General features: G+C 54.8%; 36 protein-coding genes (1 of these 36 cut by a window edge). 26 read left to right on the top strand and 10 right to left on the bottom strand.

Annotated features, from left to right (window positions below):
- The 11 genes from DFP98_RS15805 to htpG all read left to right on the top strand — a co-directional run.
- On the top strand, positions 1–1775 hold the final stretch of the coding sequence (locus DFP98_RS15805; RefSeq protein ID WP_116061574.1) for a cadherin-like beta sandwich domain-containing protein. It extends 6949 nt beyond the left edge of the window; only the last 1775 of its 8724 coding nucleotides appear in the window; its start codon lies off the left edge, out of view; the stop codon is at positions 1773–1775.
- 329 nt (positions 1776–2104) lie between these two features.
- On the top strand, positions 2105–10834 hold the full coding sequence (locus DFP98_RS15800; RefSeq protein ID WP_181917721.1) for a cadherin-like beta sandwich domain-containing protein: 8730 nt from the start codon (positions 2105–2107) through the stop codon (positions 10832–10834).
- Between the two features lie 218 nt (positions 10835–11052).
- Entirely contained in the window at positions 11053–13425 is a 2373-nt protein-coding gene (locus DFP98_RS15795; protein WP_116061572.1) for an alpha-L-rhamnosidase-related protein, read from the top strand.
- A 361-nt stretch (positions 13426–13786) separates the two neighbouring features.
- Entirely contained in the window at positions 13787–17749 is a 3963-nt protein-coding gene (locus DFP98_RS15790) for a DUF5722 domain-containing protein (RefSeq protein WP_116061571.1), read from the top strand.
- A gap of 72 nt (positions 17750–17821) precedes the next feature.
- Positions 17822–19528: a glycoside hydrolase family 71/99 protein gene (locus DFP98_RS15785; RefSeq protein WP_116061570.1), complete on the top strand. Its 1707-nt coding sequence runs from the start codon at positions 17822–17824 to the stop codon at positions 19526–19528.
- Positions 19529–19663: 135 nt separating this feature from the next.
- Positions 19664–20767, top strand: a complete 1104-nt coding sequence (locus DFP98_RS15780) for a GntR family transcriptional regulator (protein ID WP_116061569.1) — start codon at positions 19664–19666, stop codon at positions 20765–20767.
- 318 nt (positions 20768–21085) lie between these two features.
- Positions 21086–22759: an ABC transporter substrate-binding protein gene (locus DFP98_RS15775; protein ID WP_116061568.1), complete on the top strand. Its 1674-nt coding sequence runs from the start codon at positions 21086–21088 to the stop codon at positions 22757–22759.
- A gap of 92 nt (positions 22760–22851) precedes the next feature.
- On the top strand, positions 22852–24765 hold the full coding sequence (locus DFP98_RS15770) for an outer membrane protein assembly factor BamB family protein (protein WP_116061567.1): 1914 nt from the start codon (positions 22852–22854) through the stop codon (positions 24763–24765).
- A gap of 13 nt (positions 24766–24778) precedes the next feature.
- Positions 24779–25612 carry a carbohydrate ABC transporter permease gene (locus DFP98_RS15765; RefSeq protein ID WP_116061566.1) on the top strand — a complete coding sequence of 278 codons (834 nt, stop codon included), beginning with the start codon at positions 24779–24781 and terminating at the stop codon, positions 25610–25612.
- Between the two features lie 26 nt (positions 25613–25638).
- Positions 25639–26751 (top strand): GntR family transcriptional regulator, encoded by a 1113-nt coding sequence (locus DFP98_RS15760; RefSeq protein WP_116061588.1) that lies wholly within the window; start codon positions 25639–25641, stop codon positions 26749–26751.
- A 485-nt stretch (positions 26752–27236) separates the two neighbouring features.
- Positions 27237–29117, top strand: coding sequence for a molecular chaperone HtpG (htpG, locus tag DFP98_RS15755; RefSeq protein WP_116061565.1), 1881 nt, complete (start codon positions 27237–27239; stop codon positions 29115–29117).
- On the opposite strand, the gene DFP98_RS15750 is transcribed toward htpG, so the two are convergent.
- Positions 29039–29695: a hypothetical protein gene (locus tag DFP98_RS15750; RefSeq protein ID WP_116061564.1), complete on the bottom strand. Its 657-nt coding sequence runs from the start codon at positions 29693–29695 to the stop codon at positions 29039–29041. The genes htpG and DFP98_RS15750 overlap by 79 nt on opposite strands.
- 652 nt (positions 29696–30347) lie before the next feature.
- Positions 30348–31847 (bottom strand): GGDEF domain-containing protein, encoded by a 1500-nt coding sequence (locus tag DFP98_RS15745; protein WP_246016557.1) that lies wholly within the window; start codon positions 31845–31847, stop codon positions 30348–30350.
- Between the two features lie 175 nt (positions 31848–32022).
- On the opposite strand from DFP98_RS15745, the gene DFP98_RS15740 reads away from it, so the two are divergent.
- The gene (locus tag DFP98_RS15740) at positions 32023–32973 is read left to right on the top strand and encodes a hypothetical protein (protein ID WP_116061562.1); all 951 of its coding nucleotides are present in this window, start codon (positions 32023–32025) and stop codon (positions 32971–32973) included.
- A 108-nt stretch (positions 32974–33081) separates the two neighbouring features.
- Here the strand turns inward: DFP98_RS15740 and lplA are convergent, their stop codons facing one another.
- Together lplA and DFP98_RS15730 are read right to left on the bottom strand one after the other, a co-directional pair.
- Complete coding sequence (lplA, locus tag DFP98_RS15735) at positions 33082–34074, bottom strand: lipoate--protein ligase (RefSeq protein ID WP_116061561.1); 993 nt, start codon at positions 34072–34074, stop codon at positions 33082–33084.
- Positions 34075–34140: 66 nt separating this feature from the next.
- The gene (locus DFP98_RS15730) at positions 34141–35094 is read right to left on the bottom strand and encodes a helix-turn-helix transcriptional regulator (RefSeq protein WP_116061560.1); all 954 of its coding nucleotides are present in this window, start codon (positions 35092–35094) and stop codon (positions 34141–34143) included.
- A gap of 114 nt (positions 35095–35208) precedes the next feature.
- Here DFP98_RS15730 and DFP98_RS15725 point away from each other — a divergent pair, with 114 nt between their 5' ends.
- A complete protein-coding gene (locus tag DFP98_RS15725; RefSeq protein ID WP_116061559.1) occupies positions 35209–35703 on the top strand; it encodes a DinB family protein in 495 nt (164 codons plus the stop codon).
- A gap of 32 nt (positions 35704–35735) precedes the next feature.
- Here the strand turns inward: DFP98_RS15725 and DFP98_RS15720 are convergent, their stop codons facing one another.
- Complete coding sequence (locus DFP98_RS15720) at positions 35736–36572, bottom strand: sugar phosphate isomerase/epimerase family protein (protein ID WP_181917719.1); 837 nt, start codon at positions 36570–36572, stop codon at positions 35736–35738.
- Positions 36573–36651: 79 nt separating this feature from the next.
- Positions 36652–37515: a helix-turn-helix domain-containing protein gene (locus DFP98_RS15715; RefSeq protein WP_116061557.1), complete on the bottom strand. Its 864-nt coding sequence runs from the start codon at positions 37513–37515 to the stop codon at positions 36652–36654.
- A gap of 172 nt (positions 37516–37687) precedes the next feature.
- Here DFP98_RS15715 and DFP98_RS15710 point away from each other — a divergent pair, with 172 nt between their 5' ends.
- Positions 37688–38647 (top strand): DUF1861 family protein, encoded by a 960-nt coding sequence (locus DFP98_RS15710; RefSeq protein WP_116061556.1) that lies wholly within the window; start codon positions 37688–37690, stop codon positions 38645–38647.
- 570 nt (positions 38648–39217) lie between these two features.
- Here the strand turns inward: DFP98_RS15710 and DFP98_RS38660 are convergent.
- Positions 39218–39472 (bottom strand): hypothetical protein, encoded by a 255-nt coding sequence (locus DFP98_RS38660; protein ID WP_147310202.1) that lies wholly within the window; start codon positions 39470–39472, stop codon positions 39218–39220.
- Positions 39473–39580: 108 nt separating this feature from the next.
- Here DFP98_RS38660 and DFP98_RS15705 point away from each other — a divergent pair, with 108 nt between their 5' ends.
- The 8 genes from DFP98_RS15705 to lspA all read left to right on the top strand — a co-directional run bounded on the left by DFP98_RS15705 (position 39581) and on the right by lspA (position 50783).
- Positions 39581–41869, top strand: a complete 2289-nt coding sequence (locus DFP98_RS15705) for a helix-turn-helix domain-containing protein (RefSeq protein WP_116061555.1) — start codon at positions 39581–39583, stop codon at positions 41867–41869.
- A 205-nt stretch (positions 41870–42074) separates the two neighbouring features.
- Complete coding sequence (locus DFP98_RS15700; RefSeq protein ID WP_246016556.1) at positions 42075–43004, top strand: ABC transporter permease; 930 nt, start codon at positions 42075–42077, stop codon at positions 43002–43004.
- 27 nt (positions 43005–43031) lie between these two features.
- Entirely contained in the window at positions 43032–43916 is an 885-nt protein-coding gene (locus DFP98_RS15695; RefSeq protein WP_116061554.1) for a carbohydrate ABC transporter permease, read from the top strand.
- A gap of 88 nt (positions 43917–44004) precedes the next feature.
- Positions 44005–45534, top strand: a complete 1530-nt coding sequence (locus DFP98_RS15690; protein WP_116061553.1) for an extracellular solute-binding protein — start codon at positions 44005–44007, stop codon at positions 45532–45534.
- A 264-nt stretch (positions 45535–45798) separates the two neighbouring features.
- The gene (locus tag DFP98_RS15685; protein WP_116061552.1) at positions 45799–48483 is read left to right on the top strand and encodes a hypothetical protein; all 2685 of its coding nucleotides are present in this window, start codon (positions 45799–45801) and stop codon (positions 48481–48483) included.
- A gap of 61 nt (positions 48484–48544) precedes the next feature.
- Positions 48545–49129 carry an SLOG family protein gene (locus DFP98_RS15680; protein WP_116061551.1) on the top strand — a complete coding sequence of 195 codons (585 nt, stop codon included), beginning with the start codon at positions 48545–48547 and terminating at the stop codon, positions 49127–49129.
- 474 nt (positions 49130–49603) lie between these two features.
- Positions 49604–50212 carry a DUF2087 domain-containing protein gene (locus DFP98_RS15675; protein ID WP_116061550.1) on the top strand — a complete coding sequence of 203 codons (609 nt, stop codon included), beginning with the start codon at positions 49604–49606 and terminating at the stop codon, positions 50210–50212.
- 121 nt (positions 50213–50333) lie between these two features.
- Positions 50334–50783, top strand: a complete 450-nt coding sequence (gene lspA, locus DFP98_RS15670; RefSeq protein WP_116061549.1) for a signal peptidase II — start codon at positions 50334–50336, stop codon at positions 50781–50783.
- 115 nt (positions 50784–50898) lie between these two features.
- Here lspA and katA read toward each other — a convergent pair whose 3' ends face one another.
- Entirely contained in the window at positions 50899–52356 is a 1458-nt protein-coding gene (gene katA, locus DFP98_RS15665; protein ID WP_116061548.1) for a catalase KatA, read from the bottom strand.
- 362 nt (positions 52357–52718) lie between these two features.
- On the opposite strand from katA, the gene DFP98_RS15660 reads away from it, so the two are divergent.
- The 4 genes from DFP98_RS15660 to DFP98_RS15645 all read left to right on the top strand — a co-directional run bounded on the left by DFP98_RS15660 (position 52719) and on the right by DFP98_RS15645 (position 55979).
- A complete protein-coding gene (locus tag DFP98_RS15660) occupies positions 52719–53372 on the top strand; it encodes a YqaA family protein (protein ID WP_116061547.1) in 654 nt (217 codons plus the stop codon).
- Positions 53362–53580: a hypothetical protein gene (locus DFP98_RS15655; RefSeq protein ID WP_116061546.1), complete on the top strand. Its 219-nt coding sequence runs from the start codon at positions 53362–53364 to the stop codon at positions 53578–53580. Before DFP98_RS15660 ends, DFP98_RS15655 begins: the two co-directional genes overlap by 11 nt.
- Before the next feature lie 249 nt (positions 53581–53829).
- The gene (locus DFP98_RS15650; protein ID WP_116061545.1) at positions 53830–55032 is read left to right on the top strand and encodes an ROK family transcriptional regulator; all 1203 of its coding nucleotides are present in this window, start codon (positions 53830–53832) and stop codon (positions 55030–55032) included.
- 2 nt (positions 55033–55034) lie between these two features.
- Positions 55035–55979, top strand: coding sequence for an ROK family protein (locus DFP98_RS15645; RefSeq protein WP_116061544.1), 945 nt, complete (start codon positions 55035–55037; stop codon positions 55977–55979).
- Between the two features lie 85 nt (positions 55980–56064).
- Here the strand turns inward: DFP98_RS15645 and DFP98_RS15640 are convergent, their stop codons facing one another.
- Positions 56065–57141, bottom strand: coding sequence for a phosphodiester glycosidase family protein (locus tag DFP98_RS15640; RefSeq protein WP_116061543.1), 1077 nt, complete (start codon positions 57139–57141; stop codon positions 56065–56067).
- On the bottom strand, positions 57138–57578 hold the full coding sequence (locus DFP98_RS15635) for a hypothetical protein (protein ID WP_246016555.1): 441 nt from the start codon (positions 57576–57578) through the stop codon (positions 57138–57140). Before DFP98_RS15635 ends, DFP98_RS15640 begins: the two co-directional genes overlap by 4 nt.
- Positions 57579–57671 lie beyond the last annotated feature (93 nt).

The raw sequence follows: 57671 nt of genomic DNA, 5'->3' as shown, positions 1-57671 counted from the left end.
CCATTGAAGTAACCGCAGAGGATGGAGCCGCGACGCGTACCTACACGGTTGGCTTATTGCGCCGACAGACGGTGCCTGGACAGTCGCCAACGCTTGCCAGTCTGGAAGCAACGCCAAACCTGGATGGCGAGTTTGCGCCGTACAAGTTTAAGTATGATATGGTATCGAAAACCCAGAATGCGAAGGTGAGTATCGTTGCCATGGCAAGCGATCCGGATGCAACCGTAACGGTGCAAGATGTTACGCAACAGGGCGGCGGTACGTTTACGCCTTCTATCGCGGTCGGTGAAAATACCATTATCGTAAATGTGGAGTCGGCGGATCATAGGACCTCACAAACCTATTCTATTCATGTAACGCGAACAAGCTCAGGCTCCTCTTCGTCTTCGTCATCGCCGGCGATAACAACAGAGAATGTTCGTCAATCGACGGTTACCGGCGGCGCGGGAGATTGGGTTGTGCAAATACCGATCATTCGGACCGTTGCTCCCGACGGCAGCACAACCGATACGGTGAAGCTGGACGCGGATAAGGCGAAAGACGTCGTTGCCAAAGCGAAGCAGGGCAAGACAACCGTCGCGCGGATTCAAGTGACCGACTTACCGGGCGATCCAGCCGACGAGCGCTTCGTGAGCTTGAGCTCCCAGGCGTTGATTCTTCTAGCGGACAGCGGTCTGTCGCTGCAGATCGATCTGCCGGAAGGCGTCATCGAGCTGCGGAGCGATGCGCTGAAGCAGCTTGGCCAGAAGAGGACGGACGCCTACTTCCGCATCGTACCGATCGTTGCGGCCAGCGAGCGGAAGACGGTAGACACTCGGGTGCTGGAGGCGGATCTAGTCGTGCAAGCAGCCGACGGCCGCCCGGTCTCCGTGATCGGACACCCGGTCAAAATCGAAACGAACTATTCCGGCTTTAAGACGGAAGTGCTGCTGCGTCTCGACAGCTTAAAGCTGCCCTTGGATAAGGAGGCAGCCAAAAAGCTGCTGTCGGAGCTGAGAGTGTACATTGAGCATAGCGACGGAGAGAAGAAGCTGATGCAGGGAGAGGTTAGATACAACGCGGACGGCAGCGTAGCCGGCATTGCCGTCGAAGTCAACAAGTTCAGTACGTTTACGATTGTACGAATCGGCTTGAGCGAGGGAGATACGGCAGGAACGCTGGAACCGTATCTGTCCGGGTATCCGGACGGAACATTCCGCCCTTCGCAATCGATTAAACGCGCGGAGTTCGCAACCATTTTGCATCGTCTTGGCTTAAAGAGCATTGATGCTTCCGCTGCCGGACGGGCTGCAGGCTATGAGGATGTGGCGGCCAAGCATTGGGCTGCAGAGGCTATTGCCGATATGCAAAGCTCGGGCCTGATGCTTGGGGATAATCAAGGTCGTTTCCGTCCAGGGGCTGCGGTAACTCGTGCGGAAATGGCAAGCATCGTGGCCAGACTGATTCCGGCGGGAGCAGGGGATCAGACAGCGACCGCGGCGCTTCCGGACGACGTGCAAGGGCACTGGGCTGCGGAGGCGATCGGCAAAGCGCTGCAAGCGGGCATTCTGCAAGGTTATCCGGACGGTTCGTTCCATCCGGATCGTCCGTTGACACGCGCAGAGACGGTGCGGGTGCTGAATCGACTGCTTGAGCGTCCGACGCCTGCCGTCTCGGCCTCTTCCTGGCCGGACGTTCCTACGAGCCACTGGGCGATTCGCGACATCGAATCGGCGTCCGGCATCGTAAAGGTGTCGGAAAGCGACGATGCGCAGCTCGTTCCGCAGCGCAAATAAATTGAAGCGAAAGCCCGCTGACCGGTAGGTCTGGCGGGCTTTCGTCTGTCCGCGCGGAGAGGAGATATGCGGGTTATCTTCGGATTGTTCGCGTTCAGCGAGTAGATTTACGGGGAATTGGCGATTTTTCTTCATAGATTTTGATATAAGGGATGTTTCTCAAGTGCATTTTTTGCGCGGTGGAGCGCCCTGTTTTTCTATTGTAGGACTAGCGAACTAGGAATGTTTATTATTTGTTTAGAGCCAATGTGTAGAATAAAGTCGAACTCTATCGATTGGAGAGATACATAATGGGCCGAAACAACTATGAGAATGGAGGAGCAGATTTGTTGCGCAAACATTGGAGCTCGGGATTGGCTAAACTATTGATTGTCGCGTTAATTCTGCAATGTTTTCCTCTGGCGTATGGGAACGGCAATATAGCCTATGCGGAGGAGGAAGATTCCGGGCAGGTAATCGAAGAGATAATGCCTGACCTCGACTTCGAGCCTGTCGGAGTGAGCGTGACTTCCAGTACGTATGGAGTCAATGATAAATTAGCGGACTACCTCTGGGAGCGGGTAGGCGAAGGCGTGGTCATACCGCGCGCCAGAGAGTATGCCGCTATGGCTTACGACGAAGCGGACGGTCAGGTTATTTTATTCGGAGGCTGGGACGGGGGCAATCCGCTGAACGATACTTGGACTTGGGATAACAGCAGCAATAGCTGGACCCAAGTGAACGGACTGTCGATTTCCCCGCCTGCCCGCAGCAGAGCGGTCATGGCGTACGACTCGGCCAGCGAAGGCTTGATTTTGTTCGGGGGCTGCGGCGCCAGTACGTGCTACAACGATACGTGGCTATGGAAAAATAATAAATGGCAACAATTGCATCCGGCTACGTCACCCTCGGTACGTTCCGCACCGCAGTTGGCCACTGACGGCACAAACCTGGTGCTATTCGGCGGCGATAGCGGGCTTGACGCGGTTAATCCTTATGGAGACACTTGGATCTGGAACGGAACGAATTGGAATGATGTTACGCCTTCAGACCCGAATGACTCTCCGCCGGGTGCATACGCGGGGCAGATGAGCTATAACGGCGAGACTGCGGTTCTCTATGGCGGCATTACCGGCTGGACAACAGAAAGCGGACATACGGTCAAGGGCAGTTCGCCGTATTTATGGATATGGAACAAAGGCTCGCAGACATGGAGCTCGTCTCCTGGTCCGCTTGGGCTTGATTTCGGTCGCTTTGCCCATTCTATGGGCTACGACGGCAAGCGGGTCGTCTTCTTCAGCGGGGCTCGGGATTATGTTCATTATCAAGGGGCTAACACCTCTTTGGTAGCGAACCTGAGGATGCCGTCCTCAGTCAATCCATATCCGGTAACCGGTATGGCCTATGGCTGGAAGGATGGGGCATGGGAGAGTATTCCGCAATACGGCTCGTCCAATTTTGCGATTATTGACGATCCTACTTCGGTGGGAGGCTACCAGCTTTGGCCCAGTCAAACGCCCTTTCCTCTGAGCGGAACCAGCATGGCATTTGACGGTACCAAGCTGATTATTTTCGGCGGAAGCCGAGATTATGTGACTATCTATGACAAGCCGCCAGGCGAGGGAGGAAAGCAAGACCACACAGAAGTCGCTAGCCTTGTCAACGAAACCTGGGCGTTTGGTTATACAGTCCCGTCAGCTCCGGAAATAGAGTTGGTAGGCGACCCGAAGATTTCTTCCGATCCGGCGCATATTGACGACACCGTCAGCGTTATTGCGAGAATCAAGTCGCTTGGCGGCAAGAAGATCACGGAACACGGGATAGAATATCGCAACGCTTCGGGCAGCGAAGATTGGATCGTAGTACCTCACCCGTCGGGTTCGCAGGGGATCGGCTCGTTCACCGTGACCCTAACCGGCCTCGTATGGCAGAACGAATATGAGATTCGCGGCTATGCCGTCAATGACATCGGCAAGAGTTATACGGAGAGTATACTTTTCCCATTTGAAGATGATCCGGATTTAGAGCCGCCGGAGGTTCGTTTTGATCGCGTGGGCGCATCCATTGTCCATGTGAACGATAAGAAACGGATCGTTGCCGTTGGCGAAGATATGACGAACCTGTTGCGCAAGCCGCTGCGTGAAATTCATTTTCATTTGCGTGGCGCTGACAATACGGAGTATCCGTTAGAATACAGTATTGTGAACGTGCGGCAGTTGGAATTGACCTGGAACGCAGAGTTGCCGCCAGGAAAATATGACGTCGTACTTAAACACGATTTCTTTAAAAAAGATGTAGATAAAAATGAAGACTATGTGTTCCCGGAAGGGTTGCAACTGATCGCGACGGACTTCTATGAGCCGCGCAACTTTGCTGCTGTGGATGTACCGAGCACCTCTTCCGCCAATGAAATCAGCGCACTGAGGCTGCAGGCGCCGTTTACGGAAACCACTGCTGCTCCGAACTTGTACACGTTAAGTGACACGGATAATGTCGTTACGATCAATGGAACCGTACTGTTCAAAGGCAGCAGCCTTGTTGTAGACAAGAGGAATCCGGCAAAATCGGTAATCTCCGGAGAAGGCAGATTGTATGTCAACAGCGGTGGCGTACCTTACACGCTGTATGAAGGCAGCTTCGAGTTGGACTCTGACAACTTCACTATGGCAGCGAACGGTGGAAGCGCCGTTGACTACACGGGCACCGATATGCCGATCAAGGCGAGTAAAATCACTTTTGTCCAGAACGGCATGAAGTTGGCCGGTTCTCTTGAGCTTGGCTTTATGGTCGGAAACCAGAAAGTATCCAAAGAAATAACAATTGACGACCTGCAATATCGCTACGGCCGGTTCGAACTGGTAGGTAATTACGCGTTGGACAAGACCTTTAAGGTCGGTCCGATCGACGTAAGCAATACTTCTTTTAATATCGACAGCCGTTATCCTTTAGTAAGTGTGAAGGGCAAGGGCAAAGTGCCGGGAACGGACATCAGCTTCGACCTGCTTATGAAGCTGAAGCAAGGATGGCTCGACGAGATCGGCTTCAGTATGTTCAACAAGTCGGTTCTGGCCTCCACGGGTCTCCAGGTCAACTATTTGTACGGAAAAGCGGACAAGCTGGCCGGAAAAACGCAAGTTCCGCAACGGTTGCCCGTATCCGGTTCGGTAGCGGATGTTCTTGTCCCTCAACAGAAGCATCCGTCATCGACTTACAAGTTTAATCTGGTGGGCACGGACGAAATCGCCGTCAATTTGACGCCTTATGGCTTCGATGCGACGGGAATCGAATATTACTACTGGCTGCCGGTCAAAAACATGACCCTGCAAGCGGTCGTTAATCCTGCGATTGCCGGAATCAAAGGCTTCACGAAGCCGGGCTTCCTGGCGTCGGGCGACATTAACGCCTTCGATACGATCAAAGGCAAAATTGCGGCCTATTCCTTCAATAAAAAAGGATATGACGGCATCCTGAAAGCGACCGTGTATGTGCCGAAGGGCATTCCGCGCATAGGCGGCGCGACGATTCGCGATGTGGCATTAAGCGTAAACGACAAGCAAGTGATCGGTATGATGAAGCATAACGGAATTAATGCCCGAGTGTCGTATACGTTCAGCAACAATACGATCCTGTTCGAGGTGGAGGCAGAGCCGCCAAAGAAATCCTGGTGGGAGAAGGGGCTCGATTTCGTTGGCAACCTCTACAATAAGATCGACGATTTCTTCGAGAAAACCGCGCCGCTTGGCGACATTCTGGAGGAACTGATCGATTTCGAGCCAAACGATTTCTCAACCTTTAACCTCGCGGCAAGCGACGATTGGGCGAAGAGCTTTGACTTTGCCCGCTTTAATGCGGTTGCCGCTTTAACGACGGCACCCCGCGAGATGCAAAAGGTGTACGATATGACGCCGGTGAACGCAATCGTGCAACCGCAGGAGGTCGCGGACCGGAACGCGAAGGCGCGTTTTGCGGACGGTCAACTGACCTCTGTGGAGCTGTCGCTGGCCATGAGCGCACAGAATGAGGCTTCCGGCCAGACGACAACTACTGTATTCCGTTCGGATCGGGCCTACGAGGCACTGATTGTGATCACGGGAGATCAGAGTTCCGCATCATTGACGGTTTCCGCTATCGACGGTTCGAAAGGCGAAAGTGCGGCGAAGACGGAGACGGTCTACGATGCCGCGGCGAATCTTACTTTCATGCGGGTTTCCTTGCATAAAGGGGTTTGGAAGCTTACCGCAGGGGCCGATAGCGAGGCCCGCGTTCACGAATTGCTGTTCGCGAATCGTTCGCTGACATTGGAGCAGTTGGCTCAAGTGTGGCGGCAGACGGGGGAGCGTCAAGTTACTTCCTTGCTTGTGGAGAAGAATGGCCTTTATTCAATGCAGGTAGATCAGGCCCCTGCCGAGCTGATTGTCTACAAACCGGACGGCAGACCCTACCATCTGGAAATGTCGTCGAGTCAGCCGGGATGGAACTCCTTCAAGGATGCCGACGACAATCAGCACATTTTGCTGGACGTAGCCGAAACGGGTACATGGCTGATAGTCGCCAACACAAGTCCAGAGGCGCAATTGAGCCGTGTACCGGCGCAAACGACGGTGGAGCAGTTGCAGCAATGGGTGCAGGACAAAGCTTATCCTACGCACTTTGAGCTGAACAACTGGAGCAGCGGCCAGGCGATTGTGGAAATTTACGGCGCAGACGAGCATACAAAGCTGTATACGCCGACAGGCGATCTGTACGCACTGCAGCCGAATTCAAATTTGAACGGCATGAATATGACCTACGACAGCAGCCAGCGGAAAATGACCGTGTGGATCGACGGCGTTGAGCTGAAAGGCCAGTGGAAGGCGGTTGGCAGCAGCTTTACGAGCATCATGGCCTATCAATTAAGCCGGAAGTTCATATCGATCAAGCCGTTATTGAACGAAGGCCGATATTCCAAATATTTCGATGTTGTGGAGAAGGGCGACTACATGCTGTCCGTCAGCGGCGGTAATGCCGATACGGTCGTTCTCAAGCCCGACGGCACGCGTTATGAGTTGGATTTCACTGCGCCGGACGGCAACGCCTATTTACAGCCGGCGGCGGACCGGGTGCCGAGCGCACCGGCCGGCGGCGATCCGCTGGAGCAGATGCAGGTCGTGACGCCTTATCCGGCCGAAGACGGCCGGGATATGCTGTATATCTCGCTGCTGGATGCGCCTGCTGGCAAATGGTTGGTGCAGAACGGCAAGCGGGCGGAATTGGAAATTCAGAAGCTGATTCCTCTGCCTGAAGTGAAGGTTTCCGTTGCGGCGGTAGCGGACAATCGCATTCGGATCACTTGGTCGACGGCAAACGCCGCTCCCGGTACGAAAGTCGCGCTGATGCTGACCGCAGGCAAGGAGGACTATATCGGAGATGCGCTTGCGGAAGATTTGCCGGGATCCGGCATGACAGTAATCGATATACCGGATTTGGCGCTGCCGGGCACCTATTACTTGTCGGCTGCGGCGACCAGCGAGAGCGAAGCGCCTGCTTACGGCGTTGCGGAAGACGTAGTGGAAGTCAAATCCTCCTACGCACTGGCTGCTCCGGCTCAGCTTGAACTGTTGTCGACAGGCAATGGCGAAGTATCGCTAAGCTTCAAGTCCGTCACCGGACAGGTGGAGAAATATCGGGTTTGGGTCGGAGAAGGAGCGGGCAGCGAGCCGGTTACGCCGTTCATGGATGTCGAGCCGCAGGCGGGCGCTACGCAGCAAGCGGTGATCTCCGGACTGCAGCCGAATGTCGATTACACGGTGGCGGTATCGGCGATCGGTCAGTCAGCCGGTCGAATCGCGGTTAGCCCGCTGTCGGCAAGCCTTGCTGTGACGATGCCGGAACCGCAACCGGCGGCGCTGACGGTATCGCTGGATGCCGGAGGCGGCTCTGATACCGTCAGCACCAAAACCGTCAAAACCTATGACGGCAGCGATCGGGTACTGTTCATTACCAAGGCTGATCAAGCCTCGCTGAAGGTCTCGCCGAATCAGGCGGCTGCACTGACGTTAACGGTTGACGGACAAGCGCTCGGCAGCAGCGTTCAGGTTGCGGCAGGCAATGTCCATGCCTTTGATCTGAATGCGCTATTGAACGTCAGTGCTTTGGAAGAACGGGAATACAAATTGCTGATCGAAGCGGTTAACGAGCAAGGCGATCGCAGCTTCGAAACACGCAGCCTGTTCATCGATCGCACTAAGCCGCTACTGATCGCTTCCGGCGGAGAGAACGATAACGGTGAACTGATTTCGCTCAACGGCGCGGTGGATAGCACGGGCAAGCTGCTGGTTGTGGGGCAGACGGACATCGGGGCCAAGCTGGAGATCGCAGGTGTGACGGTGCCTCTGGATGACGAAGGCCGCTTTGTCTACTATGCGCCAATCGAATGGAACGCTGGCATAGAGCGGTTGACGATGACGATCTACGCTTCCGACGACGCTGGCAATACGACGGAATATCCTTTCGAGGTGTTGAAGGACAGCGCTGGACCGTGGGAATCCTTCCCGAGCGATCTTGCGGCACTGACGGTGGGAGGCGCGACATTAAGCGTGCCTTATCAGTTCGAAGAGCTCGCTTATCAGGCGAAGTCGGAATCGAACCAGGTGCGTATCTACGCGGTGCCGATGGTCGCGTCGTCGACTGTTACGATTGACGGACAGCCACTTACCGCAGGCGGTTATGTTGAGATAGAGACGTCCGATACAGAGAAAACGGTACAAATCAAGGTTCAGCCGACCGGCAGCGAACCGCCAAAGACCTATACTCTGAAGATCAGCGGCGGGTCAAGCACAGCACTGTTACAAGATCTGACTCTGAAGAAGCAGACAGGCGAAACGATTGCCGCTGCTCCTTTTGAGGGAACGGACGACACTTATGAGGCTTATGTAGACGATACAGTAGAGGCCGTTGTGCTGACGCCAAGCGCATTAAAGGCCGGATCGACGATTACGATCAATGAGGAACCTATGAGCGAGGCAAACTCTGAGCCAATCGTCCTGCAAGCAGGTGAAAATCAAATTAAGGTTATCGTGAAGTCGCCTGACGGAACCCAATCGCGTACTTATCAGGTTAGCGTATGGCGAGCTCGCAGCGGCAACACCGAATTGCAGCAGCTTGGCATCCAGACGAGCGGTGCGGCAGTAACGCCGAGCTTTGCTGCGGATATCGCGAATTATAAAGTGTTCGTGCCGGAGGCGACGACAACCTTTACACTTCTGCCTGTCGCTCATCAGGACGCAACCGTTCGCATTAACGGCCAGCTTCTGAACGGCAGCGCGGTTTCGCTTCCGCTTGAGGAAGACAGTCTGACCGTGCGAATTGTCATCAGCGCACAGAATGGCGGAACGCGAGACTATACTCTTACTGTATTGCGTCAGAAAGGTGCGCCTGAAGCGCCGCCGCTGCTATCCGCTCTGGAAGCGAGCGCGCGGATTGACGGCAGCTTTACGCCATACAAGCTGAGCTACGGCACGAAGCAGAAAGTGAGCCAAGCCAGCATGTCGATTACGGCAACCGCCAACGATCCGCAAGCGACGGTCACTGTGATGGGCAAAACGTTGCAGGGAGGCGGAAGCTTCACGGCAAGCTTGGCGAATGGGCAGAATACGATTAACGTTCGAGTCGAATCTCCGGATCAAAAAGTTTCGCAGACGTATTCCATCGACGTGACCCGCGTAAACTCAGGCTCGTCGACGACACAGATCGTGCGTCAAACGAAAGTAACCGGAGGCGCGGGAGAATGGGTTGTACAAATTCCGATCGTCCGGACCGTTGCGCCGGACGGCAGCATAACCGATACGGTAAAGCTGGACGCGGATAAAGCGAAAGACATCGTGGCCAAAGCGAAACAGGGCAAGACAAGCATCGCTCGGATTCAAGTGTCCGATCTGCCGGACGATCCTGCCGACGAGCGCTATGTGAACTTAAGCGCTCAAGCGCTAACCCTTCTCTCGGATAGCGGCCTGTCGCTGCAGATCGAACTGCCGGAAGGCGTCATCGAGCTGCGGGGCGATTCGCTGAAGCAACTCAGCCAGAAGGGTACGGACGCTTACTTCCGCATCGTGCCGATCGTTGCGGCCAGCGAGCGGAAGACGGTAGATAATCGGGTGCTGGAGGCGGACCTGGTCGTGCAAGCGGCCGACGGTCGCGCGGTCTCCGTGATCGGTCATCCGGTCAAAATTGAAACGAACTACTCCGGATTTAACACGGAAGTGCTGTTCCGACTGGACGGCTTGAAGCTGCCTGCCAACAAAGCGGCGGCCGATAAGCTGCTGTCGGAGCTGCGAGTGTATATCGAGCACAGCGACGGAGAAAAGAAGCTGGTTCAAGGAAAGATTCGATATAATACCGACGGCAGCGTAGCCGGCATTGTGATCGAAGTCGACAAGTTCAGCACGTTTACGATTGTTCGCATCGGTGCGGACGAGGGCGATGCGGAGGCAGGAACGCTCGCGCCATACTTGTCCGGTTACCCGGACGGTACATTCCGTCCGTCGCAATCGATCAAACGCGCGGAATTCGCCACCATACTGCATCGCCTCGGTCTGAAAGGCACGGATGCTTCCGCAGCCGGACAAGCTGCAGGCTACAAAGATGTGGCGAACAAACACTGGGCTGCCGAGGCGATTGCCGACATGCAGCGCACGGGCCTGATGCGCGGCGATAATCAAGGCCGCTTCCGTCCAGATGCCGCTGTGACTCGTGCGGAAATGGCGAGTATCGTTGCCAGACTGCTTCCGGCAGGAGCGGGGGATCAGACCTCGAGCGCTCTTCCAAGCGATGTGCAAGGGCACTGGGCGTCGGCAGCGATTGGTAAGGCTATACAGGCGGGGATCCTGAAGGGCTACCCGGACGGCTCCTTCCAGCCGGATCGTCCGTTGACTCGCGCAGAGACGGTACGGGTGCTGAACCAATTGCTTGAGCGTCCGACGCCTGCCGTTACGTCCTCCATCTGGCCGGACGTGCCGAGCAATCATTGGGCGATTCGCGACATCGAGTCGGCGTCCGGCACCGTAACGGTGTCGGAAGGCGGCAGCGTTCGGAACGGTCAATAAAGATTAGTTGAAGTCCGCGGACTCCCGGGGTCAGTCCCCCTGCGAGTTCGCGGGCTTTTTTTATCGATGTGGCAAAGCGGGCAATCGAATCTAAACCCATGGGCAAGGAGACGTCTAATTCTCTCCAATACATATAGACACGAAAAGTATATTAAAGTATTATTAAGTATACTAAATACTAATTATCAGTTACAGAGAATACCGGAGGTTGGGGAGCGATGGAGAAGTGGGATGCAAACTGGATTTGGGTGAACGACAGTTTAAGACGAAACAATCAATATATTGAAGCCCGAGGTTCGTTCGAGCTTCAGACGTCTCCCGATAGCGCATTGCTTCGCATAACGGCGAATCAGGAATATGTGCTGTTCGTTAACGGCTCCGAAATCGGAAGAGGTCCTTCGCCTTGCGACAACGACTGGCAATATTACGACGTATACGATGTCGCCGACAAGCTGCTTCCGGGACGCAACGTCGTCGCCGTGCTGGCCTACAACTTTGGCACGGACAGTATCGTTACCGGGCAGCGCCAAGGCCCTGGAGGGCTGCTGTGCCAAATCGATCTGAAGACCGATCCTAGCGTTGAAGAGAGCTTCTGCGCGGCGGCTACGGGGACGGACTGGAAATGCCGGGTTTCTCCCCGGTGGAGGCCGGACTCGATCCGCATGCATATGTGGGGCGGGTACCGCGAAATTTATTTGGCCGACCGGGAGGACGGCTGGGAGCTCCCGGAATACGACGATTCGGACTGGATGCCTGCGGCAGTCGTCGCCGGGGCGAACGAGGCGGAATCCCCTTGGCCCAGACTGCTGGCGAGGGAAATTCCCCATCTTAAAAAATCGTGGCTGCGTCCCGTAGCTGTTGTCGGGGAGCAGGCATACTTGGGTGCGATCGCTAACGCCGATTCCGTATTAGAGGGAGCCGGACATCCAGATTTAATGTTCGTCGACGCTTCCGTTCCGGGCTCCTATCCGAACGCGACCTACGATTTCGGAACGGAAGTCGTCGGATATCCCGAGTTAGAGCTTGAGGCGCCCGAGGGCGGGGTCGCGCATCTTTTTTACGGAGAAGGACTTGAGCTGGAGCTTACCGACACGTTTGTTCTGAAAAAAGGAAGCAATCGCGTTCGTTCCTTCGGCAGGCGAGCTTTCCGTTTTATGAAGCTTGCTCTGCAAGGAACTCCGGCGCCCGTCGAAGTGCGTTCGGTGAACATGAAATCCGTACATTACCCGTATCCGGAGCAAGGCAGCTTCGCGTGCAGCGATGAGAGGCTGAACAGAATCTGGGAGGTGGGCAAGTATACGGCGATCGTTAACAGCCAGGAGCATTTCGAGGATTGCCCGTATCGCGAGGGCGCTTTGTGGGTGGCCGATGCCGTCGTTATGGCAAGAGTCGTCTATCAAGCTTTCGGAGATTTGGCCCTTGTTCGTAAATCCTTGCTGCAAATCGCCCGCATTCAGAATGAAGACGGCTCGATTCCAGGCACTGGGCCGGAGAGCAACGGTTTTATGCTTCCGGACTTTTGCGCGCATTGGCTGTTCGGCGTAAAAGAGTACGTGGATTATAGCGGGGATGACAAGTTTCTGGCCGAGCTGTGGCCATCCGTAAGCCGGCTGGAAGCCTGGTTTCAGGCGCAGGAGGACGAGGAGGGCTTGTTCGCCAATGCCGACCGCGACGGCTGGTGGTGCTTTATCGATTGGTCGGACGACATCGAGCGCAAGGACAAAGTGGCCGCAATTTCCTGCTACTACTATAAGTTCCTTCTTACAGTTGCGCAGCTTGCGCGACGCATGGGGGAGGAAGAGCGAGCGCAGGCATTGGAAACCAAAGCGATCCGGCTGCGGCTCACGATAAGGAGTCGCATGCGGCTGCCGGAAAGCCCGTTGTTTGCAGATAGTCTATCCGCGGACGGATTATCCGCAAGCTTGACCGCTCAGACGAACTTTGTCGCCGCTTGGTGCGGGATCATGGAGCCGGAAGAGGCAAAATGCTTCATTGAGGATTTTTACTTGGCAGGCAAGCTTCCGCCGATCAAGGGCGCATTTTTCTACCACATTGTTCTGGAAACTCTGTTTGCTTATTCGTACAGAGAGGAAGCGCTGAAGGAGATCCGTTACTTCTGGGGAGCTATGCTCGATCGGGGAGCGACGACGTGGTGGGAGACCTTCGATCCTTCGCTGCCCGAATGCACGGTGCCCAGTCCGTATCTCGGCCATACGCCGACGTATATGCAGGCGTCTATTCCCGTCAGCTTCTCTCACGGCTGGGGCGCTTCTCCGACTTATTTGTTGACTCGCGAAATGCTCGGCATCGACACTTCCCGACTAGGAGAAGACAGGGTCGCGCTTCGCCCTGCCGCAGCGGGAGGACTAACTTGGGCGAAAGGGACGATTCCGACGCCTCGCGGGGATATCGAAGCCTTCTGGTCTGAGGCGGACGGCGGGCAATTCGCCTTCGAAGCTCGGCTTCCCGCAGGGCTTAGTTGGTCCGCTGGCCAATCGTTCGCTCCTATCGAGACGGCAGAGCAGGACGACGGGGGCACGGTTGTTACCGGTAAGTTCACCGTGACTCAATCCGACTATAGCTGCGTTTAATACTGGTTTTACAAGAGCTGTTCCATAGCATTTTTATGGGCAGCTTTTCTTTTTTTTCTTCGGCTTACACCAACCTTTTGGAATCTCTCGAACAATCCCCTCCATTCAGGTACATTGAAGTTCAAATTCGCTCCCATAACGGTCCGCCAGACCGTAAGAGGCAGTCAGTCGCTCGAATTCGCTCCCATAACGGTCCGCTAGAACAAAAGGAAAAGACTGCGGCTGATCTATTCGCGCACATCATTTTTTCTAGTTCCTTAGCAACATTTATGTATACTTAAATAAATAATTATTGAATAAAGAATACTTATTTGGTATGTTATTTGCGAAAACATTCTTAATTCTGTGGAGGAGGCTATTTATGTCTCGAATGCGAACCGTATCTGCAGTACTGGCTATGCTAATGCTTTTACAGCTCTTTCTTGCCGCCGCCGTCTCGGCGGGCAAGCATGATCCGGAGCTGCGACAGTCCGACTGGGTTTCTACGGGCAAGGATGTATATCCTGCGGCAGTGCTGGACGACTTTAATACGGAGGAGTCGGTACAGGCGTGGAAAGCCGGATCGAATACGGACTCGGTTCATTACGTAACCAGTCTGCTGAATGGTCCCAACCAGCCGTTCGAAGGGGGTGGCGCCTTGGAGCAGGTGCCGGAGCTGGTCAAAGTATACGAGTGGAGATCAATCTATCGAGACTACGAACAACCGCTGGATTTAAGCGGCTACCGTTATTTGGCGCTGGCGGCCAACAGTTGGGGCTGGCAGGCGACGGCCGATTACGCGCTGAAGATTACGCTGTTTAATTCAGACGACAGCTTTGAAAGCGTCGCCATGATCCGGCCGGACTCCTGGAAGCCGATCTTCATCAATCTGGAGGATTGGGCAGGAAGAAGCAACATCACGAAAATGGAAATCTCCTTCATGCAGAACTTCGATCTGGAAGGCATCGCTCCGGGAGCCCCCGGCTACGACTATTGGAACGGCCGTTTCCAGATCGACTATATTACGGCGACGAACGCCCGCGACCTCAGCTTCGATATCGAGGGAGAAACCGAAGGGTTCACCGCCTCAGGGGGAAGCTTGCAAGCGACGGGAGGTCAACTCGCCTATACGTTGGGAGGGGCGGCAGGAACGCTCCAATCTCCGGAGCTGACGATCGACGCGGCGAAGAGAAATGGACTGTCCGTGACGATGACGAACGGAACGGGGGCGGACCAACTGACCGTACAATGGAAAACTGCGGGAACGGATTGGGACGATACCCGTGCGAAAACGTTCGACATCCCGGCCTCGGGCACGTTCACCCGCGACTTTAATTTCTCGGACCGCGAGGATTGGAACGGGGTCGTAACGGCTTTTCGCTTCCTCATTCCTTCGGATTCGGGCTCGTTGTCGATCGACCAGATCGCGCCCAAATCGATGCCCATACTGGAGAAGCCGTTCGACGGAACGGCGCAGGCGCGCATCGAACAGAGCGGGACGATTGCCGTCGAAGGCACCGTTAAACCCGAATTCGTCGCGGACCATCCCGGAGCGAGGCTGTATTTGTTTGAATTGGCCACCTATGAGGAGGCGCAAACGGCTTTGGCATCGCATGCACCGCTGGCGGATGCGGATCTTGCGGAGTCGTTCCGGTTCGAGACCGGCTTGACAGACGGAACGAGGAGCCGGCTGTACTCCAAGTTCGCGGTGGCGGCCCGTGCGGACGGAGGCGAATATACGCTCGTCGCGGCGCCTCAATACGTCGCGAACGCAGAGACGCTTGCAGCTAACCGTGAGCCGTTCCCGCAGGCCGCGAGCATCAAGGGGCTGCAGGTGCAGATGACGGGCGACGCGCAGGAGCTCAGCATCAGCCACGCGGCGCTAAACGTAGCCTACAACGAATTGATGTATAAGAACGGCAATCACCCGAACAATACGATTCCGTTCGAAGTCGAGGGTCAGACTTACTTTTTCCGCAAGGATCGGATCGAGCAGATGGACCGTCAGGTGAAGAGTCTGTCCGACAACGGCATTATCGTTTCTCTCATTCTGATTATGTACGATACGAAGGACGCGCAATCTGCGAACGAATATTTGCTTCATCCGGATTCGGAGCCCGGCGGCATCGTCTACGCGCTGAACACGTCCAACGCGATCGGCGTCGAATACGTGAAAGCGGCGACCCAATTTCTGGCCGAACGCTATTCCAAGCCCGATCAGCAATTCGGACGCGCGGTCAACTACATCGTGGGCAACGAGGTCGGCCAGAACAAAGTATGGAACAACATGGGACCGAAGAAGCTCGAAGACTACATCCGCGAATACGCTCAGACGCTCCGCCTTGTCGATACAATCGTTAAGTCGGCTTACGCGAACTCCAGAACGTATATCTCGCTTGATCATTTCTGGAATGAAAACTTAAGCGCCGAATCCTTGTGGAAATACGATAACAAGGCGATCGTGGACCGTTTGACGCAATTGACGCGAGCGGAAGGCGATTTCGGCTGGAATGTAGCATTCCACCCCTATCCGGAAAATCTGTTTAATCCCCGGTTCTGGAACGATGCGACGGCTACGGACTCCTTCGACACGCAGCGGATTACGTTCAAAAACCTGGACGTACTCGTCGACTACATGAAGCAGCCGGACTATACGTACGACGGGGAGATGCGCCGTATCATCCTGTCGGAGCAGGGCTTCCACAGCTTAACGAATTCTGAGGAGGATCAGAAGGTTCAAGCCGCGGCATACGCATATGCGTATTACAAAATCAAGTTCCTTGAAGGCATCGACGCCTTTATCCTGCATCGGCACGTCGATCACGGCGAGGAGGGCGGCCTGAATCTCGGTCTGTGGACGCATACGCCGACTTCTGTCGTAACGCCGGATCAGCACAAAGCGATCTACGACGTGTTTAAGTATATCGATACGGAGCGTTCCCTAGAGGTTACGGATTTCGCGAAGGCGATCATCGGCATTCCGAGCTGGCAGCAAGCGATACCGGGTTTCGATCCCGCACAGCTAGCCGACCGGCGTTTGCCTGAAGTCAACGGTCTTGAATTTGTCGCCAGTGCAGACCAAGCCGGATCGGATGGAGGCTTCGAAGCGGGAACGGACGGATTCGCGGCGTCGGACGAAGTCAGCTCGATCCGTTCCGAGCAAGGAGCTGCGTTCCGCGGCAGCAGCTATTTGGCGGCGACCGTGAACAGCGCTTACCGGCTCAATTGGGCGGGCGTGCAGAAGAAGCTCGCTCAGCCGATCGACGCGAAGAAAACGCCGTACTTCACGGCGGCCGTTCAACTGCCGGGCGCGGATCCGAACCAGGCGTACTATGCGCGGTTCATCGTCTATAGCGGCTCAGAGCGCGTGGAAGGCACGGCGAAATTGGATTTGTCGAAGGGCTGGAACCATCTGGCGCTGCCGCTTAAAGGCTGGGACGGTTTAAGGTCGATCGATGGGGTTAAGATCTGGGTACGCTCCGCTGGAGGGGCGCCTTGGCAGGGCGAAATCCGCATCGACGAAGCGAAGTTCGTCAAGAAGATTAAGGAAGAGAAAAAGTACCCGAACGTCGAGGTGGACGCCAAGCTCGTCTCGCAGGCTCTCGAAGTGGGAGCGGATATATCCGTGACCGTAACGAATTTCGGTTCCGACAAGCTGAATAAAAAGCTCAAGCTGGAAACGACGCCAGGGCTGAAGCTGTCCAAGAAGGACATCCAACCCGGCGGCATTCGAACCGACGAAAGCCGATCCTTCACCGTGAAGGTTACGCAATATACGCCGATGAACGGGGTAGAGCCCGTACTGAAAATCAAGCTGGAGGATCGTACTTACGTATTTTCGTTAAAAGGAAAAGCTCCGGTCACCCCGGAGGACGGCGTTCTGTACAACTTCGAGGACGGCGTTCAGGGCTGGAGCGCAGGCACGAATGTAGCAAGCGTTGCCGCCGTGCAGTCGTTCCCGAACGGTCCGGGTACGCCGAGCGAAGGACAGCAAGCCTTGTCGGCGCGCGCTGCGATCGCGGCGGCTTCGGCCTGGAAGACGGTGAAGGCGACGCCTGAGCGGCCGTTCGATCTGAGCGGAGCTTCCGTCTTCTCGTACGATATCGACAGTTACGGCGGCGTTCCGGGAGCTACTTACGAGACGCGGGTGACGCTGCGTAGCGGAGAAGACAGCTTCAGCTATACGAGCGCCATGAGCGCGGATCGTTGGAACCGCATCTCCGCCGACCTATCGGCATGGGCGGGCCGCTCGTCGATCACCGACATTGAAATCTCCTTCCGGGCGGTCGGCAGCGACATGGCCTGGAATCCGGAATTTCAGCTGGACCGGATCGGCGCGGAATAGAGAACGAGGCTGCCTATCCTTCCCGACGAATTGGGCGGGATAGGCAGTATTCGCATGAAGGGGAGAGAACGCATGGAGAACAAAGGCTTCGAAAGCTGCACGGGCATCGACGCACTGGGAAGGACGCTGCCGACGCGGGAGGAAGTCGGACCGTATCGGGCGGATCGGTTCGTAGGGCTGTTCTACTTCCTGTGGCTGGGCCAGCATGGGACGGAAGGGCCTAACGACAATACGCGCATCCTCGCCCGATGGCCGGAAGCGGTGCATGATCCGCAGCATCCGGCCTGGGGGCCGCCGGATTCGTTTCATTTTTGGGGCGAGCCGCTGTACGGCTATTACTTGAACGACGACGAATGGGTGCTGCGCAAGCATGCTCAGCTCCTTACGGCAGCGGGCATCGATTTTCTCGTCTTCGATACGACCAACGCGGTTACATACAAAAACGTGTATGATCGGCTGTTCCGGATTCTCGACGAGCTTTACGCGCAGGGATTCAAGGTTCCGCAATTCGTTTTCTATACGAATACGGAATCCGGGCGGACGATAGCGGACATCTACGAGGACGTATACAAGCCGGTACGGTACCCGCATCTGTGGTTTCGTTGGAAGGGCAAGCCGCTGATCATCGGCGATCCTTCGCAATGCGAAGAGGAGCAACGGGAGTTCTTCACATTCCGTCTGAACCAGTGGCCGAACGAGTCGGAGAAGACGAACGGCTTTCCATGGATCGAGTTCCAGCGCCCGCAGCGGGTGTTCTACAACGACGAGGGGAGCAAGGAAACGATCAGCGTCTCCGTGGCGCAACATCCCAGCGTGGCGATGAGCGACACTCCTTTTTACGGATACGGCGAAAATTGGGGCAGAGGGTATCACGAAGGAACGGGGCCGGAAAATAATGAGGCGGAGGAGGCGATCGTCCGTGGCGCCAACGTGGCCGAGCAGTGGGAATTCGCGCTCGCCGAGGATCCGGAAATCGTGTTCGTAACGGGTTGGAACGAATGGATTGCGATGCGTCTGTCGGGGCCGCCGGAGCGCCCGGTGCTGTTCGTCGATCAGGCGACGCTGAACTTCAGCCGCGACATCGAGCCGATGAAGGGGGGCTATGGGGACAGCTACTATATGCAGATGATCGGCTACATCCGTCGTTTCAAAGGTATGCCTGATCAAGCGGGAACAAGCTGCCGACTTGAACGGCCGATTCCGATCGATTCCGATTTCGTGGCGTGGCGCGAAGTTGGCGCGGAGTACCGGGATTTTCGCGGAAAAACGCAGCCGAGGAACTATGCGGGTTACGGCGAGCTTCATTACGAGAACGCCACGGGGCGAAATGCGCTTGTTGCGTTCAAGGCGGCGCATACGGCCGATACGCTCTTTTTCTATGCGGCGTCAGAGTTCGACCTGTCCCCCTATACGGATCGCAACTGGATGATGCTGCTCCTTCGCGTCGAAGGAAGCAGAGACAACGATTGGGAAGGCTACCACTTCGTCGTCAATCGGCGGACGCCCGGCGAATCCGCGGCTTATCTGGAGAGGAGTCTGGGAGGCTGGGCCTGGGAGTCGGTCGGAGAGATCGGCTATGCAGTGCGAGGCAACGAGCTTCAGCTGGCGATCCCGAGAACGCTGCTTGGTCTGGAGAGGTCGAACCGCGAGCGCGAGCTGTCGTTTAAGTGGGCGGATAACGTACAGAACGAGGGCGATCCAATAGACTTTTATCAATACGGGGACGTCGCGCCCGCGGGCAGGTTGAATTACCGCTACTTGATTCCGGAGGGCGAATAGGGACTATGTCACTGAGGCGCTTAGAGAGGGAAAAAGCAGGGACGACCGGTCCCCGGCTTGCTGCCTCTCTATTCCGTCTTGCGAAAAATGCGACGCTAAAGTATACTAATCCCAATTCGGGAGGAGTGTAGTCGCATGGACATGGATAGGTCGGACAAGACTCCGATGTATCGATATATTATGAACGACATTAAGCGCAAGATCGAGGCAGGGGAGCTAAACGCACACGATCCGCTTCCAACGCAGATCGATCTGGCCAAAGAATACAACACGAGCGAGATCACTTCGCGCAGGGCGTTGTCGGACCTTGTTCAGGAAGGTTACGTATACCGTATTCGCGGAAAAGGCACCTTCATCCAAGAAACGGCCGTTTCCGCCGGCCCGAAACCGATCCGGACGATCTTTTTCGCATATCAAAACCATGAAGTGTCGGATTTCAACCATCCGTTCTTTACAGACATGTTCGACGGAATCAAGGCGGCTTGCGACGAGGGCGGAATCGCCTTCCATATGTGGAACATCGGGGAAGATTACGAGCTTCCGCAGGATCCGAGCGCAGGCATCATCCTCCTGACGACGATGGACTCCTTCGATCAATCCCGCCTGTCCGTCTGGCTGCGGGAGAAACGGCGCATCGTCACCGTACATTTCTACTATCCGCATTTGGGCATTCCTTACGTCATTGTGGATAACCTGACCGGAGGCTATCTCGCAACGCAGCATTTGCTGTCGCTTGGCCATCGCCGCATCGGAGTTATTCTGACCGGAAATTCGATTCTGGAAATCAACCAGGAGTTTTCTCTCCGGCTCCAGGGTTATCGGCTTGCGCTGTCTCAGCGGCAAATTCCGTTCGATTCCGAGCTCGTCGCAATCATGAGCGGGGACCATGAAAGGGTCAGCATGGGCAACGACGGCTTTCGACGGCTGATGTCGCTCGACAATCGTCCGACGGCGATCTTCGCGACGAGCGATTACAAGGCGTTCGGCGCGATGAACGCCGCCAAGGAGCTCGGAATAAAAGTGCCGCAGGAGATCAGCATTATCGGATACGATGACGTTAAAATAAGCGAGTATACTTATCCAACGTTATCGACCGTTAATCAGAATACGTATAAGCTCGGTCAGAGAGCCGCGGAAATTTTGCTGTATGAAATGAAGGATGGGGAAAACCGGCTTTTGAAAGACGAGATCGTGCCTACGTTAGTTCAAAGGGACAGTACGGGACCTGCTCCGGTGTAGAGCCGAGGGCAAGCGAATTGAATAGTTGGGGCTCCGTTCGGGGAGCGTAGGGCTGTCGGGAAGTTGGCGACAGCCTTTCTTATTCCGATCATGGCGAATCGGCCGTTCGGAAGCGAAAAAGATGTTGCACTGTTACGGTTTATATAGTATTCTTTTAAAAGTAAAGTATACGAAATAATAAACATTATACTTTACGGGCGACAAAGATAGGGTTCGCTCGACAGCAAGGCCGAAAATTCGGGTTTGACCGGGAAATCTTATCGACTAAGTAAAGAAAGCGCTTTACCAAAAAACGACGAAAACGAGGGTGAGATCGACATGTTCAAAAAGAAGGGGCTGGCTTTGCTACTTGGTATACTTATGTTGTCCTCGCTGCTGGCGGCATGCAGCAAAAGCAACAACGCCGCCGAGTCGAGTCCGTCCGGCTCGGCTCCGAGCCCTAGTGCGCCGGCATCGGAAACCGCTTCCTCAAGTCCTTCCGAAGCTGCGCGGGAGTTAAAAGGAACGATCAACATTTCGCTGCCCAACGCTTCTTCCTCCGTATGGAACGCAGTCGCGAACGGTTACATGGCCAAAAATCCGGGAGTCAAGGTCACGGTCGACAACAAGCCGATGGAAGGCTACAAGGAATGGCTGACCGCTCAATTCGCGGCCGGCACGCCGGAAGTGGACATGGTCGTGAACAACGAGGTCGCGGCCCTGGTCAACGAACGCAAATTCATGGACTATTACGCTTATTTCGATAAAATGAACCCCTATACCGGCAAGCCTTGGGTGGAGTCGCTCGATCTCGGAGCGATGGGCATCAACCTCGAGGGCGTCAGCTCCGAGGACTTCCTGGCCAACCTCAACTTCGAGTCCGTACAGATCGTGTGGGTATACAATAAGGAAATTTTCGAGAAAGTCGGCATTACGCAAGCGCCGAAGACGTTTAACGAACTGATCGACGCTTTCGACAAAATCAAAGCAGCGGGCTACACGCCGCTCGCTCTGGCCGGAGATTCCACTTCGATGTGGAGCGGCGAGGCCGGATGGCTGGTGCGTATTTACGCCGACCAATATTTGCGCGATTTCATCAACGTCATCCGCTCCCAAGAGCAGGACTACTCTTACGTGCCGGATATCGACGGCGCATGGCAGTATGATTTGAACGATCCTTACAACGATTCCAACAGCAACGTCACGAAAAACGAAATGCGTCATCTGAAGGCGATTCGCGACAAAGAAGGTCCGTACCAGGTGGAGGGCAATCCGAAGTGGGTTGCTTACGCCGACAATCTGAAGCGTTTGTTCCAGTATGTTCCGGAAGGCTTCTTCGGAGTTAAGGCCGAGCAAGCGTACAACCTGTTCCTCACGGGTAAAGCCGCAACATTGATGGGAACGCCGGGCCACTACTTCCAGTTGCCGAAGGATTTCGCGGACGAAGAGAAAACCGGCGCGCAAGGCGGCGTGAAGCCGTTCCAATACGGATTCTTCAACATGCCGTCGATGGAAGGCCCGGAAGTGATGGCTCCGGCCAGAACGATTCAAATTCCGATCGGCTTCTACGGCTTCGTGAACAAGTCGGCCGAGCAGAACGAACTGAACGCGGACTTCATGATGTATTTGACGAGTCCCGAAGGCTACGGCGTATACGTTAAAGCGATCCAAGACAGCGACGACGCTTCTCTGGCCGGCTCTCCGGCGCTCAAAGATATTACGCTTCCGCCGGAAATGGCGGCTGCTTTCGCGGATTTCGCTCCGATCGGCAACACCGAGGGTTACTGGAGCCCGGGCAACCAACTGGCTCGCGGTCTGATGGACTATCAGCCGTCCGTTCAGGACTGGGTAGGCAGCGTGCAGCGTTTCTTCGACGGCAAGCTGACCACAGAACAGTATTTGAAAGAACTGCAAACCAACATCGACAAATATCTCGAACCGGCGCTGAAGCAAGCGAAGAAGGAGCTGTCCGATCTGGACACGCCGGAAAGACGGCCGCCTGAACGTCAATAAGCGGACGACAACGGCACGGGCCGCCATTGGGCCTGTGCCGTTGGACCTTAACGTCGATTGAGGATCATGCGCGGAAGGGGAGGAGAGGCAGCATGAGGAAAATCGCATGGCTTGCGATGGCATTGTTATTCCTGCCGGGAATCTTCCCGGGCGTCGCATCGGCGCAGGAGGGCTGGTCTGCCGGGATCGGCGCAGATATGACGTCTATTTCCGCTGCTCCGGACGGGAGCCGTATCGCCGTCGGCAGTCGAGACGCCAAAGCGCTTGTCTATGAGGCGGATGGTAGTTTGGCGTTCGAAGCGCCGGCCGGCAACGTTGTAAACGCGGTCGAGCTTCTGGAGGACGGCAGCCTGCTGCTCGCTTCGGACGATCGGCGCCTGTACGCTTACGATCGCGATGGTAAACAGCTGTGGGCAACGGATTTGAAGCGGCAAGTCAAGAGCATGTCCGCTTCGGACGACGGCTCTCTGATCGCCGCCGTCGTGCAGCGCAACGGCGATCTCTTGTACATCGACGGCAAAACCGGAGAGCAGGTAGGCGCGGTGCCGATCAGCTCGACGATGCGGACGGTCAAAGTATCGGAGAACGGACAATGGATCGCAGTGGGCTCCACCGACCAATACGCTCACTTGTTGAGCCGGGAAGGCGTGGTCGGCAAGATTGGCGCCAAAGGACAGATTCAGGCGATCGACGTCTCCAACGAAGGGTATACGGCGATTGGAACGAAACTGAACGAAGTGGAGTTGTTTAATCCGCAGGGCCAGCCGGTTCATGCCGCCAAGACGCGGGACCATGTGACGGACGTCGCCTTCTCGGCGGACGGCAAGACGATCGGCGTCTCGGATTTATCCGGCTACTTTTATATTTTTGACGCAGACGGAAAAAAGCTGTGGGAATCCAAAGGCGGCAGCAACGGCAGAGCCGTCGCGTTCGATCCGGAGGGCAAGACGCTCTACGGGGGCACGAACGAAGGCCGTATTCTCGCATTCGATGTCGGAAGCGTAATCGCCAAGTCGAAGAGCGAGGCTAAAATGAGGACGATCGTATGGGGAATAGCCGTACTCGCGGCGCTCGCGTTGATCGCTTTTCTGCTCGGTTGGATGAGAAGACGCAACAAGCTGGGCATTTTCCGGGAGGTATGGCGTTCGAAATGGATCTACGTCGGACTGGCTCCGAGCTTTATTCTCATTTTTACGTTTTTGTATTTTCCGGCCTTCTCGGGCTTGTTTCATTCGCTGTACGAATGGCAGCCGGGCGGCAGAACGACCTTCATCGGTTTGGACAATTTCAAGCGCATGCTGAACGACCCGTTCGTCACCAAAGGCCTCGGAAATCTGGTCATTCTGGTTGTAACGGGACTCATCAAAACGCTCATTCCCCCGCTTATCGTCGCGGAGCTGATCTACCATCTGCGCAGTAAAAGGCTGCAGTACGGCTTCCGCACCGCGTTCACGGCTTCGATGGTCATTCCGGGCGTCGCGGGGTTGCTCATATGGCAAAATTTTTACGATCCGAATCTGGGCTTGTTCAACAACTTCCTGAAGCTGATCGGGCTCGGCTCGTGGGCGCACGGCTGGCTCGGCGATCCGGATACGGCGCTGTGGGCGCTGATCTTCATCGGCTTCCCGTTCGTCGGCATCCTGCAATTGCTGGTGTTCTATGCGGGGCTTCTGTCCATCTCCGAGGAGATGATCGAATCGGCGAAGATCGACGGCGCCACTTTGCCTCGCATTATCCGGTCGATTCATCTGCCGCTGCTCGCCGGTCAATTCAAGTTTCTCATTATCCTTGGACTGATCGGAATCATTCAGGATTTCAACGGCATTCTGATCGTTACCGGCGGCGGGCCGATGGATTCGACTTACGTCCCGGCGCTGCAGATGTACTACGCGGCGACCAAGTTCAACGAGCTGGGGTACGCGTCGGCGCTTGGGGTCAGCATGTTCGCGATTATTTTGATTATTACGGTCGTCAACTTGAAGTTTATCAAAACGGAAGACCATTAAGGGGGGCGAGAACATGCGATCGTTTAAAATCAGCGATGTCCGCCAGCTCGTTAATATCGCGCTGCTGGCCTTGCTCGTCTTTCTGACGCTCGTGCCGATTTTGTTCATGCTCGTCAGCTCCCTGAAGAGCAACGCGCAAATTTTGGGCAATTTCTGGGGACTGCCCGCGCCGGCCAGATGGGGCAACTACGGCGAAGCCTTCCACAGCATTTGGCGCTACATCGTTAATACGATCGCCTATGCCGTCGTCGGCAGCGTGCTCGTCATGGCTCTGTCGTCGGTGTCCGGCTATCTTTTTGCGAAGAAGACGTTTCCGGGCAAAGATTTCTTATTTATGCTAATGCTGGCCATGATGATGGTTCCCGGCATCCTGACGCTTATTCCTTCCTATGTCCTCTATGAAAATATGGGGCTGACGAATACGCCGTGGGCGATCATTATCGCTTGCGCCGCCGGTGGACAAATTTTCGGAACGTTCCTGTGTCGGACGTTCATGGCCGGATTGCCAAGCGAATTGTTCGAGGCGGCTCGCATCGACGGGGCGACGGAGCGGCGCGTGTTCCTTCAGGTCGTGCTTCCGCTCTCGGTGCCGATTCTGGCGACGCTGTTCATTATGCAGTCCGTCGGCGTGTACAACGATTATATATGGCCGCTGCTCACGATTCGCGACAGCAATCTCCAGGTGATCGCGGTCGGACTGACGATCTTCACCAAGCAGTTCGGCATTACCGATCTGGGGACGCGTTTCGCGGCATACACGATTGCGTCGTTGCCGCTGCTGGCCATCTTTTCCTTCGGGATGAAATACTATATTCAAGGCATGACGCAGGGCGCGTTAAAGCTGTAGAGCGGAGGGGATTTAAGGTGATCCGCATGTCGGACAGAAGCGCGCCGATGTATCAGGTCATGATCGACGATCTGAAAACGAAAATTCGCAGCGGAGAGTATCCCAAGGGCTGGCCGCTGCCGAATCAGCAGGAATTAGCCAAGCTGTACAAGGCTAGCGAGATTACGTCCCGCAGAGCGCTGACCGAGCTGGTAAACGAAGGTTACGTCTACAGGGTACGGGGCAAGGGAACGTTCGTGCTTAGCTCGGATCGCGAAGAGGCAGAGACGGAGGGGAGCCCGCCGCCCGTTCGGCATATCTTTTTCGTTTACCATAATCTATCCGTCGATTCGCTTAATCACCGGTATTGGGGAGATATGCTGGAAGCGATGAGGGAGGTCTGCGAAGAGAACGGGATCGAGTTCTATTTGTGGGCGGTCGACGAGCGGTATCGGCTGCCGGAGAAGCCGGGGGCGGCATACGTATTGGTCACTCCGCCTTACAACTTCGACCAGAAGTCTCTGGAGGCATGGAGGGACGAAGGCAAACGGCTTGTGACCGTGCAATTTTATTATCCGCACTTATCCGTTCCTTACGTCGTTGCGGACAATTTGACCGGGGGATACTTGGCCACGCAGCATTTGCTGTCGCTTGGACATAGGAGGACGGGCATCATATTGACCGGGAAGTCGGTCGTCGATCTGAACCAGGAGTTCTCGCTCCGGCTGCAGGGCTACCGCTTGGCGCTTCAACAGCATCAAATTGCGTTCGAACCGGAATTGGTGCGCGTCATGGACGGAGAGTCCGAAAACACAGAGATGGGCTACCGGGGGCTTAAGGAGCTGTTCGGCAGCAGCGGCTTTGAGCCGCCGACTGCGGTATTCGTTACAAGCGACCTGAAGGCGCTCGGCGCGATTAAGGCGGCGCAGGAAATGGGGCTCGACGTTCCCGGCGATGTCAGCCTGATCGGCTACGACGATCTTCGAATCAGCGCCTACACGTATCCGCACCTGACGACGATCAACCAGAATACGGCGCAGATCGGCCGTCGAGCGGTCGAGATTTTGCTGCACGAGCTGCCGAGAAGTCCGGGAGAGCTTGTCAAGGACGAGATCGTGCCGAAGCTGGTGGTTCGCGGGACGACCAGGGCGCTGCAATAACGGGGAGCGGTTAACGCTCCGTCAAGAACGGCAAGAAAGGCAAGAACGGCAAGAACGGCAAGAACGGCAAGAACGGCAAGAACGGCAAGAACGGCAAGGCTGCTCCCGAGGGCGGCCTTGTTTTTTTCTACGACTGACCAATTCGCTTACATGAAGCCCGAGGGTTCATGAAACATCGCTCGAACTGACCGCTCCCTGCAGCCTGAGGTGCCGATATGTGTGTGCAGATTCTAGGCGCCTCCGTTTCAAATTAAACTTGTCTCGAGAAGGCAGATGTATGCCAGTCGGTCAGCCATATTTTTCTTTTTAAGGATGGCAGATTTGCTCTCTGCGAAACATTGTATTTTTTCGCCGCGGACCGTCTTGACATGAATTCGGGATAATGTGAAAATAAGGTTGTGTTGGCACTCGAGCGAAGTGAGTGCTAATCGCCCGTCAAAACCGTTTATCGTTAGTCTATTTACATATCCGAGAGGAGAACAATCATGGAAAAGAAACAATTCCAAGCGGAATCCAAACGACTGCTCGAAATGATGATCAACTCCATTTACACGCAGCGGGAGATTTTTCTGAGAGAGCTAATCTCCAACGCCAGCGACGCCGTAGACAAAATCTACTACAAAGCGCTGACCGACGAAAACCTGACTTTTAACAAAGAGGATTACTTCATTAAAATTACCGCGGACAAAGCGTCTCGCACGTTGACGATCTCCGACACCGGCATCGGCATGACGAAGGACGAGCTGGAGAACAATCTGGGCATTATCGCCAAGAGCGGCTCGCTCGCGTTCAAGAAGGAGAACGAAGCGCAGGACGGCCACAACATTATCGGGCAATTCGGCGTCGGCTTCTACTCGGCTTTTATGGTTGCGGATCAGGTAACTGTGACGAGTAAGGCGCTTGGCAGTGACGAAGCTTACCGCTGGGAATCGACGGGCGCGGACGGCTACACGATCGAGCCGACGGGGAAAGATACGGTCGGTACGGAGATCGTGCTGAAGATTAAAGAGAACACGGAAGAGGATCAATACGACGAGTTCCTGGAGCAGTATCGGCTCAAGGCGATCGTCAAGAAATACTCCGACTTCATTCGTTACCCGATCAAGATGGACATTACGGGCAGCCGTCCGAAAGAGGACGACGACAAGGAGTTTGAGGAATACGTCGAGGAGCAGGTCGTCAACAGCATGGTGCCGATCTGGCGCAAAAACAAAAGCGAGCTGACCGACGCCGACTACGAAAACTTCTACAACGAGAAGCGCTACGGCTGGGATAAGCCGCTGAAGCATATCCACCTCAGCGTTGACGGCGCGGTTCGTTATCAGGCGATTTTGTACATTCCGGAAAGTACGCCTTTCGATTATTACACGAAGGAATTCGAAAAAGGCTTGGAGCTGTATTCCAACGGCGTGCTCATTATGGAAAAATGCGCCGACCTGCTGCCGGATTACTTCAGCTTCGTGAAAGGCATGGTCGATTCCGAGGATCTGTCGCTCAATATTTCTCGGGAAATGTTGCAGCATGATCGTCAGCTGAAGCAGATCGCGAAGAACATCCAGAGCAAGATCAAAAGCCAGCTGCAAAGCTTGCTCAAAGACGAGCGCGAGAAGTATGAGAAGTTCTATGAAGGCTTCGGCCGTCAGCTCAAGTTCGGCGTTTATAACGACTACGGCATGAACAAGGATGTGCTGCAGGATCTGCTGTTGTTCTACTCCTCCAAGGAGCAGAAGCTGGTCACGCTGGACGAATACGTCTCTCGTATGCCGGAAGAGCAGAAGTTCATTTACTACGCAACCGGAGCGTCGAAAGAGCGGATCGAGAAGCTGCCGCAAACGGAGCTTGTCGCCGACAAAGGCTACGAAATTCTCTACTTGACCGATGACATTGACGAGTTCGCCGTTAAGGTGATCGCCAGCTATAAGGAAAAAGAGTTCAAATCGGTTTCCAGCAGCGACCTGGGCATCGAAGCGGACGAGAAGGACAAGGAGAGCGCAGCCGAAGCCGAGGAGAGCAAAGAGTTGTTCGAAGCGATGCAGGAATTCCTGGGCGACAAGGTGAAAAGCGTTCGGGCTTCCAAACGTCTGAGAAGTCACCCGGTATGCTTGACCACCGAGGGCGATCTGACGATCGAAATGGAGAAGGTGTTGAACGCGATGCCGAGCAGCCCTGGCGTTAAGGCCGAGAAGGTGCTGGAAATCAACGTCAACCATGCCGTATTCCAGTCGCTCAAGGACGCTCATGGCAAGGACAAGGAGAAGCTGAACCTGTACACAAGTCTGCTGTACAATCAAGCGCTGCTCATCGAAGGCTTGCCGATCGGCGATCCGGTCGAATTTACGAACGATATTTGTAAAGTGATGGTATAAAAAAGCAAGGGGCCGTCGGCCGATTCGATGTTCACGAGTCGGCGGGCGGCCCTTTGGCGTTGAATGAGCGCATGTAGGAGCGGCTCAAGCGAATAAGTCCGCGAGGCGGTCTTATCGTCGCCGAAACGCCGTGGCTTGAGCGAATAAGTCCGCGAGGCGGTCTTATCGTCGCCGAAACGGCCCAGCGTGAGCGAATAAGTCCGCGAGGTGGTCTTATCGCCGCCGAAACGCCGTGGCTTGAGCGAATAAGTCCGCGAGGCGGTCTTATCGTCACCGAAACGCCTCGGCGTGAGCGAATAAGTCCGCGAGGCGGTCTTATCGTCGCCGAAACGCCCGGGCGTGAGCGAATAAGCCCGCGAGGCGGTCTTATCGCCGCCGAAACGCCGTGGCTTGAGCGAATAAGCCCGCGAGGCGGTCTTATCGCCGCCGAAACGCCGTGGCTTGAGCGAATAAGTCCGCGAGGCGGTCTTATCGCCGCCGAATCGGCCAGACTTGAGCGAATAAGTCCGCGAAGCGGTCTTATCTACCGCCGAATCGGCAAGGCGTGAGCGAATAAGTCCGCGAGGCGGTCTTATCATCGCCGAAACGCCGTGGCTTGAGCGAATAAGTCCGCGAGGCGGTCTTATCGTCGCCGAATCGGCCCCGCGTGAACGAATAAGTCCGCGAGGTGGTCTTATCACCGCCTAATCGGCCAGGCGTGAGCGAATAAGTCCGCGAGGCGGTCTTATCATCGCCGAAACGCCCCGGCGTGAGCGAATAAGTCCGCGAGGCGGTCTTATCACCGCCGAAACGCCCCGGCGTGAGCGAATAAGTCCGCGAGGCGGTCTTATCATCGCCAAAACGCCCGGGCGTGAGCGAATAAGTCCGCGAGGCGGTCTTATCGCCGCCGAATTGGCCCCGCGTGAGCGAATAAGTCCGAGAGGCGGTCTTATCTACCGCCGAATCGGCCAGGCGTGAGCGAATAAGTCCGCGAGGCGGTCTTATCATCGCCGAAACGCCGTGGCTTGAGCGAATAAGTCCGCGAGGCGGTCTTATCACCGCCGAAACGCCCCGGCGTGAGCGAATAAGTCCGCGAGGCGGTCTTATCGCCGCCGAATCGGCCAGACTTGAGCGAATAAGTCCGAGAGGCGGTCTTATCACTGCCGAATCGGCCAGGCGTGAGCGAATAAGCCCGCGAGGCGGTCTTATCGCCGCCGAAACGTCGCCGAATCGCAGCAACTTGCCCGAGTGTTACTCGCTAACGTCATAGGAAGGCGAATATAGTTGGAACCTGTTTTTGCCCAACTCTTTGGACCGGTAGAGGGCGTTGTCCGCATTTTCGCATAGTGTGCTGGAGTCGGCGCCATGCTCCGGAGCGAGGGCGATGCCGATGCTAGCCGTAATATGCTGTTCGAGCAGCTTGACTTCGGACGAGATCGCCCGACGAACCGAGCTCAGCACACGGGATGCCGTTTCCTCAGCCTCCTGCGGCGTAACCGACGGCAGCAGCGCCACGAATTCGTCGCCGCCCAGCCGATAGGCATAGGCTTTGACTCCGATTGCGGCGCGGATTCCTCGTGCGACGCCGCAGAGTACCCGGTCGCCGGCATCGTGGCCCATTCGGTCGTTGACGATTTTGAAATTGTCCAGATCGATCAGCAGCAGCCCGGGTTTGCCGTTCGGCTTCGCTAACGTTTTGCGAATATCCTCCTCGAAGGCCGCCCTGTTCATCAGCCCGGTCAGACTGTCATGAAAGGCCAAATACATCGGTCTGGCCACCCAGCCGGCAATAAGCAACGACAATCCAGCAGCTATGACAAGAACGCCGAACAACTGATAGATAAAAGTTCGGGTATTAACGCTAAGCACACGATCCAGCTCTTTTTCGTTGTAGGCGATTTCCAGTACCTTTAGTCTGGTCAAACTCATATCGTACAGCGACTCATGCCGAACATAGCGGTAGACAACCGTCTCTCCTTGATGTTCCTCGCGGTACTCGGTTGTTTTTCCGGTAGCCAGCGCAGTATCAAAGGCTTGCCTTTTCGTCCCTTTCAGCGCTCCATATCCGCTAGATTCGCCTGTGCCCCCGATCGACCGGCTGACGTTATTCAGAATGCGAATCCCGTTGATGGAAGAATTTCCGAGTACAAGCTCTTCGATGGTTTGAATGAAGTTGAACTTTTGATAGATTTCGTTTTCGTACTGCGAATAACCGAGCTCGATAATATACTTCTTATCTTTTGTCGCGATATAGCTGTATTTTTTCAATTCGCCGGAATGCTGCTCCATATCGATGCCCTCTGCGAAAAATCCGCCGTCGGATCGCCTCATATCCAGAACTTCCGTCAAAGAGGCGCAGCATTCGTCGAAATCCATGCCCAGATCGGGCAAATAGCTGCTATAGACGATTTTGTTTTCTTCGTTGATTAGATAGATATCGACTTGATAAGTCTCTTTTAGCTTCTGAAAATCCCACTTGTCGACATCGGGATTCGCTTCATACTTGTCGACAAGCTCGTAGGAAATCTTCTTCATGTCGAGCATTTTGTTTTGTCCGAACAGAGAGTAGGCTTTATCGAGCGTATTTAACGCCCGGTGGATCGATGTTTCGTAAAATTCGATCTGCTTTTCCGTATTCGCGATAGCCTGATCTCTCATTCTGAGATGATCCGAGATAGCCAGCAGCGCAGAGACCAGCATTGCAAACAGAATCAAGGCGCAGACGAGCTTTAGCTGAAATCGCGATTTCATGTTGGACAAGTGAATCTCTCCTGTCTGACCGATGAAGTGAGATGAATTGAAACATTATAATGTTTTTGTCGAAATGGCAGGTTTTGGCTAGAAATGAGTCGGTAAGTCTGGTATGATAATGCCATTGTTTTCCTTTAATATGGGTTATATCTAAATTAAGGAGATGTCGGAATACGTGAAAAAAATCTTATCCGTCTTGTTCGCAATTCTGTTGGCGACGACCGGCGCCAATCTGGCGACGGCCGCTACGTCCACGGCGCCTTCGAAAGCGCAGTCCGCCGTAATTTCAAAGTATATGACCGCTGTGGAGACCGGCGACCGGAAGCTGCTGAAAAGCATCCTGCATCCTTCCGTTAAAATCCAGAGCACTTCCTTCGACGCTCTCGACGGAGTTAAGTCTTTTATCGACGAGAATGACGGGTTTATCAAGCATGTCGACGTGAAAATCGTAAAATCCGGTTCTCCGGACAAAAAGCTCGGACAAGCCTTTAAGCTGAGCGGTTATCTGATCACCGCAACCCCGGAGATTTTTACCTTGTCCAAGTACAGCGTCAGCGTCTATTTGCTTAACGACAAGGGCAACCCGAAATTCGTAACCGAGAAATCCGCGAAAAACGATCTGATCGAGGATCTGGAGTCCGTTCCGGACAAAACGTGGACCAAGGTGGAGAAGCTGCTGACGGATAAATACGGGGAGGAGTACTTCGAGCTGCTGGCCGGGGAGTCCGATGACGAAATCGCTTCGGAAGAGGCGGGCTACTATTATACGGCCGATGAATTGATCGAAGAAGCGCAGCTGGAATACAAGGATCTGAAGTATGCCAAGGGAGTGTTCACGAACACCGGCAGCCTCTTCTCGCAGATCGTGCTGTCGGATACCGGGTTAACTTCCGTCACGTTTAAGTTTGAGAATACGGGACCGACCGATCTGATCGTTTCCGCAGACGGTTCGGGACAAGATGAGGTAATCGTAAAGGCCAAATCGACGAAGACGATTACGTTCGAAGCCGATCCGTCGATTTCTCATTTGTTCATCATTCGCTTCGACAAGGATTACGACTCCAAGAACAGCGTCAGCGGCAAGATCGCGTTTAAGCTATCGGGGCTGAAGGCGTATACCGAATAGGCGAGTTTTCCGCGGAGCCGTCCAAGAAGCAATTCAAAAAGCGCATGTATCTCCTTCTTTTTCTCAAGGAGATACATGCGCTCTTTTTCAATCGAATACCTCGTAAATCTACAACATCAGCTCCAGCCATTGCTCCTTCGTGACCGGACCTACATAGAAGGGCAGCTCGATGCTGTCCAGCAACGAGCCGATGGCGGAAGCTTCGTAGCGGGTGCCGATAAATTTGGCCGCGAGCTCCGCGCTATCGCCGCGTCCGAAGAAGTCGCCGTAGATCGCGGCTCCGGCGATCACGCCGTCCTCGACTTGCAGTCGCACATCGAACGTGCCGGCGCCTTCGAGCCGCTTCGTCTGCCGCACGTTAAACGCCGGAGAACGGCCGTAGTTCCACTCCCAGCTCCGGTAACGCTCTTCGGCCAGCTTGCGCACATTGGCCCAATCTTCCTCGCTCAGCTCGTAGCGGGGAATTTCCTTTTCCCCCTCAAATAGAGAAACAAGCAGCTTCTCCCGGAACTGCTCGACCGTCATCGGCTCCTGAAGAAATTCCACAATGTTAGCCACGCGACTGCGAATCGATTTGGTTGCCTTGGAAGCATATTTCTCGGCGTTGGCCTTCAGCGCGGATACGACATTCTCGATTTCCGAATCGAATAGCAGCGTGCCGTGGCTGAACATTTTACCTCTGGTGGAGAACTGCGCGTTGCCGGAAATTTTGCGCTCTCCGACCTGCAGATCGTTGCGGCCCGTCAGCTCGGCTTCGACGCCCATTTTATTCAAAGCGCGCACGACCGGCTCGGTAAACTTCTTGAAATTGTGGAACGATTGGCCGTCGTCCTTCATGATGAAGCTGAAGTTCAGATTGCCCAGATCGTGATAGACGGCGCCACCGCCGGACAATCTGCGCACGACGTGAATGCCGTTTTCCTTCACATACTCGGCGTTGATCTCTTCCACCGTGTTCTGATTTTTGCCGATAATGATCGATGGTTCGTTAATATAGAACAGCAAGTAGTCGTCCGTATCCGGAAGCGAGCGCAAAATATATTCTTCAAGCGCCAGATTCAGCGTCGGATCGGTGATGCCGTTATTGCTGATAAATTTCATCGCGTTTCCCTCCGTTGGGCGGATAATGAGCTTGCCTTTTCATTGTACCTCCGAGACCCGCCGCTGTCACATCGTGCCGTATTTGGCCGTTAGCTCCTCCAGCAGTTTGCGAATGCGCGCGATCAGCTCCGGCGGCTCTTCCACGGTCGCTTCGCTGCCCAAGCCGAGAAAAAACTTGGCGAAGTAAGGAAGCTCGCTTTCCGGGACGCACTGATTCAATCGTCCGGTTCCGTCCTCGCGCACCTCGATGAACGGGACATGCGACAATTCTCCTTGGCATCGCTGCACGCCCTCGCGGCTCAGCTCGGCGACGATGCGGGCTTCGATCCTCTCCTCGCGTCCAACGTCCTCCCAGTTGCCCAGGTGAATAAGGCGCAGGTCGAGCGGTTTGATTCCAGTCTTGTCGAAGGAGGCCGATCGCATCCGATCGCAGCGGAACAGACGAAAGCCCCGGCGCAGAAAACAGTAGGCCGCGCAGTACCAGAAGCCGTTGCTCGCATAGATGCCGACCGGTTGAATGCTGCGCTCCGAATCTCCCTGCTTGTTCTCGTACCGGATCGTCACCACTCGCTGCCGCACGGCCGCCTCCAGCAAAATGCCAAGCCCTTCGACCTCCTGCTGGCGGTTGTGAGCATGGAAATCGACCCGGTTTTTCATCTCGTCGATCCGATCCCTGACGTCTCCCGGCATGTAGAAGTAGAACTTCTGAAGCGCGGAGGAAGCTTCGGCCTCGAACGGCAGCGACTGGTAGTGGCGAAGTGCATGACTGGCAAAAAACATCGCGACCGCCTCGCCCTCGCTGAACGCGATCGGAGGGAGAATTCGTTCCTTCAGCACCTGATAGCCGCCGTGCGGACCCACTTCGGAATAGAGCGGGACGCCGAGCTCGCCAAGCTCCTGCAGGTCTCTCATGATCGTTCTGGGCGACACGCCAAACTCGGCGGCCAACTCCTTCACCGTAAATTTGCGCATTCGGTTCACAGTCATCATGAGTTCCATCAAACGCTTCGATTTCGACATCGGTTTTTCTCCCGTTTTTTGACCATAATTATGACAGCAGTTGTCACTATTATAAGCTATAGTAGGAGTCGAAACCAACGGAACCAACTAACGCCAAATCGAGGAGAGATAAGGATGAACGAACTGAAGGAAATGAAGCAGCTGCTGTTCGAGGAGCTGGAGCTGATTGTCGGAACGACCGTTAAGCTGCTAGGCAAAATCAAAGCCGAGCATTGGGAGCATCGTCCCGCGGCCAATATGAGAAGCTTGCTGGAGCTTGCGCAGCATTTGGCGGGAGTGCCTTCCGTGGATTTGCTGATTTTGAAAGAAAATGCGGAAGAGGCAATCAGGGAGCTGGAAGCGCGAATTGAAGCGGACGGAGAAAATGCGGACAAGCTCGCGGGATGGATGACGTCGGGAATGGCCGAACTGAAGGACTACATGGAGGGTCTGTCCGACGAGGATTTTCTGCATAGGAAAACAAAGCCGTTCTATTTGGAGCACGGATCTTCGCAGGCCAAATGGCTGATCGAGATCGTTACGCACGCCCAGCACCATCGCGCGCAGATGTTCAACTATATGAAGGCGCTGGGCTACGAGATCAGCATGTTCGATTTGTATAGCGCATAAGCGGATAGCGCGGCTGACGACAGGGAGGCGTTCTACTCGACGACGGAGTAGGCGCTTCTCATTTTGCCCAGACCATGACGCGCCAGCTCCAGCGCCGAGCGATCGCCGACGTCGCGCAGGAACAGCTCCAGCGACAGAAACCCTCGATAACCGAGCTTGTTCAGCCTGCGTGCCAGCTCGCCGGAGGGAGCGATTCCGTCTCCGGGGAACAGACGGTCCTCGTCTCCGATCGTCTCCCGCGGAGGCAGCTCGGGATAATCGTTCGCATGCACGATGCCGATGCGGTCCGCGGACAGAAAGTCGAGATCGTTAAGCGAGCTGCCGCCGGTATACATATGGAACGGATCGAGCAGGAGGGTTGCATCCGCTACGCGGCTTTGCATGGCGATGTACACCGCTTCGCTTAAGCGGTTTAGCTTGGGCGAGCGACCCCAAAATTCCAGAACCGGAGCGACGCCGTGCTTCCGGCATTGCTCGGCCAACGCGGCAAATCGATCCGCAATGTCGTCCAGCGAAGCGTTCGCGACGCTGCCGAACGGAGGCGCGGCAAACGACGGGCAGCCCAGCTCGGACAGCAGCGCCAGCTCCTCGTCAGTCTGCACGGCGGCGCTCCGGCGAACCGCTTCGTCTTCATCTGCCCATGCAATGAACGAGATAGCATTGGCGATTTCGATGCCAAGCCCCTCCGCTTCCCGTCGCAGTTCATCCGCCGTCCCTCCTTCCGCCACATGCTGCTGCAGGTCCTTCATCCAGATTTCGATCCCGTCATAACCCGCCTGGGCGGCAATGCGAATTTGCTCACGGATACCAAGCTCGTAAGGAAACAACGTAGAAGCGTTAAGCGCCGTGCGAAAAGGGAAATGAGCCATCGTAGAAACCTCCGTATTTTCCGAATTTGACGAGAATAACATGTTCACTTTGACGATAGATCGCACCGAACGCCGTCGTTTACACGAGCGGCGCCTGCTTTGTCTGGCGCAGCTTGCGATGTCTTTGCGGCGTAGTGCCGAACAGCGACTTGAACGATTTGTGGAAATGTCCCAGATTGCCGAAGCCCGCCTCCAGGGCGATATCCAGCACGCTTCTGTCCGAACCGAGCAGCAGGTTCTCGGCGTACTGCAGCTTGACGCGGTTTAAGTAGGCGAGAGGGGATTGATCTTCCCATTGCCGGAACACCCGGCATAGATGAGCATGGGATTTGCCGGACAGCCGCATCATGGCCGGAATGCCTTCGAGGAAGTTGACCGGATCGTGCATTTCCTTGCAGAGCCGGGAGAGCCACTCCGGCTTTCCATCGCGTTCCGCTGCTGCTTCCGGAAGGAAATAATAGCCGTACGTCTCCGCCAGAATCGAGCGCAGCATCGTCCGGAACCGTAGCTTGTCCCTCTGCGGAATCCGGATCAGACCGGTTAAGCGATCTTGGAGCAGCCGCTTCTCCTGGCGAGACAAATGCACGACAATCGGATCAGGCGCAGAGTGAAAAGCTTGCTGCGGAAACCCGGCGCCCAGGTACGCGAACAAATCCGTCAGCGTATGCTCATAGAAAGACAGATTGATGAGTCGGCAATCGGTATCCGGAAGCGGCTCGTAATAATGAACGTCCCGAGGGCGCATAAAGACGAGATCCCCTTCTTCCAACCGTTCCTTCTTGCCGTTGACGCAATGATAGGCGGCTCCCTCGACGATAACAAAAAATTCGTAAAAGTCGTGGGTATGGATTCCGGAAGTATTTCCGATGCCCGTGATGTCGCGATAATGCCCCTCCGCTTCGGGATCGATGCCGATTTCCGCTCTGAGCGTGACGATGTCCATTCGCAGGCTCGCTCCTTTCTCTATCAAAATATCATATTTTTCGTCCGGCGCGGAGTCGAATTTGACCCAATGCAAAAATAGCGTAGTTTCGTGCGAGTAATCGGCAAGACGAGCCGAGACGGCCGTGATAGCATGTGCTTAACGACAATGTCAACCAAGGGGCTGATTAGCGATGCTATTGATCGATCAGAGGGAACGAATCGATGCGGGCTTGCGCGTGTACGAGAGCGCGAAGCTTCGCTTTTATGGCGTAGAGGGCTTTGACGTATACAACGTTTCCATTCCTTTTCGCTGGAAGGGCAAGGAGTACATGTTCGGGCGCGTGGAAAGACGGGAGGAGTGGGCGCGCTCCTGGGTGCGGCTGTTTGAGAAAGCCGGACAGGACGAATGGTCGCTTGTTCCCGGCTCCATGATCTATCAACTGGAGGATCCGTACGTAAGTCTGATTGGCGAAACCTTGGTCATGGGGGGGACGCATGTCCGGTACAAGCAAGGTGGCGTGGACACGTACTTCGGATACTTTTACCGGGGAACGGACGTGGACGATCTTTATTATTTTACGACCGGACCGGAATATATGAAGGATATTCGTCTGGTAGAGATGGACGGCGGGCGCATAGGCGTATTCTCGAGACCTCGAGGCGAGAACGTGCGCAGGAAACACGGAAGCGAATCGATGATCGGCTTTACCGTCATCGACAGTCTCGACGAGCTGACGGCGGACGTCGTGGAGAACGCGCCTTATATCGACGGCCTGTTCGGCAAGGACGAATGGGGAGGCTGCAATCAAGCCTATTATTTGGAGAGCGGCAACGTAGGGGTCATCGGTCATAAATGCTATAAAACGGTCGGAGAAGACGGGCAGCTTAAGCAGGTGTATATGAACTTCTCGTTCGTGCTGATCGTGGCGAGGCATGAGGCGGTCGACCAGAAGATCATCGGCACGCGCTCCTGTTATCCGGACGGACCGGCGAAAAAGCCGATGCTGACCGATTGCGCGTTCACGTCCGGAATCGTAATGAGGGAGGACGGGAAGTGCGATTTGTATAGCGGCATAGGGGACGCGGAGGTTGGTCGGATCGCGATCGATTACCCGTTCGAGGGACATGGCCGGATCGTCTCGAGGTTCTGACAGCGGAACGTCGGGATGGGCGAAGACAAGCGACAAACCTCGAAGTTGTTCTTCTTAAGGAGCTGTCCCATAAGTAAGGTCGTACAAGATGATCGATTAGGGTAAAGTGCATGTATCTTCTGGAGACCTAATCATGACCCACAACGTTTCCAATTTATTGGAGATTAAACTTTTACGACGGATCTATTTGCACACATGAGCTTACGCAGGGAAGTTAGTCGGAAATTCGTACAACGCAGCTCGAACCAGGCTTAAACGGCGGACGTTTGTAGGAAAAACCGCACCGAAAGCAACTCGGTTCAGACTCAAACGACGAACGTTTGTAGGGAAAATCGTATAAATCGACCAAGATCAGGGATTCTAGGTCACTAAAGCGTCTTCGATAATTATACGAATAACTTCTGGGGATTATCTGGAAGTGTTGTGGGTCATGATTAGCCTGGAGACTGCCTCATACGGTCCCGAAATCACCTTTAACGGGTTTACCCATTCAGATTTCGGGATCACGACAATCTTCCCTATCGCTCATCTTTTCGTACGACTCTTTTTACTTATGGGCCAGCTGCCTGCTTATTGGACAGCCCCTCTTGTTGCTCCGAACAGAGCAATGCTATCATTAAAACTTGCTAGGGCGTGTTTGAAAACCCGCTCAGGGGCATCTTTCACCGCTTTTTCCTCCAGTACGCCTTCACAAAACTTCCTTGCATGGAACGAAAATTCGGCAAAATTTGCTGCCCTCGGAGTATTCAGACACGCCCAAACCCGCGCCACACCTACGATTCCGGAGTAAAAAGTTTGTTTTTCAAACGAATCTTGCAGGATCAAACTTCATTTTTCTGTGAAAAAGAGTAATCTGAACAGTAGCGGAACGGTCGAATTCAGCCATTTATTGTAAGCGCTTCACAACGGGTGTATAGAGACAGGGGGACGAAAATGAAGCGTATGTTGGAAGGGATCAAGCTTAGAACGTGGTATTCGAAATTTTTCTTGTCTTTCGTCGTTCTATCGGCGGCTATGGCTTTAACCGTCACGACGCTGCTGTCGCAGGCTTTCTCCAAGGGCTCGGCAGAGCAGATCAACGAAATTTCGCAGAAGAGGCTGGAGCAGAGCAGAAGCGTGTTCGAGTTCGTGCTCGATCAGGCGCGGCTCGTCGCGCTTCAGCTGTCGTTGGACAACGATCTTATTCGGACGATGAACAGCCCGGAGCCGACGGCGGATTATTTTCTCTACAGCGCCACGCTCCGGAAGATCAACGATCAGATGTTAACGAACAAAAACATATACTCGATCACGCTTTACAACGGGCTAAGCGACGCTTTGATCGGGACGGACCGGGATAAGGCGAAAGCCGAGCAAGAGACGATCGCCTGGCTGACGGAGTCGGATGCCGTGCAAAGCTTGGGCAGGGCGATTCCGCGCAGGCTGGAGGTAGAGGGACGGGAGGAGCCGGGCGAACGGGTCTATACGGTATTCTGGTACGACCGGAATTACGAGAGCCGGGAAATTACGAGCGCCATCATATTGAACCTGACCTTGGACGGCTTTGCCGATCAGCGGGCAGGGACGGTCGAAGGAGACAGATTTCTGATTCTGGACCAGACGGGACGCCTCGTCTTCTCTCCCGGTTCGGACCGATTTCTCGACGATCTCTCGGATACGGCTCTCGTAGAGCGAATTCTATCCTCCGGAACGAATGAAAGCTTCATAGACGAGACGGGCAGCGGGAAGACGCTCGTCTCCTCGGTCTATTCGGAGCAGCTCGGCTGGTATTTCGTCTCCGCGATTCCTTACGAGACGGCGACGAAGCCGATCTCCGACATTCGCAGGACGGCGATCTGGACTTGTCTCGCATTGTTGGCCTTGGCTCTGGTCGTTTCCGCCGTCTTGAGCGGGATGCTGTCCTCGCCGTTGTCCAGGCTGGCCCGGAAGGTGCTTGCTTCCCCAATCGATACGGGGAGCATATCGGAGAAGAAGCTAAGCGAGATGGAGATTCTAAACCGCTTCTACGCCAATGTGACCGAGAAATACGAGCGGCTGGAAGCGACGAGCCGAAGCTCGCATCTGTCCATGAAGGCCGAGTATCTTAAGGAGCTGCTTCACGGCATCCGAGTACCGGAGCCGGGCGAAGCCGCGCAATACGGTCTGAATGTCGATCCGGTCGGAGGGGACGCTTCGCTACTGGTAGCGGTTCTGAAGCTCGACGGCATCGCGGAGCTGGCAGTGCGTGAGGACGAGCTCGACCATACGGTCCGTGCCGTTCTGTCCGACTTCGCGGAGCGTTATCTGAAGAGCAGAATCGCTTGCGACGTCGTTAAGGTCGACAAGGAAATCGTTCTGCTCATCGGAGAAGACGGGACGTCGCAGAGTGCGTCCTTAGAAGCGCTGAGCGACTTGCAGCGAGAAGTGGCGCAGGATTACGGCGTGACGCTGACGATCGCCATCGGCCAGCCGGTTCGCAGCGGACACGAGCTCGGCGACGCTTATTTGAGCGCGAAGGAAACCGTCTTGTACCGTCTTGTCCACGGGGAAGGGAAAATTCTCTTCTATGAGGAGATTGTGTCCAAGCTTGATTCCGAATTCGAATACCCGCACGCCAAGCAGAAGGCGCTGCTGGAGACGATAAAAACCGGGAAGGAAGAGAAAGCGGAAGCGGCCGCGGCGGATTTCTTCAGCGAGCTTAGACGCGCGTCCTATCCGATGATCCGGTCCGCCGTGCGGTACCTGCTGTTCTCGCTACTCTCCGCGGCCGCTCCGAACTCGACCGCTTCGACTGCTTCGGGCAGTTATCTCGGAGCGCTGGAGGAACTGGAGAAGATGGAGTCCTTACAGCGGATCGAGGAATGGTTCGCGGGGTACGCGAGGACGGCGATCCGGGCGGCTGTGACGAGCAAGAAGCATCCGAAGTCGGGGCTCGCCGAAGACATCGCTTCTTTCCTGGAGGAGCAATACGGCAATCCTGAGCTTTCGATCGAACTGGTAGCCGAACGGTTTCATTACAACGGAATTTATTTCGGCAGACTGTTTAAGGAGATGTTTAATCAGACGTTCCTGGAATATGTGACCGAGATGCGGATTCGCAAGGCGAACGAATTATTGGCGGATTCGAAGCTGACGGCGAAGGAAGTGGGGGAGAAGGTTGGCTTTCTCAACGCCTCTTACTTCGTCACCTGGTACAAGAAGCATACGGGCTTGGCTCCAACCGAGTATCGGAAGCAGATATAAGGCGCGGCGCCGCATCCGGTCCGTTAGCATTCAGCGTCGCGAACGTTTGAAAAGCTGCGATACGCGCCGCAGGCGCTTTTTCAAAGGCTTGAACCTCAGCGAATAAAAGCAAAGTTGCTTATTCAAACTTGTCGGTCCACCGATGTAAGCGCTAAATTGGAGACCGTAAGCCGAGAGGCGAGGCAAGGAGAAGGGGGTGAGCATCTTGAGGAGAGCCGCACGCTTTATATCGGCCGATCTCGTCAAAAACCGTTTTTTGTACGTATTGGCTTTGCCCGGACTTGTTTATTTCCTGCTCTTCTGTTATTGGCCGATGGCCGGGGTTGTCGTGGCGTTTAAGGAGTACCGGATGGACCTTGGCATCTTCGGAAGTCCGTTTAACGGCTTGGACAATTTCAGGTTTCTGACGGTCGACACGGCCTCGGTGCTGAAAGCGATCTTCAATACGTTGTTTCTGAACGCCTTGTTTATCGGGATCGGAACGTTCCTGGCCGTACTGACCGCGCTTCTGGTGAACGAGATCCGCTTTGCTTTATTCAAGAAGATTTCCCAATCGCTTATTATTTTGCCGAATTTCATTTCCTGGATTATCGTCGCCGTGTTCGCTTACAACTTCCTGAATACGGACTACGGCATCCTGAACGGTTGGCTGAAGGGCTTGGGAATCGATCCGGTCGGCTGGTACAATCGCGCCGAATTGTGGCCGGGCATTCTGGTCGTGCTGTATTCCTGGAAGACGGTCGGGTTCAACAGCATCATCTATCTTGCGGCCATCGCTGGAATCGACCAGGAGCAATACGAATCGGCGGCTTTGGACGGCGCGAGCAAGCTAAGGCAAATGTGGCATATTACCGTGCCCGGCATTTCCAAGACGATCATCATTTTGCTGCTGCTTGCGGTCGGTCGGATTTTCTACGGAGATTTCGGCATGATTTACGGACTCGTAGGCGATAACAGCTTGCTGTTCTCGACGACCGACGTTATCGATACTTACGTGTATCGCGCGCTGCGCACTTTGAACGACGTCGGGATGTCGTCAGCGACAGGCTTGCTGCAATCGGTCGTCGGCTTCGTTCTCGTCTTCGCGGTCAACGCTGCCGTACGAAGGCGCGACAAGGATTCCGCGCTGTTCTAGAACAAGAATCCGGAAAGGAGTCAACCGATGAAGCACCGATCGCCCGGCGACAAAATCGTTTCGGGATTCGCCTACGTTTATTTGCTCTTGTTCGTCATCGCCGCGATTATCCCGTTCATGACCATCGTCTCTACGTCGCTGACCGACGAGCGCTATCTTCGGGCGAACGGATTCGATCTGTTCCCCCACGAATTGACGCTGGAAGCCTACAGGTTCGTGCTGGGCAGAGGTTCCGCTATTTTGGACGCGTACCAGGTGACGACAATCGTCACCGTAGCCGGCACTTTGTTCAGCATGCTGCTGACGACGATGATGGCGTTCGCTTTGTCCCGGAAGGAATGGAAGATGGCGGGACCGATCTCGTTCCTCGTCTATTTCACGATGCTGTTCAACGGCGGCCTCGTTCCGTGGTACATCGTCACGACGAAGTATTTGCACTTGTACGATCATTTGCTTGCCTTGATTTTGCCGTATGCCATTAATGCGTTTAACTTGCTGATCATGAGGAGCTTCATCTCGACGATTGACAACTCGATTTTCGAAGCCGCCAAAATCGACGGAGCCAACGAAGTCCAGCTGTTGTTCCGGATCGCGCTGCCCCTGGCGCTGCCGGGAATCGCCACGATCTGTCTGTTCTATGCGATCAGCTACTGGAACGATTGGTGGCTCGGGCTCATGCTCGTCAGCGACAGGGAGCTATATCCGCTGCAATTGCTGATTCGGGCTATCACTTCCAATATTACGTACGCGGCGTCAAGCTCTTCGAACTCGTCGATCGCCGCAGCAGCCATCCCCAAGGAAGGCGTGAAAATGGCGACGACGGTGTTGACGATCGGGCCGATTATTTTGCTCTACCCGTTCCTGCAGCGCTATTTCGTTAAAGGGCTGACGGTGGGAGGCGTTAAGGGATAGCGAAATCCGCGGCGTCTACCGCGAGATTCGCAACCCTTGTTCACAGGATGTTGCTTAAAAAGGTTGTTCAATAAGAGGAGGACGTTGAATGCGTATTTCGTTCGGAAAATGGTCTGGAGTCGTTCTGTCCAGCGTACTGCTGGCCGCATTGGTAAGCGCGTGCGGTTCATCCAATAAGGAGGGCACGGCGTCTCCTAGCGGAACCGTCGCGCCGTCGGCCCAGGCAAGCGAGTCGGCGCCAAGCTCGGAGGCCCTGCCGGTCGTGACCTTGAATATCGTCTACCCGGGCGATCCGCAGCCGGATCAGGATGCGGTTACAGCGGCATTGGAGAAGAAATTGGCGGAAGACGGAGTTAACGTAAAATTAAAATACCAGTATATCCCGTGGGGAGATTATTTCCAGAAGCTGCCGATCATGCTGGCTACCGGCGATCAGGTAGACATCATGTGGACCGATCCGAACCTTCTGGGCACGTTTGTCAAGTCGAACTCGATCGCGCCGCTCGACGAGGCGCTTGCCAAAAACGGACAGGCCATCGTCGCGGCGCTTGACGAGAAATACTGGCCTCCGGTCACGGTGAACGGCAAGAAATACGGCGTTCCGGCCGGCGCTCTGGGCACGACGAAAGGGTATTATACGGCGACGCTGCGCAAAGATCTGCGCGAGAAATACGGCTTGCCCGAAGTGAAGACGATGGACGACCTGCTCGCGTACGCCGAAGCCGTCAAGACGAACAATCCGGAGATGATCGTATTCAACGAGCCTCCGGCCGGGTTTCTGCGGGGAGAGCCGGTGCAAAGCACCGCCTCCGACGGCATCGTGTTCAACTACGCAACGCTGAAGGCGGAAGCAAAGTACGATCGTCCCCAAACGATGGAGGACGCGCGATTTAGCCGGATGCTTTACGAGAAGGGATATATCGATAAGGACGTGATGGTCGGGCGCGACATCCGCGCGGATTTTAATTCCGGCAAAGCCGCCATCGGCGGAGGAGACGTATACGAGTACAATAACTACGCCCGCAATATCGCGGTGGACGGCGCGCAGGTCGAGTTCGTGAGCATTCCGCTGACGACGGAACCCTATATGCCTACGACGACTTGGAACTTCCAGAGCGTCGCGGCGACCTCCAAAAATATCGACCGGGCGATTCTGTTCCTGAACTGGATACAGCAGAGCGAAGACAACTACGATATGATGACGAACGGGATCAAGGGAACGCATTACGACGTCAAGGACGGGGCGATTGTAGTTCCGGAAGGCGCGGATGCCGCCAAGATCGGTTATGCTCCACCGGAGTGGATGTGGCAAAATCCGAAGTTCCTGAAGCCGAAAGCTTCCGACGCGCCCGATTTCATGCAGCAGCTGCAAGATTTCGATAAGAATACGAAGCTGTTCAGTCCGATCATGGGCTTTAACTTCGACCAGACGCCGGTCAAAACCGAGCTGGCCGCGATGAGCACGATCGAGAACAAGTACAAGTACGGCATTACGGCTGGCGTGCTGGACCCGGAAACCGCGGTTCCCGAGTATGGCGCGGAGCTCAAGAAAGCCGGTTTGGACAAAGTGATCGCCGAGTTCCAGAAGCAGGCGGACGCATTCTTGGCTGAGAAGTAATCGATAGGCGGGGCTTTCCCATAAGCAGAGTTGCTTAAAATGATCGATAGTCAAAGAAGGTGTATATACCTCCCGGAGACTGCCTCATACGCTCCTGAAATCACCTTATCACGGGTCTACCTATTCAGATTTCGGGAGCGTATAGCATCGGAGGGAGGTATATACACCTTGCACCTTTATTATCGATTATTTTCCTGAGCAACTTGACATGGGACAGCCCCTCTTCCCGAGTTCGATTAATCCCTAATTTGGAGGCGTTTACACATGAAAAAGAAGTCGATTGTCTTCGCGGCAAGCCTGCTTTCCGTCTTCCTGGCCAGCGCTCCGGTCTATGCGGGCTTCAGCGCTCAATACGTGGGGGAAAGCGCATCCTCCATAACCGTGCATCCCGGCGAGACGGGTAACTTCTGGGTCGACTTGAAAAACACGGGCAGCGATACGTGGCTGTTCGGCTGGCCGACACACGAAGTGGTATTAGCTAATACCGATAGCTCGTATTCGCAGGAAACGGGCTCGATTTTTACCGGATACGATAAATGGTTGAAATACAGCCGTCCCGCAGCTCCAAACTATTCGGGGATTGCGACGGGAGGCACGGGCAGATTCGGGTTCAGCTTCACGGGACAGGAGGAGATCGGCACAAGCCGTGTATACTTGCGCCCGGTTAAGGAGGACGGAACGTTCCTGAACAATCTCGGGATTTGGTTCGACGTCAACGTCGTGCCTTACCCTTCATTTTCTTTGGCCGCAGGCGCTCCATCTTCCAATCAAGTCGCATTGAGCTGGGCCAAATATGCGGGAAGCGGGTTCGGCTCGTACAAAATTTACAAATTTCCGAAAACCTATCCGCAATTGCGAACGTACTCCGGGGGAGACTGGAGCAAAAACTTTCAATACCTGCCGCAGATGCATCCTTATTACCTGGACGCCACGATCACAAATTTGAATGCGCTTACTTATACCAGCTCGCTGGAGGCCGAGAAGTCTTACGTCTATATCGTCGATGTGTGCGACGCCGCCGGCAATACGATTGCAAGGTCCAACGCAATCGACGTGCGAAACGTCTCCAGCTATCTGGTCAAGCCGCAAGAAAGAGGCCAACGGATCTACTACGATCCGCAATTGGGGGATTACCGCAACACGGAGACGAGAGGGTACATCGAGAGCAGCATGCGGTGGAGCACCGATTCCGCGGAGATGCTGCTGGCGTTGAAGAAGCTGCCCCAAACCTATGCGCTCGCAACGACGCAAAATCTGGCCGATTTTGTAAAAGAGAGCATGCCGAGAGGGCTGGCGACGCATCGTTGGGCGGATTTTCGATACGGACAGGGGCAGAGCGTCTTCGTGGACCCCCAGTTCAAATTCGATAACGGCATCTATCTCGTCACGGGCGATCTGAGCGTTCCGAGAATTACGTTCAAGGAGAGCACGTATGGGGCCGAGCCGCTTGGAGCGCTTCGGTTCGCATACGGGTACGATGGGCTGACGCCGATCGAGCTGACGGCTCCGACGACGAGGTCGGTCACCTTTGATCCGGCAACCAACGCGATGGTCGTGGAATTTTCCAAAGAAGAAAATCGGGTGCGCATCTCCTTCAAAGTGACGATTCACGGGGGCGTAGCCGAAGTGGAAGGCTCGATCGTGCCGACGAGTGGCTCGGTAACGAATCCAAGGCTGATCGTGAAAGCGGTGAATGACGACGGCATCGGAACTCCGACCTTTTTCGACTCCGTGAAGCAATGGGGGAGCCAGGCTTGGCTGCTCTACGACGACGGCCAAGGCTTCGTCAGAGGAGAGGATCTCGCCAAGAACAATTCGAGCCGGTTTGAGGGCATTCTGCAGTCGAACGGCAGCTCTTACTTCAAATATAGCGGGACGTTGACGCAGGGTACGAAGTGGAGCGAGTATTTGGAAAAGATCCGATTCGGCGCTCATATGCTCGGAGGGACGGCGGACAGCTATGAGCCGACGGTCTACAATTCTTCCAAGTACGACAATTACTTGTTCGGCAGGCTGATGAATTACGGCTATCCGGTCATGGGACTGGCCGCTTGGAGCGCCGATCATCCGGCGGATACCGATGCAAGAGCCATCCTGAACGACGCGTTGGCCATCCTCTACAAAAATATGAACGATTATCCGAATCACGCTTGGTCGTCGTTCTCAGACGTGACGAACGGGTCTTTGTTTTACGGAGAGCTCGGGCCGATTTTGTACGCTTTGTCGGTGATGGCCGATGTCGATTCCACGACGACGGTGTCCGGGAAAACCTATGCACAGCTGGCGCAATATGTGTACGACAAGCTTCCTTCGGCGGCGACCGGCTTTTTTGCGGGGGATAACGACGGGCTCGGCAACGCGATATACGGCATTCGGAAGTTTAAGGGACCAAGCGATTCGAAAGCGCTGGAGTACGAAACCCATTTACAAGATATAAACGTCAACAACAACAAGGGCTACTATACGACCAAAACCTACTTGGCCTACAGCGACAAGCAAAGTCCGAAGGCATTGAATGCATTGAGCCATTTCCTTCAGCTTCCGCAGTGGGATACGAACGACGCGCTCGTCATTCGGAACGAGCTTGGTTACGCGGGGATGGGCGAGGCACAGGCGTGGGGCGAGCTTCTGTTCGACGACCTCGAGCAAAGGTACGGAGGCGTTTACCCGCTGCTGATCGGGACGGATACGCGGCACGACTATCAGGATATCAAGGTGACTTCCATCGGTTGGAACGCAGGAGCCCGCACGCTGACGATGGGCTTCAATCGATCCTTCGAGGAGCTGGATGTGTACACGGGAGCTTCGGATCTGGCGAGCGTTAAAATCAATGGCGCGACATTGACCCCGGGCACGGATTATACGTTCGACCCTGTCACGCACATACTGAGGATCATGAAGACGTCCGGCGCGGGAGCGAATTTTACAGTGTCGGTTACGGTCGTATAGAGGCGGTCGGGAGCAAAATCTGCTACACTGATTGCAACGACTGCATCGCCAAGGAGATCGAATGAAAAACCTGTTGATTACCGGATACCGCGCGCACGAGCTGGGCATTTTCGACCAGAAGCATAAGGGAATTCCCTATATTCGCCGAGCGATCGAGGCCAAGCTGGTTCCTCTGCTGGAGGAGGGGCTGGAATGGATCATTACCCCCGGCCAGTACGGCGTCGACCTGTGGGCCTGCGAGACGGCGCTGGAGCTGAAGGCGCAATATCCGGACCTGAAAATCTCGATTCTGACCGCGTTCTCCGGACAAGAGGAGAAGTGGAAGGAAGACAAGCAGGAGTATTACCGCAGCATTGTGAACCGCATTGATTATTACGGCTCCGTCAGTAAACAGCCGTTCAGCGGAGCTTGGCAGTTCCAGGCCCGTGACGACCTGCTGCTGCGCAAGACGGACGGCATTCTGCTCGTCTATGACGACGAGAACGGAGAAGCAAGCCCCAAATATATGAAGATGAAGGCCTTGCGTAAAAATGCGGAGGACGGCTACGGGTACATCGCGATCGGGGCGGAGGAAATTCAGAATATCGCCAGCGAGCAAACATACGGGGATTTCGACGACAGGTACGAGCACAGCGATGGCAATTAGCCGTCGCTGTTTTTCTTTTTAACGCTCAAGCGGCTTCGGCCTCTTCGGTGATCGGCAGTTTTTTCCGCTAATTGCTGCTGTGTCTGTACTTGTTGCCTTCCAACCGGAGACGCCGGTAGCGCTAAGACGGAAAATCCGCCTTAAATGTGAGATTTCGTCCATTATGAGGAAAATAAGCCGGATTGCCCGCCTTAAATTCGCGAAGGGCCGATTTTTTCGAAAATAAAGCGGGAAATCCGTTTTAATTGTGCCGAATCTGCCTGGCAGTCGGAAATAAAGCGGGGAATCCGTCTTATTTGCAAATGCTTGAGGTAGACGGTAGCTCCCCTGCTCGCATCACATCGAATCGCGTATGTCGCACCTCCAGCCTGCGCCCCCACTTGCTATTGACATCCTCATTTCCAACGATTACAATTCGATTTAACGATTATCTAATTAGATTATTATTAAATGTTAGAAAAAGGAGGGGTAAACATGCAACTGGACAAAGTCGTCGCCTACCACAAAGCGCTGGCCGATCCGACCCGAATCCGCATGTTAATTCTGCTGGCCGGCGGGGAGAGGAACGGGCAGACGCTGGCGGAGAAGCTGGCGGTGACGCCGGCGACGATTACGCACCATGCGGCGAAGCTGCGGGAGGCGAGTCTGATCAACGAGCGCCGCGACAAGAATACGATTTATTTCTCGCTGAACGATTATTTCTTGAAGAGCAACGCCGAGGCCGCGCTCGGTTTGATCTATCGGGGGGCAGACGTCAACGAGGAGGGGGAAGAGGACATGGAAGAAACGTTGGAGAAAATGCGCCAATCGGTGCTCAACAATTTTTTTACGAAGGAAGGCCGCCTGAAGCATGTGCCCGCACAGCTTAAGAAAAAGCTGATCGTGCTGGAGCAGATCGTCACGCGCATGGAGAGCGGCAGGAAGTATACGGAGAAGGAGATCAACGAGTTCATCAAGGGGTACCACGAGGACTTCGCGACAATTCGCAGGGAATTCATCATGCACCAGTTCATGTACCGTGAAGACGGCGTATACGAAATGAATCCGCCGGAAATGTGGGCCAAGTGGCAGCGTCTGACCTAAAACTGAACGGACGATGAGTTGTTGGGAAGTTAGGCAAGGGACCGATGAAGTGGCCCTCTCTTGTCGAAGTAGGCTATACTGGGGAAAACGGCAATCGCCGTAAACAGGGAGAAGGTCAGAGATGCCGTTTTACATCATTGCAATACTCGTCGCGGCAGCCGATCAGCTCAGTAAAATGTGGATTAGAGTTCATCTAGACGTCGGGGAGACGATGATGCTGGGGAGCGTGGAGCTGTCTCGCTTCGAAAACAGCGGCATGGCCGGAAGCTTGCTTCAAGGCTATGGCAGACTCTTCGGTGTAATTGCCGTCTTGTTCGTGCTAGGCGTGCTGTATTACCGCAAGCGCAGCGAAGAGAAGGGAGTTCTGTTCGATTGCGCATTGGGGTTTCTTGCGGGAGGAGCGATCGGCAACGGAATCGATCGGCTGCTGTTCGGCCAGGTGACCGATTTTATCGTCCGTTCGGGCGGTATTCTTAATGTCGCGGATCATGCGATTGAAGCCGGAGTGGTTCTAATTATCCTAAGTTTGATTGTGCAAGCGCTAAGAAACAGGAAAGCTCTTAGGCAATAACGTATAGAAGAGGCTGGCCCATAAGTAAGGTCGTACAAGATAATCGATCAAAAACATTCTCTATCGATTATCTTTTTGTACGACTTTTTTACTTATGGGACAGCCTCTTTTGTGCTTATACGCCGTGAGAAGCCGCCAATCCCAGCCCTTCGGCAACGCGCTCTCCGTACTCCGGATCGGCCTTGTAGAAGTGGGCGATCTGGCGCAGCTTGATCTCGTCCTTCTCGACCGGCTTCATCGCGCCGACGATGTTGCGGACGAGGCGTGCTCGCTCTTCTTCGCTCATCAGACGGTACAGATCGCCGGCTTGCGTGTAGTGGTCGTCGTGGTCGTAAGCGACGCTGTCGGCGCTGCCGGACACTTCGTAGGCGGCGATTTTGTGCTGCGGGGATTGCGACGGGCCGCCGAAGCTGTTCGGCTCGTAGTATACTGAGCCGCCGCCGTTGCCGTCCGCACGCATCGCTCCGTCGCGCTGATAGTGGTTCACTTCCGACTGCGGACGATTGATCGGCAGCGTATTATGATTCGGGCCGACGCGGTAGCGATGGGCGTCGGAATAGGCGAACAAGCGGCCTTGCAGCATTTTGTCCGGCGAAGCCTCGATACCCGGGACGAACGAACCCGGAGAGAACGTCGCCTGCTCGACTTCGGCAAAATAATTTTCCGGATTCCGGTTCAGCACCATCTGTCCAACCTCGATCAGCGGATAATCCTTCTGCGACCACACCTTCGTCACATCGAACGGATCGAAACGGTACGTGTTCGCATCTTCAACCGGCATGATTTGCACGTAGAGCGTCCACGAAGGGAAATCACCCGCCGCGATGGCGTTAAACAGATCCTCGGTGTGGTAATCGGGATTTTCGCCGGCCAGCTTGGCCGCAAGATCGACGTCCAGGTTTTTGATGCCCTGATTCGTCTTGAAGTGATATTTTACCCATACCGCTTCGCCCTCTGCGTTGACCCATTTGAACGTATGGCTGCCGAAGCCGTGCATATGCCGGAGGGTCGCCGGAATGCCGCGGTCGGACATCAGAATCGTGACCTGGTGCAGCGACTCGGGCGAGAGCGACCAGAAATCCCATACGGCGTTCGGATTTTTCAGATGAGTCTGCGGATGGCGTTTCTGCGTATGAATAAAGTCCGGGAATTTAATCGCGTCGCGAATGAAAAACACGGGGGTATTGTTGCCGACAAGGTCGTAGTTGCCTTCCTCCGTATAAAACTTGACCGCAAAACCGCGCGGATCGCGCACCGTATCGGCTGAACCGAGTTCGCCGGCAACGGTGGAGAAGCGGATAAACATCGGCGTGCGCTTGCCGACTTCCGACAGGAAGGAGGCTTTCGTGTGTGCAGACAGATCGTTCGTGACCTCGAAATAACCGTGCGCCCCGGCGCCTTTGGCATGGACGACGCGCTCAGGCACGCGTTCTCTGTTGAAATGAGCGAGCTTCTCGAGAAGATGTACGTCTTGAATCAGCGTCGGTCCTCGCGCTCCGGCGGTCAGAGAATTCTGATTATCCCCTACGGGAGCTCCCCAGCTTGTCGTCAGTCTGTTGTTAGGCGTACTCATCAACGATCACTCCTAGTTTAGAATTAATCTAAATATAATAATAACGGTTATATAAGAATAATCAATACTATTTTATAATTATTCTAAATAACGCTAAAAGTCGATTTATTATGACAGAGACGGCTTGCGTTTAGCCGTTATATGTAAATTTACAAAGAAAAAAACTAGTCTTAAGTCGGATTTGGAACTCGACCTGAACAAATTGAGTATATAATAATATAGGTTTAGTATTTCTATATAGGTTGAACTAGAGGTAAGACGGAGTGTAGGTACAATGAACCGGTACTGCTCAGCTTATATATCGTTAAGGGGGACCGAAGGCATCGACCAATAACTAGAGATCGTTCGGATAGGAGCCGTTTATGCTTCAGAATTTAATCGACACACTCATGCAATTTGGCATCTGGGGATTATTTATACATTCTTTCGCCGACGCGATCTTTTTTCCGATTCCTGCTTTTTTCCTGCAAGTGCCTTTAAGTTTGCTTCAGCCCTCCAACGCACTTTGGCTTGCGACGGCCGGCTATGTGGCTTGTTTGTTGGGGACGCCGATCGGCTTTCTGATAGGCAAGCTGCTGGGGCACTCCGTCTTGCAGAAGTTTTTGAAAAAGTCATGGGTCGACGCTGCTACTCGGATGTTCCAGAAGAGCGGAGAAGCAGCAATCTTGGTTGGTTCTTTCACACCGATTCCGTTCAAGGTGTTTACGATCTTGTCCGGAGCCTTGAATTTTCCACTGTGGAGGCTGTTGGTGTACGCGGCGTTCGGACGAGCGGTCAAGTTCTATGCCGTCGGTTTGCTGTTCTATAGCTACGGCCGCGCAGCAGAAGGTATGGTAAAGGATGTCTCCCTCTATATCGCCGCGATTGCGATTCCGCTGATCGTTGTTTTTCTCCTGATCAAGAAGAAAATTGCCAAGAAAAAAGCCTTAGAAGCCCAAACCCCGGTTGAAGAAAACGAGCCGAATACGGATAAAATGGACAGTAATACGAGCGTGAGGTGCGAAAATGACAGATAAGAATACGAATCCGTCCGTCGAGGGACAGCACGGAGAAGCCGAGAAAAAACTAAGCCAGGCCGAAGCGATCAAACGCATTCTTGAACGCAAGAAGCAGGGGCGCCAGGCTGGCGCTAACGGCAAAGGCGCGTTTTCGACGGATACGAAAAAGATGAAAACGCAAATTCACAAGGTGCAAAACAACCAAAAACGTCGCACGGGCGTTTGATTTCCTAGGGCGTTTATGTCCTCGGAGTATGCATTCACGTCCTAGCGTCCATTCCTTTGTTATTTGAGGGTGTTCCAAAGCTTGTTAAGGGGACATCCTCTTTAATGCGCTTGACGGAAGAGTACGGTAACGGGGATGAAATTAATTCGTTCATTGAATGAATTAATTGAAAACCTATGCTAAAATATAGGTTGAGTCAAGGATACGACCGTAACACTAATCGATCAGAGGCGGGGAGGTTCGGTTATCGTGCATGTGAAAGGCAACCTCAAGCTAATGAAAGAGCTGAACACGGCGACGATCTTGAATCTGCTGCATCGGGAAGGGAGAATGTCCCGCGCCGAGCTGAAGAGGGCTACGAAGCTGAGTCCCGCAACCGTATCGGCGCTGGTCGAGGAGTTAATCGGGCAGGGTCTTGTGGAGGAGATCGGCGCCAAGCCTTCCGCAGGAGCCGGGCGCAAGGCGATCTCGTTGCAGATCAGCAAGGACGGCGGTTATGTAATCGGCATCTCGATTGGCAACAGGGATTTGATTTGCGCGGTGTTGAATTTGCACGGCGAATGCATCGCCGAATTCAAGTCCGAAATCGCCATCGGCAACGATTCGCTCGCGGAGCAGATACATACGGCCCTAAACGAATGCGTGAATCGGGCGGACGCTCTGAAGACCGGCTTGATCAAAGGAATCGGCATCGCCGCGCCGGGCATCATCGACGAGAACGCGGGGAGCGTGCTGTATTCCAGTACGCTTAAGCTGAACGATTTCAAGTTGAAAAAGCAGGTTTCGGCGTTTTTTCCCGACGTTCCGATCAAGATCGTGAACGATTCCAACGCGGCGGCGTTCGCAGAGCATTATTCGGGAGCCGGGAAGGGCAGAGGGAATCTCGTGTACGTGACGATGAATGAAGGGATCGGCGCAGGCATCGTGATCGATTCCCGGATCCATTCCGGCTTCGGCGGGGCCGCCGGGGAGATCGGCCATATCTCGATCGATCCGAATGGAGAGGTGTGCAACTGCGGGCAACGAGGATGTGTGGAAACGCTGCTGGCCAGCTCTTTTCTGCTGAACAGATGCCGCTCGTACGCGGAGAAACTCGGACAGAAACCGCCGCACGACTTCGATGAGGTGTTAGCCAGATACGAATCCGGGGAAGCTTGGCTGGAGCCGGTCTTCGAGCAGGTCGCAGAAGCGGCGAGATTGACGCTGGCGAGCATCGTGCAATTTATTAGTCCGGAAGTGATCGTTATCGAAGGCTGGACGAATCGCTCGCCCAAGCTGTCGTTAAAGCTGCGTTCAGAGCTGGAGCGGCTGAGGTTCCCGCTCAAGTTTACGCCGGATCGGTTGCTTCCTTCCGCCTTCGGAGAGAAGGGCCCGCTGCTCGGCTCGGCGACGCTGATGCTGGAGCAGATTTTTCATTCAACTCTATTGAATAATTCTGGTGGAGGTTCTTAATCATGAACAACAAAGTGTATGTCGGCATCGATCTGGGCGGCACGAAAATTCTCGCGGTTATTCTGAACGAGCAGGGGGAAGTCGTTCGTCGCGCGGAAACCGCTACGCTGGCGAAGGAAGGCGCGGATGCCGTTATCCGACGGATGATTGGCCTGATTAGGGACAGCCTGACTCCGGAGCTGCAATTGGTTAGTATCGGCGTGGCGACGGCTGGAACGTTAAACGCGGAGGAGGGGATCGTCACCCGCGCATCCAATCTGGACTGGAACGACGTTCCGCTCGGACGTAGACTGGAGCAGGATTTTGGCGTGCCTGTTAATCTGGAAAACGATGCGAATGCGGCCGCTTACGGAGAATGGGCTGTCGGAGCGGGGCAAGGCACGAAGAACTGCGTATACGTGACTGTCTCGACCGGTATCGGCGCCGGTATCGTCAGCGGAGGTCAACTCGTTCGGGGGAGAGATAACAGCGCGGGAGAATTGGGACACATAACCGTTGACATGAACGGCCCCCGCTGCGCCTGCGGCAACGTTGGCTGTCTGGAGCTGTATGCATCAGGAACAGCGATCGCAAGAAGCGCCGCTCAACGAGCGGCCGACAACCCGGAGCAGGCCGGGCTTTTGCTAGCCAAAGCCGGAGAGGAGACGCTGACCTCCCGCCACGTTGCGGAAGCGGCGGCGGAAGGAGACCAACTGTCGATTCAGGTGCTGCGCGAAGCCGGGCTGGCGCTCGGCAACGGCATGGTCAGCATCATCCATGTGATGAACCCGGAAGTGATCGTCATCGGCGGAGGCGCCGCGAACATTGGAGCGCCGCTGCTGGAACCGATGCATGAAGCGATAGCCGATCGGGGCCTCGCCTCGATGCGGAACGGCGTTCGCTTTGTCAGCCCGACACTGGGCAAGGAAGCCGGCGCGATCGGCGCGGCTCTTGTAAACCGTTCCTAGGGCGTGTATGCAAACCCGCTCAGGGGCATCTTTCACCGCCTTTTCGCCCTCTGCTGCCCCTCGTGGTATGCATACACGCCCCGGCTTAACTGAAAAACAAAAAGTTCGTCGGAAGCTTGCGAAGCTGACCGTCGGAAGGATTGTTGACGACGCGGCCGTTCCAGACGAGCGAGGTGGAGCCGCCGCCGTCGAGATTATAGCCGTTGATCGCTCCGTAGCGCTTCAGCAAAATTTGCATCTCCATTAGCGTCGCCCCGGAGCTGCCTTTTTCGTTATAGCCGTCAACGACCAGGAACAGCAGCTGATCATCCTTGTAGTTGGCGATAACGGTTCGGGGCGCGCGCTTCGGGCTTGTCTGCCACTTGAGCGGAATTTCCGTCATTCGCCCGTTCTGCAGCAGAATCGGCACGAAGGATGCGCCGAACTTCGGATTTGCGGAGTCGAGCTGCGACTTGCTCGTGAATTTGCCGCCGATCAGCTTGTTGCTCTCGCTCATGCCGACAAAAAACAAATCCTTAAACGTCGGCTGGAAGCCGCTCACGTACTCGCCGTCGACGATCGTCGTGCTTAGCGGATACCGCTTCCCGCCACCGTCCGCAAAACCGCCGCCATTGATTCCGATGGCGGCTTTATAACGTTTTACCGCCTCCAGCGTCGTTTCCGCTCCTCCGTTCTCATCCTTGCCAAGCACAAGCTTCATGGCTTCGCCCTTTTTCAGCTTGATTTTCAACGCGTAGCCGCGGAAGTTGTCGGCTTTCAAATCAAACAGTTGCGCCGTAAGCTTGTCCGAATTCATCGTATTCGAAGGCTTGCCCAGCTTGCTTGTAATGCGCTTGTCGTAAATTTGATGAGGCCTGGCGGCTTGCTTCGAAGCGATGGCGGCGATCTGATTCATATCGTCGTTCGTTTTGTTGTAAAGCGAAATCTGCTTTTTGATCGAATGCCCGGTGCCTTGCGCCAGGCTCTCGGCCGCACTCAAGCCGCCCCGGACCGATTCCGAGCCGTCGTTCAGATCAATCGGTTGCATTTCATGCGCCGGATAGGCGGAGCCCGAAAGCGTAAGCTCGACGTTCGATACGAGCATCCACGTCAACAATCCGATGAAAGGAGCGGCCGCCAGGAGCAGCGTCCGGTTCATGGTACGGATCGACGAGGCGCTCATTTCAGCACGTCCAAGCTTTTTTTCAGCTCATTCAGCTGCTTTTTCACTTCTGCCAGCTGCGTATACAGCTTGTTGCTGTTGTCGGTTTTCGTATCTGCGTTGTCTTTGGCGAAGGTGAGCAGTTCGTTCAGCGTCTGCACTTGGCTTTCCAACTGCTTCATTTGCTCTTGAAAACCGGTTTCCAGCTTGGCGATCCGTCCTTCGTAATCCTGCTGCATCGTCGCGATCTGCGCGGCCGTCTGGTGTTCCAGCTTGGCGGACACCTGCTGCTGGATCCGGTCGGAATACCATTTCGTTCCATAGACGCCCCCTGCGATCAAGGCGATCCACAATATGACGAAGAAGAACGCTGCGCCCTTATGCTTGCGCTTGGACGATCTCTCTTTGTAAGTGTTGGCAGGCACAGTTTGGTCGGTCTCTACTCCTAAATCTCTCATCTCTTTTTCCTGGCACCTCTCTTGTTGTCTCTAGATATCCGCAGACATCAGAATTTCTTGTCGAATAATGAACGCAAAACAAGCCGTAAAGTT

This window comes from Cohnella phaseoli (assembly GCF_003386235.1).
GTDB classification, from domain to species: Bacteria; Bacillota; Bacilli; order Paenibacillales; family Paenibacillaceae; genus Cohnella; species Cohnella phaseoli.
Note: the sequence above shows the minus strand (reverse complement) of the source record. Positions and strands in the feature narration are given on the sequence as shown.

What these genes read in the sequence shown, in the direction of transcription:
- DFP98_RS15795 (WP_116061572.1), top strand. Translation starts at nt 11,053, where the DNA reads ATGGAGAAGTGGGATGCAAACTGGATTTGGGTGAACGACAGTTTAAGA.
- DFP98_RS15790 (WP_116061571.1), top strand. Translation starts at nt 13,787, where the DNA reads ATGTCTCGAATGCGAACCGTATCTGCAGTACTGGCTATGCTAATGCTT.
- DFP98_RS15785 (WP_116061570.1), top strand. Translation starts at nt 17,822, where the DNA reads ATGGAGAACAAAGGCTTCGAAAGCTGCACGGGCATCGACGCACTGGGA.
- DFP98_RS15780 (WP_116061569.1), top strand. Translation starts at nt 19,664, where the DNA reads ATGGACATGGATAGGTCGGACAAGACTCCGATGTATCGATATATTATG.
- DFP98_RS15775 (WP_116061568.1), top strand. Translation starts at nt 21,086, where the DNA reads ATGTTCAAAAAGAAGGGGCTGGCTTTGCTACTTGGTATACTTATGTTG.
- DFP98_RS15770 (WP_116061567.1), top strand. Translation starts at nt 22,852, where the DNA reads ATGAGGAAAATCGCATGGCTTGCGATGGCATTGTTATTCCTGCCGGGA.
- DFP98_RS15765 (WP_116061566.1), top strand. Translation starts at nt 24,779, where the DNA reads ATGCGATCGTTTAAAATCAGCGATGTCCGCCAGCTCGTTAATATCGCG.
- DFP98_RS15760 (WP_116061588.1), top strand. Translation starts at nt 25,639, where the DNA reads ATGTCGGACAGAAGCGCGCCGATGTATCAGGTCATGATCGACGATCTG.
- htpG (WP_116061565.1), top strand. Translation starts at nt 27,237, where the DNA reads ATGGAAAAGAAACAATTCCAAGCGGAATCCAAACGACTGCTCGAAATG.
- DFP98_RS15750 (WP_116061564.1), bottom strand. Translation starts at nt 29,695, where the DNA reads ATGATAAGACCGCCTCGCGGACTTATTCGCTCACGCCTTGCCGATTCG.
- DFP98_RS15745 (WP_246016557.1), bottom strand. Translation starts at nt 31,847, where the DNA reads ATGAAATCGCGATTTCAGCTAAAGCTCGTCTGCGCCTTGATTCTGTTT.
- lplA (WP_116061561.1), bottom strand. Translation starts at nt 34,074, where the DNA reads ATGAAATTTATCAGCAATAACGGCATCACCGATCCGACGCTGAATCTG.
- DFP98_RS15730 (WP_116061560.1), bottom strand. Translation starts at nt 35,094, where the DNA reads ATGTCGAAATCGAAGCGTTTGATGGAACTCATGATGACTGTGAACCGA.
- DFP98_RS15725 (WP_116061559.1), top strand. Translation starts at nt 35,209, where the DNA reads ATGAACGAACTGAAGGAAATGAAGCAGCTGCTGTTCGAGGAGCTGGAG.
- DFP98_RS15720 (WP_181917719.1), bottom strand. Translation starts at nt 36,572, where the DNA reads ATGGCTCATTTCCCTTTTCGCACGGCGCTTAACGCTTCTACGTTGTTT.
- DFP98_RS15715 (WP_116061557.1), bottom strand. Translation starts at nt 37,515, where the DNA reads ATGGACATCGTCACGCTCAGAGCGGAAATCGGCATCGATCCCGAAGCG.
- DFP98_RS15710 (WP_116061556.1), top strand. Translation starts at nt 37,688, where the DNA reads ATGCTATTGATCGATCAGAGGGAACGAATCGATGCGGGCTTGCGCGTG.
- DFP98_RS15705 (WP_116061555.1), top strand. Translation starts at nt 39,581, where the DNA reads ATGAAGCGTATGTTGGAAGGGATCAAGCTTAGAACGTGGTATTCGAAA.
- DFP98_RS15695 (WP_116061554.1), top strand. Translation starts at nt 43,032, where the DNA reads ATGAAGCACCGATCGCCCGGCGACAAAATCGTTTCGGGATTCGCCTAC.
- DFP98_RS15690 (WP_116061553.1), top strand. Translation starts at nt 44,005, where the DNA reads ATGCGTATTTCGTTCGGAAAATGGTCTGGAGTCGTTCTGTCCAGCGTA.
- DFP98_RS15685 (WP_116061552.1), top strand. Translation starts at nt 45,799, where the DNA reads ATGAAAAAGAAGTCGATTGTCTTCGCGGCAAGCCTGCTTTCCGTCTTC.
- DFP98_RS15680 (WP_116061551.1), top strand. Translation starts at nt 48,545, where the DNA reads ATGAAAAACCTGTTGATTACCGGATACCGCGCGCACGAGCTGGGCATT.
- DFP98_RS15675 (WP_116061550.1), top strand. Translation starts at nt 49,604, where the DNA reads ATGCAACTGGACAAAGTCGTCGCCTACCACAAAGCGCTGGCCGATCCG.
- lspA (WP_116061549.1), top strand. Translation starts at nt 50,334, where the DNA reads ATGCCGTTTTACATCATTGCAATACTCGTCGCGGCAGCCGATCAGCTC.
- katA (WP_116061548.1), bottom strand. Translation starts at nt 52,356, where the DNA reads ATGAGTACGCCTAACAACAGACTGACGACAAGCTGGGGAGCTCCCGTA.
- DFP98_RS15660 (WP_116061547.1), top strand. Translation starts at nt 52,719, where the DNA reads ATGCTTCAGAATTTAATCGACACACTCATGCAATTTGGCATCTGGGGA.
- DFP98_RS15655 (WP_116061546.1), top strand. Translation starts at nt 53,362, where the DNA reads ATGACAGATAAGAATACGAATCCGTCCGTCGAGGGACAGCACGGAGAA.
- DFP98_RS15645 (WP_116061544.1), top strand. Translation starts at nt 55,035, where the DNA reads ATGAACAACAAAGTGTATGTCGGCATCGATCTGGGCGGCACGAAAATT.
- DFP98_RS15640 (WP_116061543.1), bottom strand. Translation starts at nt 57,141, where the DNA reads ATGAGCGCCTCGTCGATCCGTACCATGAACCGGACGCTGCTCCTGGCG.
- DFP98_RS15635 (WP_246016555.1), bottom strand. Translation starts at nt 57,578, where the DNA reads ATGAGAGATTTAGGAGTAGAGACCGACCAAACTGTGCCTGCCAACACT.